The sequence below is a fragment of the Paraburkholderia sp. BR14320 genome, assembly GCF_040948665.1.
Lineage (GTDB): Bacteria > Pseudomonadota > Gammaproteobacteria > Burkholderiales > Burkholderiaceae > Paraburkholderia > Paraburkholderia youngii.
Genome location: NZ_JBFPKG010000048.1, coordinates 1 through 55,972, shown reverse-complemented (window position 1 = coordinate 55,972; position 55,972 = coordinate 1). Strand labels below are relative to the sequence as shown.

51 protein-coding genes, 1 tRNA gene, 1 rRNA gene and 1 pseudogene are annotated in these 55,972 nt (G+C 63.8%); 28 read left to right on the top strand and 26 right to left on the bottom strand.

Annotated features, from left to right (window positions below):
• Window positions 1–246: 246 nt before the first annotated feature.
• Both AB3X89_RS31300 and AB3X89_RS31295 read right to left on the bottom strand, forming a co-directional pair.
• Window positions 247–1,779 (bottom strand): amino acid racemase, encoded by a 1,533-nt coding sequence (locus AB3X89_RS31300; protein ID WP_368586724.1) that lies wholly within the window; start codon window positions 1,777–1,779, stop codon window positions 247–249.
• Window positions 1,780–1,913: 134 nt separating this feature from the next.
• A complete protein-coding gene (locus AB3X89_RS31295) occupies window positions 1,914–2,804 on the bottom strand; it encodes a LysR family transcriptional regulator (RefSeq protein ID WP_368586723.1) in 891 nt (296 codons plus the stop codon).
• A 118-nt stretch (window positions 2,805–2,922) separates the two neighbouring features.
• Here AB3X89_RS31295 and AB3X89_RS31290 point away from each other — a divergent pair, with 118 nt between their 5' ends.
• The gene (locus AB3X89_RS31290; protein ID WP_368586722.1) at window positions 2,923–3,666 is read left to right on the top strand and encodes an SDR family oxidoreductase; all 744 of its coding nucleotides are present in this window, start codon (window positions 2,923–2,925) and stop codon (window positions 3,664–3,666) included.
• 84 nt (window positions 3,667–3,750) lie between these two features.
• On the opposite strand, the gene AB3X89_RS31285 is transcribed toward AB3X89_RS31290, so the two are convergent.
• From AB3X89_RS31285 to AB3X89_RS31275, 3 genes are all read right to left on the bottom strand, one after another.
• Window positions 3,751–4,776: an aldo/keto reductase gene (locus tag AB3X89_RS31285; protein ID WP_368586721.1), complete on the bottom strand. Its 1,026-nt coding sequence runs from the start codon at window positions 4,774–4,776 to the stop codon at window positions 3,751–3,753.
• A gap of 67 nt (window positions 4,777–4,843) precedes the next feature.
• Complete coding sequence (locus AB3X89_RS31280) at window positions 4,844–6,583, bottom strand: tetratricopeptide repeat protein (RefSeq protein WP_368586720.1); 1,740 nt, start codon at window positions 6,581–6,583, stop codon at window positions 4,844–4,846.
• 106 nt (window positions 6,584–6,689) lie between these two features.
• A complete protein-coding gene (locus AB3X89_RS31275) occupies window positions 6,690–7,265 on the bottom strand; it encodes a DUF4142 domain-containing protein (RefSeq protein WP_368586719.1) in 576 nt (191 codons plus the stop codon).
• Window positions 7,266–7,615: 350 nt separating this feature from the next.
• On the opposite strand from AB3X89_RS31275, the gene AB3X89_RS31270 reads away from it, so the two are divergent.
• Window positions 7,616–8,608, top strand: a complete 993-nt coding sequence (locus AB3X89_RS31270; RefSeq protein WP_368586718.1) for a chemotaxis protein CheV — start codon at window positions 7,616–7,618, stop codon at window positions 8,606–8,608.
• Between the two features lie 36 nt (window positions 8,609–8,644).
• Here AB3X89_RS31270 and AB3X89_RS31265 read toward each other — a convergent pair whose 3' ends face one another.
• On the bottom strand, window positions 8,645–9,730 hold the full coding sequence (locus tag AB3X89_RS31265) for an asparaginase (RefSeq protein WP_368586717.1): 1,086 nt from the start codon (window positions 9,728–9,730) through the stop codon (window positions 8,645–8,647).
• 60 nt (window positions 9,731–9,790) lie between these two features.
• A complete protein-coding gene (locus AB3X89_RS31260; RefSeq protein WP_368586716.1) occupies window positions 9,791–11,053 on the bottom strand; it encodes an MFS transporter in 1,263 nt (420 codons plus the stop codon).
• A 347-nt stretch (window positions 11,054–11,400) separates the two neighbouring features.
• On the opposite strand from AB3X89_RS31260, the gene AB3X89_RS31255 reads away from it, so the two are divergent.
• From AB3X89_RS31255 to AB3X89_RS31230, 6 genes are read left to right on the top strand one after another with little or no spacing between them, the layout of a single operon-like run.
• Complete coding sequence (locus tag AB3X89_RS31255) at window positions 11,401–14,202, top strand: monovalent cation/H+ antiporter subunit A (protein ID WP_368586715.1); 2,802 nt, start codon at window positions 11,401–11,403, stop codon at window positions 14,200–14,202.
• Complete coding sequence (locus AB3X89_RS31250; protein WP_368586714.1) at window positions 14,202–14,534, top strand: Na+/H+ antiporter subunit C; 333 nt, start codon at window positions 14,202–14,204, stop codon at window positions 14,532–14,534. The genes AB3X89_RS31255 and AB3X89_RS31250 overlap by 1 nt, the downstream gene beginning before the upstream one ends.
• Window positions 14,531–16,321, top strand: coding sequence for a monovalent cation/H+ antiporter subunit D (locus AB3X89_RS31245; protein WP_368586713.1), 1,791 nt, complete (start codon window positions 14,531–14,533; stop codon window positions 16,319–16,321). The genes AB3X89_RS31250 and AB3X89_RS31245 overlap by 4 nt, the downstream gene beginning before the upstream one ends.
• Window positions 16,321–16,815, top strand: a complete 495-nt coding sequence (locus AB3X89_RS31240; protein ID WP_368586726.1) for a Na+/H+ antiporter subunit E — start codon at window positions 16,321–16,323, stop codon at window positions 16,813–16,815. The genes AB3X89_RS31245 and AB3X89_RS31240 overlap by 1 nt, the downstream gene beginning before the upstream one ends.
• Window positions 16,809–17,084, top strand: a complete 276-nt coding sequence (locus AB3X89_RS31235) for a K+/H+ antiporter subunit F (RefSeq protein WP_368586712.1) — start codon at window positions 16,809–16,811, stop codon at window positions 17,082–17,084. The genes AB3X89_RS31240 and AB3X89_RS31235 overlap by 7 nt, the downstream gene beginning before the upstream one ends.
• Before the next feature lie 8 nt (window positions 17,085–17,092).
• Window positions 17,093–17,494 carry a Na+/H+ antiporter subunit G gene (locus AB3X89_RS31230; protein WP_368586711.1) on the top strand — a complete coding sequence of 134 codons (402 nt, stop codon included), beginning with the start codon at window positions 17,093–17,095 and terminating at the stop codon, window positions 17,492–17,494.
• Window positions 17,495–17,713: 219 nt separating this feature from the next.
• Here AB3X89_RS31230 and AB3X89_RS31225 read toward each other — a convergent pair.
• Window positions 17,714–18,217, bottom strand: a pseudogene (locus AB3X89_RS31225) (ATP-binding cassette domain-containing protein); the annotation flags it as partial.
• Window positions 18,218–18,823: 606 nt separating this feature from the next.
• Between AB3X89_RS31225 and AB3X89_RS31220 the strand changes: the two are divergent.
• Window positions 18,824–19,519: a response regulator gene (locus AB3X89_RS31220; protein ID WP_368586710.1), complete on the top strand. Its 696-nt coding sequence runs from the start codon at window positions 18,824–18,826 to the stop codon at window positions 19,517–19,519.
• Window positions 19,520–19,553: 34 nt separating this feature from the next.
• Here the strand turns inward: AB3X89_RS31220 and AB3X89_RS31215 are convergent, their stop codons facing one another.
• Window positions 19,554–21,521, bottom strand: coding sequence for a hybrid sensor histidine kinase/response regulator (locus AB3X89_RS31215; RefSeq protein ID WP_368586709.1), 1,968 nt, complete (start codon window positions 21,519–21,521; stop codon window positions 19,554–19,556).
• 529 nt (window positions 21,522–22,050) lie between these two features.
• Between AB3X89_RS31215 and AB3X89_RS31210 the strand changes: the two genes are divergently transcribed.
• On the top strand, window positions 22,051–22,503 hold the full coding sequence (locus tag AB3X89_RS31210; RefSeq protein WP_368586708.1) for a hypothetical protein: 453 nt from the start codon (window positions 22,051–22,053) through the stop codon (window positions 22,501–22,503).
• 165 nt (window positions 22,504–22,668) lie between these two features.
• Here AB3X89_RS31210 and AB3X89_RS31205 read toward each other — a convergent pair.
• The 4 genes from AB3X89_RS31205 to acs all read right to left on the bottom strand — a co-directional run bounded on the left by AB3X89_RS31205 (window position 22,669) and on the right by acs (window position 27,420).
• Window positions 22,669–22,759, bottom strand: a tRNA-Ser gene (locus AB3X89_RS31205).
• Between the two features lie 70 nt (window positions 22,760–22,829).
• Window positions 22,830–24,848, bottom strand: a complete 2,019-nt coding sequence (locus tag AB3X89_RS31200) for a sodium:solute symporter family protein (RefSeq protein WP_368586707.1) — start codon at window positions 24,846–24,848, stop codon at window positions 22,830–22,832.
• A 4-nt stretch (window positions 24,849–24,852) separates the two neighbouring features.
• Entirely contained in the window at window positions 24,853–25,281 is a 429-nt protein-coding gene (locus AB3X89_RS31195) for a DUF4212 domain-containing protein (protein ID WP_368586706.1), read from the bottom strand.
• 156 nt (window positions 25,282–25,437) lie between these two features.
• Window positions 25,438–27,420: an acetate--CoA ligase gene (gene acs / locus AB3X89_RS31190; protein ID WP_368586705.1), complete on the bottom strand. Its 1,983-nt coding sequence runs from the start codon at window positions 27,418–27,420 to the stop codon at window positions 25,438–25,440.
• Window positions 27,421–27,882: 462 nt separating this feature from the next.
• On the opposite strand from acs, the gene AB3X89_RS31185 reads away from it, so the two are divergent.
• The 9 genes from AB3X89_RS31185 to AB3X89_RS31145 all read left to right on the top strand — a co-directional run bounded on the left by AB3X89_RS31185 (window position 27,883) and on the right by AB3X89_RS31145 (window position 35,534).
• Window positions 27,883–28,785, top strand: coding sequence for a DMT family transporter (locus tag AB3X89_RS31185; RefSeq protein WP_368586704.1), 903 nt, complete (start codon window positions 27,883–27,885; stop codon window positions 28,783–28,785).
• Between the two features lie 207 nt (window positions 28,786–28,992).
• Window positions 28,993–29,562, top strand: coding sequence for a TIGR00645 family protein (locus AB3X89_RS31180; protein ID WP_217709947.1), 570 nt, complete (start codon window positions 28,993–28,995; stop codon window positions 29,560–29,562).
• A gap of 48 nt (window positions 29,563–29,610) precedes the next feature.
• Window positions 29,611–31,134 (top strand): fumarate hydratase, encoded by a 1,524-nt coding sequence (locus AB3X89_RS31175; RefSeq protein WP_368586703.1) that lies wholly within the window; start codon window positions 29,611–29,613, stop codon window positions 31,132–31,134.
• 200 nt (window positions 31,135–31,334) lie between these two features.
• Window positions 31,335–31,814, top strand: coding sequence for a bacterioferritin (gene bfr, locus AB3X89_RS31170; RefSeq protein WP_013089002.1), 480 nt, complete (start codon window positions 31,335–31,337; stop codon window positions 31,812–31,814).
• Between the two features lie 164 nt (window positions 31,815–31,978).
• Entirely contained in the window at window positions 31,979–32,866 is an 888-nt protein-coding gene (gene murI / locus AB3X89_RS31165) for a glutamate racemase (protein ID WP_368586702.1), read from the top strand.
• A 146-nt stretch (window positions 32,867–33,012) separates the two neighbouring features.
• Window positions 33,013–33,270 (top strand): bacterioferritin-associated ferredoxin, encoded by a 258-nt coding sequence (locus AB3X89_RS31160; protein ID WP_026228088.1) that lies wholly within the window; start codon window positions 33,013–33,015, stop codon window positions 33,268–33,270.
• 330 nt (window positions 33,271–33,600) lie between these two features.
• Window positions 33,601–34,338 carry an energy transducer TonB gene (locus tag AB3X89_RS31155; RefSeq protein ID WP_368586701.1) on the top strand — a complete coding sequence of 246 codons (738 nt, stop codon included), beginning with the start codon at window positions 33,601–33,603 and terminating at the stop codon, window positions 34,336–34,338.
• Between the two features lie 28 nt (window positions 34,339–34,366).
• A complete protein-coding gene (locus tag AB3X89_RS31150; protein ID WP_013088998.1) occupies window positions 34,367–35,098 on the top strand; it encodes a MotA/TolQ/ExbB proton channel family protein in 732 nt (243 codons plus the stop codon).
• A gap of 16 nt (window positions 35,099–35,114) precedes the next feature.
• Window positions 35,115–35,534, top strand: a complete 420-nt coding sequence (locus AB3X89_RS31145; protein WP_368586700.1) for an ExbD/TolR family protein — start codon at window positions 35,115–35,117, stop codon at window positions 35,532–35,534.
• 426 nt (window positions 35,535–35,960) lie between these two features.
• Here the strand turns inward: AB3X89_RS31145 and AB3X89_RS31140 are convergent, their stop codons facing one another.
• On the bottom strand, window positions 35,961–36,968 hold the full coding sequence (locus AB3X89_RS31140; RefSeq protein ID WP_176123511.1) for a LysR family transcriptional regulator: 1,008 nt from the start codon (window positions 36,966–36,968) through the stop codon (window positions 35,961–35,963).
• A 122-nt stretch (window positions 36,969–37,090) separates the two neighbouring features.
• Between AB3X89_RS31140 and AB3X89_RS31135 the strand changes: the two genes are divergently transcribed.
• The 4 genes from AB3X89_RS31135 to hemP all read left to right on the top strand — a co-directional run bounded on the left by AB3X89_RS31135 (window position 37,091) and on the right by hemP (window position 39,535).
• On the top strand, window positions 37,091–37,969 hold the full coding sequence (locus AB3X89_RS31135) for a pirin family protein (protein ID WP_368586699.1): 879 nt from the start codon (window positions 37,091–37,093) through the stop codon (window positions 37,967–37,969).
• A gap of 147 nt (window positions 37,970–38,116) precedes the next feature.
• Window positions 38,117–38,515 (top strand): OsmC family protein, encoded by a 399-nt coding sequence (locus AB3X89_RS31130; protein WP_018432407.1) that lies wholly within the window; start codon window positions 38,117–38,119, stop codon window positions 38,513–38,515.
• An 86-nt stretch (window positions 38,516–38,601) separates the two neighbouring features.
• On the top strand, window positions 38,602–39,087 hold the full coding sequence (locus tag AB3X89_RS31125) for an SRPBCC family protein (protein WP_368586698.1): 486 nt from the start codon (window positions 38,602–38,604) through the stop codon (window positions 39,085–39,087).
• A gap of 187 nt (window positions 39,088–39,274) precedes the next feature.
• Window positions 39,275–39,535, top strand: a complete 261-nt coding sequence (gene hemP, locus AB3X89_RS31120) for a hemin uptake protein HemP (protein WP_368586697.1) — start codon at window positions 39,275–39,277, stop codon at window positions 39,533–39,535.
• Window positions 39,536–39,825: 290 nt separating this feature from the next.
• Here hemP and AB3X89_RS31115 read toward each other — a convergent pair whose 3' ends face one another.
• The 5 genes from AB3X89_RS31115 to uvrB form a co-directional block, all read right to left on the bottom strand.
• Window positions 39,826–41,235 carry a 4Fe-4S binding protein gene (locus AB3X89_RS31115; RefSeq protein ID WP_368586696.1) on the bottom strand — a complete coding sequence of 470 codons (1,410 nt, stop codon included), beginning with the start codon at window positions 41,233–41,235 and terminating at the stop codon, window positions 39,826–39,828.
• On the bottom strand, window positions 41,232–42,077 hold the full coding sequence (locus tag AB3X89_RS31110; RefSeq protein WP_368586695.1) for an FTR1 family protein: 846 nt from the start codon (window positions 42,075–42,077) through the stop codon (window positions 41,232–41,234). The genes AB3X89_RS31115 and AB3X89_RS31110 overlap by 4 nt, the downstream gene beginning before the upstream one ends.
• A gap of 100 nt (window positions 42,078–42,177) precedes the next feature.
• Window positions 42,178–42,510 carry a cupredoxin domain-containing protein gene (locus AB3X89_RS31105; RefSeq protein ID WP_013088988.1) on the bottom strand — a complete coding sequence of 111 codons (333 nt, stop codon included), beginning with the start codon at window positions 42,508–42,510 and terminating at the stop codon, window positions 42,178–42,180.
• A gap of 112 nt (window positions 42,511–42,622) precedes the next feature.
• Window positions 42,623–43,171 carry an iron transporter gene (locus AB3X89_RS31100; protein WP_368586694.1) on the bottom strand — a complete coding sequence of 183 codons (549 nt, stop codon included), beginning with the start codon at window positions 43,169–43,171 and terminating at the stop codon, window positions 42,623–42,625.
• Window positions 43,172–43,512: 341 nt separating this feature from the next.
• The gene (uvrB, locus tag AB3X89_RS31095; protein WP_368586693.1) at window positions 43,513–45,606 is read right to left on the bottom strand and encodes an excinuclease ABC subunit UvrB; all 2,094 of its coding nucleotides are present in this window, start codon (window positions 45,604–45,606) and stop codon (window positions 43,513–43,515) included.
• 445 nt (window positions 45,607–46,051) lie between these two features.
• Here uvrB and AB3X89_RS31090 point away from each other — a divergent pair, with 445 nt between their 5' ends.
• A complete protein-coding gene (locus tag AB3X89_RS31090) occupies window positions 46,052–47,251 on the top strand; it encodes an amino acid aminotransferase (protein WP_368586692.1) in 1,200 nt (399 codons plus the stop codon).
• Window positions 47,252–47,413: 162 nt separating this feature from the next.
• Here the strand turns inward: AB3X89_RS31090 and AB3X89_RS31085 are convergent, their stop codons facing one another.
• Window positions 47,414–48,646 (bottom strand): DUF3734 domain-containing protein, encoded by a 1,233-nt coding sequence (locus AB3X89_RS31085; protein WP_368586691.1) that lies wholly within the window; start codon window positions 48,644–48,646, stop codon window positions 47,414–47,416.
• Between the two features lie 10 nt (window positions 48,647–48,656).
• The gene (locus AB3X89_RS31080; RefSeq protein ID WP_013088983.1) at window positions 48,657–49,454 is read right to left on the bottom strand and encodes a 3-hydroxybutyrate dehydrogenase; all 798 of its coding nucleotides are present in this window, start codon (window positions 49,452–49,454) and stop codon (window positions 48,657–48,659) included.
• Window positions 49,455–49,699: 245 nt separating this feature from the next.
• On the opposite strand from AB3X89_RS31080, the gene AB3X89_RS31075 reads away from it, so the two are divergent.
• The gene (locus AB3X89_RS31075; RefSeq protein WP_368586690.1) at window positions 49,700–50,671 is read left to right on the top strand and encodes a potassium channel beta subunit family protein; all 972 of its coding nucleotides are present in this window, start codon (window positions 49,700–49,702) and stop codon (window positions 50,669–50,671) included.
• Between the two features lie 119 nt (window positions 50,672–50,790).
• A complete protein-coding gene (locus tag AB3X89_RS31070) occupies window positions 50,791–51,636 on the top strand; it encodes a 23S rRNA (adenine(2030)-N(6))-methyltransferase RlmJ (RefSeq protein WP_368586689.1) in 846 nt (281 codons plus the stop codon).
• A gap of 78 nt (window positions 51,637–51,714) precedes the next feature.
• On the opposite strand, the gene AB3X89_RS31065 is transcribed toward AB3X89_RS31070, so the two are convergent.
• From AB3X89_RS31065 to cueR, 4 genes are all read right to left on the bottom strand, one after another.
• On the bottom strand, window positions 51,715–52,755 hold the full coding sequence (locus AB3X89_RS31065) for an ABC transporter substrate-binding protein (protein WP_368586688.1): 1,041 nt from the start codon (window positions 52,753–52,755) through the stop codon (window positions 51,715–51,717).
• A 220-nt stretch (window positions 52,756–52,975) separates the two neighbouring features.
• Window positions 52,976–53,326, bottom strand: coding sequence for a hypothetical protein (locus AB3X89_RS31060; RefSeq protein ID WP_368586687.1), 351 nt, complete (start codon window positions 53,324–53,326; stop codon window positions 52,976–52,978).
• Window positions 53,327–53,571: 245 nt separating this feature from the next.
• Window positions 53,572–53,718, bottom strand: coding sequence for a DUF3563 family protein (locus AB3X89_RS31055; protein WP_013088978.1), 147 nt, complete (start codon window positions 53,716–53,718; stop codon window positions 53,572–53,574).
• Window positions 53,719–54,019: 301 nt separating this feature from the next.
• Window positions 54,020–54,442, bottom strand: a complete 423-nt coding sequence (gene cueR / locus AB3X89_RS31050; protein WP_368586686.1) for a Cu(I)-responsive transcriptional regulator — start codon at window positions 54,440–54,442, stop codon at window positions 54,020–54,022.
• A 131-nt stretch (window positions 54,443–54,573) separates the two neighbouring features.
• Here cueR and AB3X89_RS31045 point away from each other — a divergent pair, with 131 nt between their 5' ends.
• Window positions 54,574–54,777, top strand: a complete 204-nt coding sequence (locus AB3X89_RS31045; protein ID WP_368586685.1) for a heavy-metal-associated domain-containing protein — start codon at window positions 54,574–54,576, stop codon at window positions 54,775–54,777.
• A gap of 11 nt (window positions 54,778–54,788) precedes the next feature.
• Window positions 54,789–55,712 carry a dTDP-4-dehydrorhamnose reductase family protein gene (locus AB3X89_RS31040; protein WP_368586725.1) on the top strand — a complete coding sequence of 308 codons (924 nt, stop codon included), beginning with the start codon at window positions 54,789–54,791 and terminating at the stop codon, window positions 55,710–55,712.
• 138 nt (window positions 55,713–55,850) lie between these two features.
• On the opposite strand, the gene rrf is transcribed toward AB3X89_RS31040, so the two are convergent.
• Window positions 55,851–55,964, bottom strand: a 5S ribosomal RNA gene (gene rrf, locus AB3X89_RS31035).
• Window positions 55,965–55,972: the final 8 nt, after the last annotated feature.

Here is a 55,972-nt window from a genome sequence, read left to right as displayed (position 1 = left end):
TGCTTTCCTGCAGGAGCGATGTGCTGCATTGCTCGCCAGCTATCCATTGAGAGGGCACTCAGGCCGTACTCGCGATTTAAATGGCCGCCTCCAGGGCGCAACGGACGTCTGAATGTCCGAACGTCGTGGCCCGCGAAGGTCGTCTGTTGGCCGTACTGAGTCCGACAGCCCCTCACCAATTCCGTATCCTTGCGCCTCGATCTGCGGGAATGCGGCGAATCACTGCGCGGCGACGACAATACTTCGTTAGCCGACCGCGCTTTCCTTCGGCGACGCGCACCCTGCCACCGCCAGCACCGTACTACCCACCCGCGTCCCGCGTGTGGCACTGTCGTCAAGCGCATACTCGACGCAACGCCTCGCCAGCACGTCGGTCGGATCGACGAGCCGCACCACCCGCCCTCCCGCACACGCGAGCGCTTGCTCATGCAACAGCAACGGCAACTCGGTGCAAGCGAGCACGATGACCAGCACGCCCCGCGCGACCAGATCGTCGACGGCCGCCGCGAGGTCGTCGCAGCATTCGCCCGATGTATGCCCCGCCTTCGCGCCGCGCGGCCCATAGATCGCGTTCATCAGACGCGCTTGCGCGGCCGCGGACGGCGCGATCTGCACGAGGCCGCGCGCGTCGAGCGCCTGTTCGTAGACGCGGCTCGCGAGCGTGCCCGAAGTGGCCAGCACGCCCACTTCGCGCAGCTCCGGAAAGGTCTCGCGCAGATAATCGGCGGTACAGGTCAGCATATTGACGATCGGCACGCGCAGCGCCGGCTGAAGCCGCTCGACGAACGCATGCGCGGTATTGCACGGAATCGCGATCAGATCCGCGCCGCCCTCCTCGAGCGTCTTGCAGGCCGCGTACAGCGCGAGGGTGGGATCGTCGCCGCGACCGAACAGCGCCGCGGTACGGTCCGGGATCTGCGGATTCTGCTCGACCATGATCCGGATATGGTCCTGATCGCGCGAGGCCGGCGTGTTGCGCACGACCTTGGCCATGAAATCGACGGTCGCGGCCGGCCCGATGCCGCCGACCACGCCGAGGCGAAACGCCCGCTGCGGCTGCGGATACTGCGCCGCCGCGACATAGCGCGCGTACACCTGGTTCGAATCGACGAGCGGCACCTCGATGCACCCGAGCGCGCCCAGCACGAGGCCGATTTCCGTGAGCCCCGGCACGATCACGTCGACGCCCTGTGCGACCAGGTCCGCGCACGCCGCGCACAGCAATTCGACGGGCCGCCCGTGCAGGCGGCCAGCGCGAATGCCCTCGTCGCCGAAGACGGCGCTCGTCACACAGTCGAAACCAGTGTCGTTGCGCGGATAGCACACGTCGAACTGGCCGGCTTCGAAGTAACGCTCGAACAGGCCGTTCGCGCGAATCGCCGCCGACGTCAGCACGCCGATGCGCCGGGCGCCGTCGCGCCGCGCCGACGGATAGGTGCGCCGCACGTGCTCGGACAACGCGGTCATGATGTTGGCGACCGGCACAGCGACGTTGGCCGTGAGTTCGTCGATGAAGGTGTGGCTCAGAAAGCATGGCAGCACGATCGCATCGACACCGCGCTTTTCGAACGCGCGCATCGTGTCGAGCACGTGGATCTTGAACCGCGCGTCCGTCGCATCGGGCGCCGCGAGCCCGGGCCACGAGCGCGGTTCGAGAATCAGATCGAAGGGGCGCGCGGCACCTGGCCGGCGCGACGCCGTGCTCAGCCGGCCGAGGATGTCGGCGCTGGCGAACTGGGCCGCGCCAGTCGCCACACCCAGCGAACGAAAACGCTTCATGGTCAGATCCCCCGGTCGTTCTGTGCGTCCACCCTCGCTCGCGGGTGGCTTTCTGCGCGCTTGAGAATGACACTATGCGAGACGCAGATGTCCAGGGGTTAACCACGTCAAAGCACCTTTGGGTTTGCGCTGGTTCAACTCACCGGCTCGAAAATCTCCCGCAGCCACTGCGCGAACACCCGCACCCGCGACGACAACTGCCGGTTCTGCGGATACAGCACCGACACCGGCATCGGCGGCGGCGGATAGTCCGCCAGAATGATCCGCAACCGTCCCGCCGCGAGTTCGTCATCGACACGGTAGCGCGGCACCTGCACGATGCCGAGCCCGGCAATCGCCGCGCCCGCGTACAGTTCTGCGCCGCTGACCGACACCGCCGACGGCAACACGAGCGCGGTATCCCGCCCGTCGACGCGGAATTCGAGCGGCAGCGGCTTGCCGGTCGCGCTCGACACGTAGTTGACCGCGCGATGCGTCGACAGCGCGCCGGGATCGGCCGGCTCGCCATACGCGGCCAGGTACGAAGGACTCGCGACCGTCACCTGCTGCAGCTGCGCGACGCGCCGCCCGACCATCGACGAATCCTGCAGCACGCCCGCGCGCAGCACGCAATCGATGCCCTCGCGCACGAGGTCGACGAGCCGGTCGTCCTCGCCGATCATCAGTTCGATGTCGGGAAAGCGTTCCAGAAACGCGGGCAGCGCCGGCACCACGAAATGCCGCGCGAGCGTGCCCTGCACGTTCACGCGTAACAGCCCCTTCGGCGCAACATTGGAGAACGCCCCCTCGGCCTCCTCCATGTCGGCGATCAGACGCACGCAGCGCTGGTAGTGCGCTTCGCCGTCGGGCGTGAGCCGTACCGTGCGCGTCGTGCGTTCGAGCAGCCGCGCGCCGAGCCGCTGCTCGAGACGCTTCATCAGGTTGGTGACGGTCGCGCGCGGGATTTGCAGATCGTCGGCGGCGCGCGTAAAGCTCTGGCGCTCGGCGATCCGCACGAACACCCGCATTTCCTCGAAACGGTCCATATCGGCGGATTATTAAAGCGAATGGAATGATGATGGCGAGTCTAACCGGATTATCACGACGCGGAAAGCGCTCATCATTCACCTCACCGATCCACCACCTTCTGTGAGGAAACGAATCATGAGCACGAACCAACAACCGAAAGTCGCTATCGTCACCGGCGCATCGCGCGGCATCGGCACGGCAATCGCACAGCGGCTCGCAAAGGACGGCTACGCGGTCGCCGTCAACTACGCATCGAGCGCGGGCGAAGCCGACGCGCTCGTCGGCGCGATCCGCGAAGCCGGCGGCAAGGCGGTCGCGGTGCAAGCGGACGTGTCGAAGCCCGACGACGTGCGTCGCATGTTCGAGATCACCGAACGCGAACTCGGCAAGGTCGACGTGCTCGTCAACAACGCGGGCGTGATGAAGCCCACGCCGCTCGCCGACACGTCCGACGCGCTGTACGACCAGACCTTCGAGATCAACGTGCGCGGCACCTTCAACACGCTGCGCGAAGCGGCCGCGCGCCTGAACGACGGCGGACGCATCGTCAATTTCTCGACCAGCGTGCTTGCACTGAACCTGCCCGGCTACGGCATCTACACGGCGACCAAGGCGGCCGTCGAAGCGTTCACGCGTGTGTTCGCGAAGGAACTGCGCGGGCGCAACATCACCGTGAATGCGGTCGCGCCGGGACCGATCGCGACCGCGCTGTTCCTCGAAGGCAAGACCGACGAGCAGATCGAAACCTTCGCGAAGATGCCGCCGCTGCAACGCCTCGGCGAGCCGGAAGACGTGGCGGGCGTGGTCGCGTTTCTGGTCGGCCCGGATGCGAGCTGGGTCAATGGGCAGACGTTGCGGGCCAATGGCGGTTTGGCTTGATGGGATGCGGTGGTCCAGCGTGCTGCCGCGCTGGACCACCGCATGGCGCCCGCTGCGGCGCCTGGAACGCGATCGATCCGCCGCTCAAACCGCCTTCGGATTGCGTTCCGCGAAACCTTCCTGATGCCAGTACGGATACGCGGGGCGCACCGCGCTTGCCGCGTCGAGCTTCGCGACCTGCTCGGCCGTCAGATTCCAGCCGACCGCGCCGAGGTTCTGCCGCAGTTGCTCCTCGTTGCGCGCGCCGATCAGCAGCGTCGCGACGGTCGGCCGTTGCAGCAGCCAGTTCAGCGCGATCTGCGGCACGGTCTTGCCGGTTTCGGCGACGACTTCGTCGAGCGCGTCGAGCACGCGGAACAGATACTCTTCCGGCACCGGCGGCCCCATGTCGGCGGTCTTGTGCAGACGGCTCGTCTCGGGCAGCGGCTGGCCGCGCTTGAGCTTGCCGGTCAGACGCCCCCAGCCGAGCGGACTCCATATCACCGCACCCACGCCCTGGTCGACGCCGAGCGGCATCAGCTCCCACTCGTAGTCGCGTCCGACCAGCGAGTAGTAGGTCTGATTCGCGACGTAGCGCGGATAGCCGTAGCGATCGGCAATATCGAGCGACTTCATCAGATGCCAGCCCGAGAAATTCGACACGCCGACATAGCGGATCTTGCCCGCGCGCACGAGGTCGTCGAGCGTGGACAGCACTTCGGGGATCGGCGTTTTCGCGTCGAAGCCGTGCAGCTGGAACAGGTCGATGTAATCGGTTTGCAGACGCTTGAGCGCCGCATCGACTGCGTTGATCAGATGGAAGCGTGACGAGCCGACGCCGTTCGGATCGCCGTCGAAACGGAAGGTCGCCTTGGTCGACAGGATCGCCTTGTCGCGCTTGCCTTTCAGCGCCTCGCCGAGCACCGACTCGGACGCGCCCTTCGAATAGATGTCGGCGGTGTCGAACATCGTGACGCCCGCGTCGAAGCAGATGTCGATCAGACGCCGCGCTTCGGCGACGTCGGTCGCGCCCCACGCCTCGAAAAATTCACCCTTGCCGCCGAATGTACCGGTGCCGAAACTCAGCACCGGCACCTTGAAACCCGATGCACCCAGATGTCTGTATTCCATTGCACAATCTCCGTGGCATTGCCGTCGATGAACGGAGATTCAGTCTACGCGCGTCGGCGCAAACGCGTCATGAAGGTGACGCGCTCAGATCGGCCAACGCATCACGCACGGCGTCGATTACGCTGTCCCAGGCGCCGAGCTGCGGTTGACGGAACAGACGCGCGGACGGGTACCACGGCGTGTCGCTGCGTTCGAGCAGCCAGCGCCAGCAGGTGTCGAAGCGGTTCAGAATCCAGACCGGTTTGTCTAGCGCGCCGGCCAGATGCGCGGTGGACGTGTCGACCGAAATCAGCAGATCGAGACTGGCGACGAGCGCGGCGGTATCGGCGAAATCGTGCAGCAGCTCCGTGTAATCGGCGACGCGTTCACGGTAGGCGCTTTCCGCGAGTTGCGCTGCGGCCGCGCCCTTCTGCACGCTGAAGAAGCGTACGTTCGGCACGTCGAGGAGTGGCGCGAATTGCTCGAACGCGAGCGAGCGACGCGCATCGATCTTGCGCAGCTCCGCGACATGCGCGCGGTTCTCGCCGGCCCATACGAGGCCGACATTCAGCGGTTTGATTGCGTTGCGATCCGCATTGGTGTTGCCGTCGGATTCGATACGCTCGCGCCATTCATTGGCGGCCGCTGGCTGCGCAAAAAGATACGGCGTGGCTGCCGGAATGCTCGCTTCGTCGGTGCGGAACGCAAGCGGCAAGCTCAGCAACGGGCAATGACAATCGAACCGCGGCAACGGCTGGCCCGCTTCGATCAACTGATCGACACCATCGAGCGTCGACAGCAGCCGCAACAACGGACCCGGCACTTCGAGCACGACCTTCGCGCCGAGCTTCGCGACGAGCGTCGCATAGCGGCAGAATTGCAGCGTGTCGCCAAGGCCCTGTTCCGCATGCAGCAGGATCGTTTTGCCGTCGAGCGGAAAATCGCCGAGCCACAGCGGCTGCGCGAACGCGCGCCGGCCGGCCTTGATGCGGCTACGCTCCCAACGCCATTCGTATTCGCGCCAGCCGCTCTCGAAGCGGCCCATTTGCAGCAGGCACAGCGCCTGGTTCCAGTGCGTTTCAACCGACGCCGGATTCAGTGCAAGCGCGCGCTGATAGCTCGACAACGCCTGTTCGCGCTGATTCAGATCGATTTGCGCGAGACCGAGGTTGTTCCATGCATCGACGAAACCAGGAGAGAGTTCCAGCGCGCGCTGGTAGCAGCGCTCTGCTTCGTGCGGCTGGTTCAGATCGCCGAGCACGTTGCCGCGATTACTCCACGCGTCCGGATAGCCGGGCTGCAATGCAAGCGCCTGGTCGCAGCTATCGAGTGCATCGGCGTAACGGCCGAGATCGCGCAGCACGCATGCGCGATTGTTCCAGGCCGGCGCGAACGCCGGCACGATAGACACCGCGCGCTCGTAGCTCGCGAGCGCTTCGAGCGGACGGTTCAGCGCCGCCAATGCGTTGCCGCGATTGTTCAATGCATCGGCGAATTTCGGCTGCATCACAAGCGCCCGCTCGGCCCACGCAAGCGCTTCGTCATGACGCTGCAACGCGTTCAGCGCATAGGCGAGATTCGAATGCACGGCCGGCTGTCTCGCGTTCACCGCGAGCGCCTTCTTCAGCAGATCGACGCCTTCCTGCAAGCGGCCCGTTTGCAGCGCGAGTTCGCCGAGCCAGCGCAACGCGTCGCCGTGCTTCGGCTTCAGTTCGAGAATCTCGCGATACATCTCCTCTGCTTCGACGAGCGCGCCGTTCTGTTGAAGCGCGACGGCTTGTCGAAGCAGATGGTCCAACTGTTGCGGCAGACTGGCTTGCTTGCTCATGCGGTACCTGGAATCGAAGGCGCGAAGAATCGTCGGATGAAGCGCACGATTATCGCTGAAAAGCCTCGATTCGAAGTACCGCCGCCGTGTTGCGTCGTGCCGCCGCTTATTGCGCGGCCACGGACAGATGCTTGCGCTTCGCGAGTTCCTGCGCCATCGCGTAGTGCTGCTGGATCCTGGGCAGCGCCTGCTTCGCCGCGGCCTTCAACTTCTCGTCGCGGCCCGCTGCGATTTCCGCCTGGAACGCGGACAACGCTTTCTGCTCACCCGCGAGCGCGACCTGCTCGATATACCTCTTGTCGAAATCGGCGCCGCGCAGATTGTTGATGCTGGCGAGCACGGCCTCGTCGGGATCGTTCTTCGGCACGTCGACACCGCGCGGACTCGCCGCGCGCAATGCGTCGGTGATCTTCGCGTCGTCATCCGACACGCGCTCGGCGAACGCCTTCACGTCGCGATCGGCCGAGCGCGCGGTGGCGATACGCGCGGCATCGCGCTGCGTCGCGACGGCTTTGGTGCCGTCCGCGATGAAGGTCTGATCGGCCGCATGCAGGCGGACTGCGTCCGCGGGCGCGGCGCTCTGCGCGCTGGCCACAGAGGCGGCCGTCAGAAGACCGCCTAAGCAGGCAGCAGCGGCGATGCGGGCAATAGCGACAGAAGGGACGGAAGGCAGGCGGATCATACGTTCTCCTTGAAGTGAAAGCATCTGAAAGCAAAACGAAGGACACGTGTGCGCCGCGAACGAAGCGTGCGATGCAAAACGCTGCGGACTGCTTGCGAGCCCAGCGCGGCGCCACGCTTTTATCGCTGCCGATTCTAGAAGCCATGCCGTCGGGCAGGTGAAACGCTGCTGTCGCTTCTGTAACCTTAGGTAACCCTCATATGAATGCGCACACGTTTGCGTATCCGCGCCAATCACGCGCGCCGCTCGACACTGCGACGCAGTGCTGAATTTTTCGCCATCGGCGCCGATAACCAGAGACAGGCACCGCTTAGCACCGCTCAGCACCGCAATTCTGGAGAACGATTCCGATGGCAGACGACCACCGTGCCAATCACGAGCGCCACACCGAACGCAGCAACCTGACGAGTTCCAACAAGTTCGAACTGCTGCTATACCGCCTCGGCCACGTGCCGGGCAGCGACGCGCACGAACTGTATGGGATCAACGTGTTCAAGGTGCGCGAAATCTCGACGATGCCGACCATGACGCCGATCGCCGGATCGTCGCCGTACGTGATGGGCGCGGTCGACATTCGCGGGCAGATCATTCCCGTGATCGACCTGCCGCGGCTGATGGGCTGCGAGCCGACACGCGGCCTGAACATTCTGCTGGTCACCGAATTCGCGCGTTCGACGCAGGCGTTTGCGGTCGAAGAAGTCGACGAGATCGTGCGGCTCGAATGGAACCAGGTGCTGTCGGCCGATGGCTCGGCGGGCGGCAAGCTCGTCACGAGCATCGCGCGCATCGACGGCAATACCGGCGACTCGCGGCTCGCCCAGGTGATCGACGTCGAGCAGGTGTTGCGCGACGTGTTCCCGTCGCAGCATCCGAGCGTCGATCCGGCCTCGGTCGGTCAAGCGCTCGGCATCCGCCCCGGCGCGAAGATCCTCGCCGCCGACGACTCCGGCTTCGCGCGCAAACTGATCGAGCAGGCGCTCACCGCGATCGGCGCCGACTACATCATGACGAAGACCGGCGAAGAAGCGTGGCAGACGCTGCAGGAGATCGCACGCGAAGCGCAGCAAAAAGGCATGCGCGCGAAAGACACCATCGCGCTGGTATTGACGGATCTGGAGATGCCGGAGATGGACGGCTTCATGCTGACACGCCAGATCAAGGCGGATGCAAGCACGCGCGATATTCCGGTGCTCATCCACTCGTCGCTGACGGGCGCGGCTAACGAGGCGCATGTGAAGAACGCGGGCGCGAACGGCTATGTCGCGAAGTTCGCGGCGAGCGAGCTCGCCGATGCGATCCGTCAAGCGCTGGGCTGCGCGCCGGCGAAAGCGACGACGGCTTGAGTCTCGCGAGCCGGGCGGTGAAGCGAATCGCCGCGCTCAACGATGCGCGGCAAGCTCGATCGAGAAATCCATCCGGCCGATCTCGACGCCCATCGTGTTGAGCCGCTTCGGTGCATGAAAGCCGTCGAGCGTCGCGCGTTGTTCAGGCGTGCCGATGTCGAGCACCGCGAGCAACTCCGCAGTGACCGCGTAGAGCGCGGCGGCATTGCCGTCCTCGATCTTCAGCGCGATGCCTAGCGCGCCCTTGGCACCCAGCCGAGCGGTTTGCCGCGACCCGCGCACGCCGATCGCATAGCTGCCGTCCGCACCGACTTTGCCGACCAGCGCGCCATCGAAAGCCTGCATCAGCAGCGTGCAGAAGCGCCCTTGCCCGCCGACCAGTTCCGGGTGCGACGTCATCGCGCGATAGATGCGCGCGAGCGCGGCCGTGCGCGGCGGCGTCGCGGCAGCTTCGGCTTCCTGCCGATCCTGTGCCGCCGCGAGCTTCGCGAACAGACGCGCGAGCCGGTCGAGCGGAAACGCCGGGGTCGGCAGATTGCAGCCGTCGATCGCCCATTGCACGCCGTCGTCCGGCAGATCGCACACGCTCGCGACCGTCTGCTTCACGCGCACCTGCAACGGGTGCCCGGGCAGTTCATAGCCGGCCAGCGCCGCGCCGATCGAACGCGCGCCGGCCAGCATGCCCGCATGCTTGCCCGAACAGTTGCTGCACACGCCGGTGGGCGTGAAGCCGCGCCGGATCCAGTCGACGTACACCGCATCCGACAACGGCGGATGACCGCCGCAGCGCAGGTCGGCCTCGCTCGCCTGCGCTTTCGCGAGCATCGCGCGCGTGCGTTCGATATGACGCGGCTCGCTGCTGTGCGATGCGCACATCAGCGCGAGATCGGCTTCGTCGAAACCACAACGTTCGAGCGCGCCGGTTTCGAGCACCGCGAGCGCCTGGGCCGGCTTCGCCGCGGAACGCGCGAGCGTCACGCGCGCGGCGTCGCCGAACGAATACAGTAGACGGCCGTCCGCATCGACGACCGCGACATGCGCCAGATGCGTGTTCTCGACGGACTCGCCGCGATAGATCGTCGCCGCGACCGGCGCGGCAGCATGCAGTTCGGATTGGCTCATCGGTATCGTCTCCGCGTCGTTTATTTGATCGGGCGATGGCGCCCAAGGCCCGGCATTCGATCAGGCGCTCGCCGCGAGCGCTTCTTCTCGCTCCAGCGTGCGCGTGTGCCGCAGTTCGGGAAAGAATCGCATCCACAACAGCGCGATCGCGATCGTCGCGCAGCCGCCGACCAGCACCGCCGGCTGCGCGCCCCACCATCCGGCAGTCAGGCCCGATTCGAACTCGCCCAATTGATTCGACGTCCCGATGAACAGCGAATTGACCGCGCTGACGCGGCCGAGCATCTCATCGGGCGTGCGCAGTTGCACGAGCGACAGCCGCACCACCACGCTGATGGTGTCGGACGCGCCGAGCACCATCAGTGCGAGCAGCGACACGAGGAACTGATGCGACAGCCCGAACACGATCGTCGCGATGCCGAACGCGATCACGCCGCCGAACATCGCAGCGCCGGGCCGGTTGCGCAATGGAAAATGCGCGAGCCAGATCGTGCCCGCGAGCGCGCCGATCGCCGTGCCCGAGCGCAACAGGCCGAGACCGATCGGGCCCGCGTGCAGCACGTCGCGCGCGAAGATCGGCAGCAACGCGGTCGCGCCGCCGAACAGCACCGCGAACAGATCGAGCGACAGCGCGCCGAGAATCACCGGCTCGCGGCGAATGAACGCGATCCCCGAAAAGATCGATTCGAGCGTGACGGGCGCGCGGCTCGCCGGCTTCACTTGCAGCGGAATGCTCCACACCGACGCGGCGGCGGCCGCGAACGACAGCGTGCACGCGAGATACGCGGCACCGGGACCGATGCCGTACAGCAGGCCACCGAGCGCGGGCCCGGCGATCTGCGCGGTCTGATTGGCGGACGTGGACCATGCGGTCGCTTTCGGCAGATAGCCGCGCGGCACGACGGCCGGCAGCAGCGACGACACGGCCGGCGATTCGAACGCGCGCGATGCGCCCACGCAGGCAGCCAGCACGTAGATCACCGGCGCGCTGATCCAGCCGCTGAAGGTACCGATCGCGAACAGCAATGCAGCGACGCTTTCGAGGCTCTGACAGACGGCGGCGATGCGGCGGCGATCGTAACGATCGGCGACATGGCCGACGACGAGCGTCAGCAGAAACATCGGCAGAAACTGCGCGAGACCGACGAGGCCAAGTGCGAACGCGCTATGCGTGAGCGCGTAGACATGCCAGCCCATCGCGACGGCGAGCATCTGGAACGACAGCGACGACAGGATGCGGGTGCACCAGAAACGCTGGAACGGCGGGTGTTTTGGCAGACTGAAATGCGGGGAATCGGCGGGATCGGTGGAGGCTGGGGGCATCGGTCGTTGCTCGTGACGGGGTGCATCGCGGCGTGGATTGGGCGGGCGCTAGTTTAGAGCAAGATCTGGGGGCGTGCAGGAAGGCGGCTGGCGTGGGCGGCGTGATGGAAGGCCGTTTCTATACTCACGTCGTAAGACTTAGCGCAATGATCTGGCGGCATGATCGGAGATCGGTTGGTTCTCGGCCCGTTCGACTGCATATATCGATGCCTCATGCATCGATGCGAGAAGCCGACCCGGTTGCGGCTATGATTGTGTGCGTTGGGCAGCCGCCCGTCAGGTGCGATTCACGCCTACGCCACCGGCCAGCGACACCGCCTAACACTCGAACTCCCGGAGGGCATCGAATGGTATTGGCGTGGCTCGTCCTACTTCCATTCATGGCCGCGGCGCTCATCGCGCTCACGAGGCAGCGCGCCGCCGCGCTCAGCACCTGGATCGCGTTCGCGACGGCGCTGTTCGGCTGCGCGCTGCTGCTGAGCGAACGCGTGGGCATGGCCGACCACGACGTGCTGCAATGGCGCCATCAGTGGGTGCCCGACATCGGCCTCGCGCTGTCGCTGCGCCTCGATGGCCTGTCGTTCATGTTCGCGTTGCTCGTACTCGCGATCGGCCTGCTGATCTTCATCTACGCTCGCTACTACCTCGCCGGCAGCGATGCGTTGCCGCGTCTGTACCTGCAGCTTCTGCTTTTCATGGGCGCGATGCTCGGCATCGTGCTGTCGAACAATCTGCTGCTGCTCGTCATCTTCTGGGAACTGACGAGCCTCGTGTCGTTCCTGCTGATCGGCTTCTGGCCATCGCGGCCCGACGCGAGGCGCGGCGCGCGCATGGCGCTCACCATCACCGGCGCGGGCGGACTCGCGCTGCTTGCGGCGGTGCTGCTGCTCGGCCATGTATGCGGCAGTTATGAGCTGAACGACGTGCTCGCCCAGCTTGCCAAGGTCCAGCACGATCCGCTCTATCCGGCGATTCTGCTGCTCACGCTATTCGCGGCGTTCACGAAATCCGCGCAGTTTCCTTTCCACTTCTGGCTACCGCACGCGATGTCCGCGCCCACGCCCGTGTCGGCCTATCTGCATTCGGCGACGATGGTGAAGGCCGGCGTGTTCCTGCTCGCGCGTCTCTATCCGGTCTTCGAAGGCACCCACCTGTGGGCGTACACGGCGACGGTGGCCGGGCTCGTCACGCTCGTCGGCGGCGCGGGGATGGCGTTGATCCAGCGCGATCTGAAGGGCCTGCTCGCTTATTCGACCATCAGCCATCTCGGCCTGATCGTGCTGCTGTTCGGCCTCGACACGCAACTGTCCACCGTCGCCGCGCTGTTCCACACGGTCAACCACGCGGTGTTCAAGGCGTCGCTCTTCATGGCGGCGGGCATCGTCGATCACGAAACCGGCACGCGCGATCTGGGCCGTCTGCGCGGCCTGCGCAGGTACATGCCGCATACGGCCTTGCTCGCGAGCGTGGCGTCGCTGTCGATGGCCGGCGTGCCGCTGCTCAACGGCTTTCTGTCGAAGGAAATGTTCTTCGGCGAAACGCTCGCGCAAAACATGTTCGGGCCGCTGAACCTCGCCGTGCCGGTCATCGCGATCGCCGCGGCGGCGCTGTCCGTGGCGTACTCGCTGCGTTTCGTCTGGGGCGTGTTCTTCGACGGCGAGACGCCGCGCGACTTGCCGCACTATCCGCCGCACGAGGCGCCGCGCTTCATGAGGCTGCCGGTCGAGATTCTGGTGGCGCTGTGCCTGCTGATCGGCCTGTTCCCGCAGCAAAGCATCGGCAGGCTGCTCGAGTCGGCCGCGTGGATCACGCTCGGCGGCAAGCTGCCCGACTACAGCCTGAGCCTGTGGCACGGCGTCAACACGCCGCTGGTGATGAGCGTGGTGTCGTTCGCGGCGGGCGCGACGCTCTTTTTCCTGCGCCGCAATACGTTCCGCCACCGTCGCACGGCGCTCACCGAGTTGAACGCGAGCGAGATCTTCGACCGCTTCGTGCAGCGTCTCGAACAGAGCGCCGGCGTGATCGTGCGCGTGTTCGAGACGCGCTCGCTGCCGGCCTACCTCGCATGGCTGATCGCGGCGATGCTGATCGTGCCGGGCGTGCCGCTCGTCGCGCTCGACACATGGAGCGGCAGCCACCCGCGCCTGCCGCCCGATCCGTTCACGCTTGGCGGGCTCGTGCTGATGGCGTTGCTCGCCATCGGCGTGGTGCTGGTGCGTGCGCGCACGCTTTACGCGCTCGTGATGCTGAGCACCTGCGGTCTGCTCGTGTCGCTCGCTTTCGTGCGCTTCTCCGCGCCGGATCTCGCGCTCACGCAGATCTCCGTCGAAGTGGTCACGATCCTGCTGCTCGTGTTGGCCGTCTATTTCCTGCCCGCGCTGCAACGCGCGGTCGAGCCGCTCCCCGTCCGGCTGCGCAACGGTGCGCTCGCGCTCGCGGGCGGCGCTGTGCTCGGCGCCGTGTCGTACCGGATCATGACGAGCGCGCCGCTGCCTGGCATCGCACGGTACTTCCTCGCCAACGCGCTGCCCGGCAGCGGCGGCCATAACGTCGTCAACGTGATCCTCGTGGATTTCCGCGGCTTCGACACGATGGTCGAAATCAGCGTGCTGGTGGTCGCAGGGCTCGCCGTCAAGGCGCTGCTGCGCGGGCTGCGTCTGAAGTCGCCCGAGGCGGGGCCGGACGGCCGGCCGTGGTCGTCGCAATCGCATCCGCTGATGCTGGCGATCCTCGCGCGGCTGATGCTGCCGCTCACCGTGCTCGTCGCGGTGTTCGTATTCCTGCGCGGCCACAACCTGCCCGGCGGCGGCTTCATCGCATCGCTGATCGTCTCGATCGCGCTGTTGCTGCAGTACGTCGCGAGCGGGGTGCTGTGGACCGAGTCGCGCATCCACCTCAACTACCGCGCGCTCGCGGGCCTCGGCATTCTGATCGCCGCGGCCACGGGGCTCGGCAGCCTCGCGTTCGGCCAGCCGTTCTTGACCAGCGCGTTCGGGCATCTGCACGTGCCGCTGATCGGCGAAATCGAACTGTCCACGGCAATGCTGTTCGATCTCGGCGTGATGGGCGCGGTAGTCGGCACGACGCTCACGATCGTCTCGCACCTAGGCGTGCGCGACAAGGACATGCAGTCCGTGGAGAAAAGCTGATGGAAGCCGCCTTTGCCGTCGCGATCGGCGTGCTTTGCGCGTGCGGCATCTACCTGCTGCTGTGCGCGCGCGTGTTGCCGGTGATTCTCGGCATCACGCTGTTCTCCTATGCGATCAACCTGTTCCTGCTCGGCATGGGCCGGCTCGCGATCGGCAAACCCGCGGTGATCACGGCGGGGGCGCAATACGTCGATCCGGTGCCGCAGGCGCTCGTGCTGACGGCCATCGTGATCGGCTTCGCGATGACGGCCTTCACCGTGGTGCTCGCGCTGCGCTCGTTCGCGAGCACGGGCAACGATCACGTCAATGGCGAGGAGACGCGCGGCGAATGAACCACGTCCTCCTGCTCCCGATCCTGATTCCGCTCTTTTGCGCGGGCGTGATCGTCGCGCTGCCGCTGCGCGCGAAGCGCCTGCAGCGTGCGCTGAACGCGCTCGCCATCATCGCGCTGCTGCCTGTCGCGTGCCTGCTGATGGCTCGGGCCGCGCAAGGCGAGATCGTCAGCTACGCGCTCGGCGCATGGCCCGCGCCGTTCGGCATCGTGCTTGAACTCGACCGGCTCGGCGCGCTGATGCTGGTGCTCACCGCCGTGCTCGCGGTCTGCTGCCTGCTCGGCACGTCGAGCGAGGACGCGAGGCGCGGCCGCTATTTCCGCGCGCTGTTCCAGTTCGAGCTGATGGGCCTGAACGGCGCCTTCCTCGCGGGCGATCTCTTCAATCTGTTCGTGTTTTTCGAGCTGCTGCTGATCGCGTCGTACGCGCTGCTGCTGCATGGTGGCGGCGCGCGACGGGTGCGCAACGGACTGCACTATCTGTTGCTGAACCTCGTCGGTTCGTCGTTCTTCCTTGTTGGGATCGGCGTGCTCTACGGCGTCACGGGCACGCTGAACATGGTCGACATGGGCGAACGTCTGGCTCGGCTCGGCCCCGAGACGCTGCCGCTCGCGCAATTCGCGGGTGCGACGCTGATGCTGGTGTTCGGCCTCAAGGCCGCCGTGTTTCCGATGTCGTTCTGGTTGCCGCAGGCCTACCGCAGCGCCATCGGCCCGGTGGCCGCGCTGTTCGCGATCATGACCAAGGTCGGCATCTACGCGATGCTGCGCTGCGATGCACTCGTGTTCGGCGCGGCGGGCGGCTTGCTCCATGCGTTCATGCATCAGTGGGCATGGTGGCTCGCGATCGCGACGATCGTGTTCGGCGCGCTGGGTGCGCTGGCGGTGTCGAGTCTGAAGACCACGACGGGCTATCTCGTGCTGGTTTCGGTGGGGCTGCTGATCGCGGCGATCGCGCAACAGACGCCGCTTGCATGGAGCGCGCTGCTCTACTACCTGATCAGCACGACGCTCTGCACAGGCGCGCTGTTCCTGCTCGCCGACACGCTCGAACCCGAACAAGCATCGACAGCACACGCGATCCATCCAGCCGTTTCCGCCGATGCCGATGCCGATGCGGTCGAGCCCGGCTCGCTCGAAGCGCTCGACGACGCGGCCGCGGCGGTCTTCTCGCCCGACCCCGACGGCGAGGCGGTGGCGACGCGGGCGCGCATGCAGCCGCTGCAGGTCGAGACGGCCGGCGCGCTCGCCGTGCTCGCCGCGGAACCGGCTCGCGCCGACGCCGAAGCTCCGGTCGACGCCACCTCGCGCACGCGTGCACCGTGGCCGTCGAACCTTGCCGCGCTGCTCTATCTGATCGCCGCGGTGGGTGCCGCGGGCTTGCCGCCGCTGTCGGGTTTCCTCGGCAAGGCGATGGTGCTGGCCGCCACGCCGAGCGGCGCGGCCGTCGTGCTTTGGCCGGCCGTACTGTTGTCGGGCCTGCTGTCGATCGTCGCGCTGAGCCGCACGGGCACGCGCCTGTTATGGGCCGCGCCGGCCGCGCGCGCCGCCGAAGGCAAAGAGGAGCACACGCCGCGCGGCAGCAACGCGAAGCTCGCCGCCTGCGCGGTCCTGCTCGGCTGCGTCGTGGCGATCACGCTCGGCGCGGGCGCGGTACGGCACTATCTCGCCGATACCGCTGCGCAGCTATTCGATCGCGCCGCGTATGTGCACGCGATCCTGCCCGGGCCGCGATCTTCGCCACCAGCGGCCGCCGCACCCTCGGCCGACATTCAGGGGAACCGATGATGCTGAAAAGGCTCTTCCCCCACCCATGGCTCACCGCGTTGCTGATCATCTGCTGGGTGCTGCTGATGAACGACATCTCGCCGGGCAATCTACTGCTCGGCGCCGTGCTCGGCTGCGTGATCTCTTTTCGCGTCGCCGAAGGCTTGTGGCTGCGGCCGATGCGTTTCGGCCGGCCGTGGCGGCTCGTGCGTCTTGCCTGGCATGTGTTGGTCGACATCATCGTGGCCAACGTCGAGGTCGCGCTGCTCGTGCTCGGCCCGACCAGGCGGCTGCGCCCGGCGTTCATCGAAGTGCCGCTCGACAGCACTCACGAGATCGCGCTCACGGTGCTCATCAGCGTGGTCTCGCTGAGCCCCGGCACGCTGTGCGCCGAACTCAGCGACGACCGCACGCGCCTCACCGTGCACGTGCTCGACCTCGACGACGAAGCGGCGCTCATCGCGCTGATCAAGTCCCGTTATGAAGCCCCGTTGATGGAGATCTTCGCATGCTAGCCATCGTGATTCCGATCTCGCTCGCGATCCTCGGCATCGCGTTCCTGCTCACGCTGTGGCGCCTCGTGCGCGGTCCGTCGCTGCCCGATCGCATCGTCGCACTCGACACGCTGAACATCAATGCGATCGCGATGATCGTCGTGTACGGCATCAGCCTGCGCTCGACGGTTCTCTTCGAGGTGGCGCTGCTGATTGCCGTAATGGGTTTCGTGGGCACGGTCGCGCTCACCAAGTACCTGCAGCGCGGCGACATCATCGAACTCAACTAGCGTGAGGTATGCCGATGGAAACTTTTGTCGAAGCGATCGTCTGTTTGCTGTTGCTCGCCGGCAGTCTGTTTACGCTGATCGGGGCGGTCGGGCTCGCGCGCCTGCCAGACTTCTTCATGCGGCTGCACGGTCCGACCAAGTCGACCACGCTCGGTGTCGGCGGCATCGTGCTCGCGTCGGTGGTGTATTTCAGCGCGCGTAACAACTTCGCGAGCCTGCATGAGTTACTGATTCCTGCGTTCCTGTTTCTTACCGCGCCGATCAGTGCACATATGCTGGCCAAGGCGGGGACCCAGCAGGGGGTGCCGCTGTGGCGGGCGACGCGGGGGCGGCCGCCTGCCACGGGGGCGAGTGCGAAACGGGGGGATACGGGGGATACGGGGGAGTCGCGGGAGAGCGATGACGGGTGAGGCGTGCCGGGCGTCGGGCTTCGCTTGACGTTGATGCGCAAGCTCCGTGTCGCGCAAACTCCTTTCTGAACTCCACCGACGACCACGACGTAATCGAAGGACCTTGCCTCGCCGAACGTCGTCCGCGGCGGAACCTGAATTCCGCAGTGACGGGTACATCGTGTTCCTGGCTCAATGCGATGGACGCAAGCTCGTGCAAGTCCGCATCGAGTGAAACCGCAGCTTTTCGTACGAGCCCAGACCGACTCGCGTCAGCGCGGCACGCGCGGTATCGTACCGTTCGGCCTTCTTCAGACCAGCGACCTCGAGTCCGTACGCGATGTTGCCGAGTACCGTGCGATTCGGCAGAAGCGCGAACGACAGGAGAACGACCTGGCCGGACGTGGGTTCAATCAGGCGATTGAGGAGTCGAACCGGCGTCGACTTACCGGAACCCGACAGGCCCATCACCGCGAAAATCTCGCCCGCCTTGACGGTGAGACTGACGTCATTGACTGCAACCATGTTGCCGGTCTTTTCGAAAATCTCGTTCCGACCGAGACCTTGCTTCACGAGTTCAGCGGCGCGCTCTGGCTTCGGTCCGAAGATCTTCGACAGATTCTGGACCGAAAGAATATCGGTCCCGGAGACTGCGACTGATTTCGCTGCGGCGGAAAGGTCTTCCGCGTTGATTGCACCGGGATGGACTACGTCTGCTGGTGCGAACGTCAGGTTTGGGGCCATTCTGTCATCTCAACTGGCAGGCTCAAAAAATCGAAGCGCGTGACGTATTGACCTTTTCATGGTGTCACCTGCGTGTCTCGCTCCTTTTAGCCGCCTCCGAGCCAGTTTCATCGCAGAAGTGCGAATGCAAGAGCCGAAAGCAAACATTGCGGCGCCGTGCAATTGAACGAAACGCTATATTTTGCGGAGGACGCAGAATAACCATGCGTAGATCGCGTTCAACGGTGCCTAATGCATGCGTTGCAGAGTAGCGCGCCAAATTGCACTACCCAGGTACATTTTCTGGGTACTTTTCCATACATTTGGTAATAGGGGACTTTTGTGTAGTTCTTGCAGAAAAGCGCGACTGCAAATGGAATTCGTTTGAAGCCAAAGGGCTCGGGTTTGTGGCTGACCATTGCTGGCAGGAGGAAACCTCCGACGCTTACAAAGCGCGGGACGTCGTATAGGGGACTGTCCTAGGTCTATCGGAATCCTGCGTAACTTGCCTATCAAATCGATGGAACAAAACGCGAGAAGAAAGGTGCGATGAGCAGATCGTCCCCCGAAAGGGAGGGATTCCAGATCCCCCCAATGGAGCTACGATGGTCAAGACCGGGAGGTGTCATGGACAATCTGTTTTTTCGCCGCGTTTTGCTGGTCGAAGACGAGGGGCTAACGCGCTCGGCGATGAAAAGCCTGATCCTCAGCTCGGAGCCGACGCTCGATATCGATGAAGCCGGCAGCTATGACGAGGCCGTCGAACGGTTGCAGCGCGACGCTTATGACCTGATCTTTCTCGACTATCAGCTAGGGCGCGAGCACACCGGGCTCGAGTTGTTGCATTGGGTGCAGCAGCAGGAACTGTCGTTACACGTCGTGATGCTCTCCGCGCGCGATGATCGCGAAACAGTGCTCGACTGCATCAAGAATGGCGCGGGTGGCTTCATTTCCAAAGCCAGCGAAGAAGGCGGCGCGGTATTTCGCGAAGCCTTACAAACAATTCTGAACGGACGCGTGTACCTGCCCAATAGCGTGCTCGGCAAAGGCGGACACACCCCACAAGCGCCGGCGCCCAGCAAAGGCATTCCGATCGACTCGCTGAATCTGCCGCCGCGACTCGCGCAGACCTTGCGCTACGTGCTGCATGGACTATCGAACAAGGCGATCGCGCGAAAAATGTGCATTACGGAGAACACGGCGAAAGAGTACATCAGCGATTTGTTGAGCCGTTTCAATGTATCGCGGCGCACGTTCCTGATCGTCGAGATGGCGCGCCGTGGCATCGAGATTCCCACCGCCGCGCAAGCATCGGCAACCTGAGGCGCTGGTTATACGCAAACGCCATGCGCAAGTACTAGACGACACTGCGTTGACGTCTCGCCAGTTCGACCATGCGCGCCGCCAGCGTTTCGGCGGAAAGCGGCTTGCTGAGTATGCAACGCTCCGGCAAAACGCCCTGCGCATTGATGCCGGCCTCGCCGGTGATGACGAGACATGGCACCGGCCGCGGCAATTGCACTGCAATCATATGGACCACGTCGTGCGCCGTGTGGCGCTCCGGCAGCCGATAGTCGGTAATCACGAGATCGGGCAAGCGTTCGATCGTATGCACCAAAGTCTCCAGCTCGGCGAGTGAATTCGCGGAATCGAACAACACGCCCCACTGCCCGAACAACGCCTCCGTCGACGCGCGCACCAGCCTGTCGTCTTCGACCAGCAGGATATACAGGCCGCGCAACGAAGCCCGCGAAGGCGCGACGTCCGTCATCGGCACAGCCACTTCGGTGCCGGCTTGCGCAACCGGCAAACGAATCGAAAAGCGCGAGCCTTTGCCCTCGATCGACTTGAACTCCATCCGGTGACCTTCCATCAGCGACACCGCGGCATTGACGATCGATAGCCCGAGACCCAAGCCTTTTTCCCGATCGCGTTCGGGATTGCTGATCTGCACGAAGGGTTGGAAAATCGCGTCCCAATGCTTCGACGCGATACCGATGCCGTTGTCGACGACATCGACGCGCACGTAGTTGCGCATGCGCACGATCGCGACGATGACGGCGCAACGTCCGGCCTTCGCGCGATCGGCGTATTTGATGCCATTTGAAACGAGGTTGCTCAGCACGCGCGGAATCCAGTCGGCGTCGGTCCTGACCATCGCGCAGTTGCGGCCGCCGCGCGAGTAGCGCAGCTTCACGCCGAGACTCGCCGCGAACGGCGCCAGCTGCTCGACGACATCCTGCGCGACGCGGTCCAGATCGACACCCGAATAGCTCGGTTTGACGTGGCCCGACTCGAGCTTCGACAGATCGAGCACGGCATTGAAGAGCCGCGCGCTCAGCGCCGACGCCTTGCGTGCATCGCCGATCAGTGCGGTTGAAGTCTCGATGTCGTGCTTCGCGAGCGCCTCGTCGGCAGCCGCGAGGAACATGTTCAGCGCGTGCATCGGCTGCCGCAGATCATGCGCCGCCGCGGCGAGAAAGCGCGATTTGGCGCGGCTCGCCTGCTCGGCGGCTTCTTTCTGCTGCTCGCGCAACGCCATCAGCGCATCCGAGCGCGTTTGCTGCTCGCGCCGCGCCTGCTCCAGATCCTGATGCTTGCGCGCGAGTTCCACATTGGCATCCTGCAACGCGCCATTGCTGTGCGCGAGCGCCTGCACGGCGAGATAGCGATCGCGCACATGCCGCTCCGCATTCACGTTCACGCTATGTCCGATCACCACGACGTTGGCGATGTAGAACATGCCCGCCCAGAAGAGGTCCGGATCGATTCCTTGCGACACAAGCTGGGCCAGCAGGATCGCGCCGGTTGCGCCGAGCGTCAGCAGTAACGTCGCCTTCGCGCGCAAACGCAGAAAACCGAATTGATAGAACAGGATCAGGTAGAAGCCGACGAAGAAATGGGTGTAGTTGAAGGGCCGTGGTGCGAGGAAAGTCTGCACGGTCAGGCAGACGAACATGACCGCCATCCCGGACAGCATGACCCGATGCGCAGTCTCATCGCGCACGAACGTCGGCCGGAACGACAGCACGATTGCGGCCGTTGCGGCGAGCGTTCCCGCGACGCGGAAAAAGAAGATCTCGGCGAAGTACGGCCGGAATGCCTCGCTATGACGCGCAAGACTGATCTCCCACCAGCCGAAGCACATCCACACCAACGTACCGAGAATGATCGCCGCGCGGCGGAAATCGGCGAAACCGCGTCCATATTCGATGGTGAACTGGCGCTCGACCTCGGGGTCGGCGAAACGCGCGGGCCAGCACAATGTTTCGACGAGCCGCGCGATGAATGTCGCGAGCGCGGGCTGCTGTTGCAGGCGTTTCAAGGCAGACGCCTGCGGCAAGCTGAACAGGTTCATCGTCGTTGGTCGCGATCGGCGCTGGCCGGGCGCGTTGATGAAGGTAGCTCAATCATTCTAGGTCGCGCCTTCCCCCCGAACAATCGGCGCATCGGCGACCGCCGGGCGGCGTACGTTTTCGACGCTCGAGTCCGCGGCTTATTCACTGATCATGTAAATCGCCGACACGAGCACTAGCCGGGAATGCGCGGAAATGCCGACGCATCCATCGCCCGCGATCACGGCTTTCCTCATATGGAAGCGGCTGTCGGGCACGGCCAAGGCCGAGCACTCATTGGGCGCGCAAGCGATCTCTGCGTGACCTACCTGCAATTGAAACGGCTCCGCTTGGGGGGAGACGGTCCCCCCCGGAGTGTGGGTTTTGCTCGAAGACGGTTCGGTCGATAGTGAAGCTCATCGAGAGACGGCCGCTCCTCGACCGAACGTACCGTTTGACACACCCTCAACAGCACGAATGGACGACCCCTACAGCGCGGCCAGCAAGGAGGTACTTAACATGAAAAACCCACTTATCAAACGCGCGGTGTTCGCATTCGCAGCACTCATGACCCTCGAAGCTGCGTGCAGCATGGTTTTGGCTGCTACGGCCGTAGAGGGTGTCGTCATCGCGGGTGCGGATGCATCGGTGACGGCGAGCATGGACTCCCATGGCGCCCAGCCAGCGGACGTCAACGGAGGCCGGCTTACACTGACGCTGCAAACACCGTCAGGGGGAACGTCGCGGCTCACTTACGTCAATGAAGACGGTTGGCGGCTTGAAGAGCGCGCCGTGCCATTGAAACAGGACGAAGCGCGAATCACTCCCGCGTCGACTGAGCGACAGCAGGAGGCAGCAAGATCGGATCGGCCCATGACCGTTTTCATCGACGGTCCGTCGGGCTTCACTTATGTTTGGGTAGCGGATCAGGGATGGAAGTTTGTCGGGCGATTGTCCGACCGGAATCGATGATCGATACGCAGGCATCAACACGCAAGCGCGATGGGCGTTTTGCTTGATCGTTACGCGCTGGAGGTCGTGCTGCAGGAAGAAATCACTGGCTGGCTAAGCTGTGACCAACCCTAAGGCTTTTGGAGTGTCTGGCTTGGACTGGTGGGCTGCCAGAAAAAGGCAGTTTGGCGGAGAGAGGGGGATTCGAACCCCCGATAGGCTATTAACCTATACACGCTTTCCAGGCGTGCGACTTAAACCGCTCATCCATCTCTCCGGCGGGGAGCCGAATTATAGCAAACTTCGCGCCGTGCGCCACACCCCCGCCAACGCCGCGAGAAAACCGCCTACGGATGCCGGATATAGTCGACCAGCGCGATCGTATAAGCGTCCGCTTTGCGATCGATCAAACTCACCCCGATCGCCACGAGAAACCCCGCCGGCACGCCGAACACGCCCGAGCTGATCGGCTCGATGCCGAACCAGCGCGCGCCCGTGAAGCCCGTCATCTGCGTGAAGAACGGATACGTCGACACGATGTAGTAGATGCACACGACGAGCCCCGCGACCATCCCCGCCACCGCGCCGAGGCGCGTGGTGCGTTTCCAGAACACGCCGAGCACCAGCGCCGGAAACAGACTCGACGCCGCCAGCGAAAACGCCGCGCCGACCAGAAACAGAATATTCCCCGTATTCAGCGACGCCACATATGACGCGAACAGCGCGACACCAAGCAGCAGAATCTTCGAGATCGTCACGCGCCGCTGGCTCGACGCATTCGGATCGACCATGTGGTAATAGACGTCGTGCGACAACGCATTCGCGATCGTCAGCAGCAGACCATCCGCGGTCGATAGCGCCGCCGCCAGCGCCCCCGCCGCGATCAAGCCCGACATCACATACGGCAGCCCCGCGATCTCGGGCGCCGCGAGCACGACCATATCGGGCTGCATCTGGATCTCGCTCCAGCGCACGATGCCGTCGCCGTTCGTGTCGGCAAGGCTGATCAGGCTCGGTTCGACCTTGCGCCATTGCATCAGCCACTGCGGCAGATCGGCAAAATGATGGCCGACCAGATTCGACAGGATCTCGTACTTGATCAGCACCGCGAGCACCGGCACGGTCAGATAGAACAGCGCGACGAAAAAGAGCGTCCACCCCACCGAGCGGCGCGCCGACGCGACCGACGTCGTCGTGTTATAGCGCGTCAGGATATGCGGCAGGCTCGCCGTGCCAAGCGACAGACACAGCAGCAGCGACAAAAAATTACGCGCATGGGTGCTCCGGTCTTCATCGGCGACAGCAGGAAACGGTTCGTGCATCGGCACCGGGGCGGTCGCCCGCATCAGCATGTCGTCGCGCTTCTGGCTCCAGACGATCTGCGCAGCGGCGGCATCGCGCGGAAACTGTTCGAGCGCACGCTCACGTTCCTTGATCTCGCGCAACGGACCGTTATGGCGGCGCAGATCGCCGACCTCCTGCGTGAGCCGCTGCTTCTCGTCGATGAACGATTGCGGCAGCGTATCGAGCCGCATCTGCATCAGCGCGGCACGGCGTCGATAGTCGTCGCGCACGCGCTCCTCGAGCGGCGCGTCGCGCACCTGTTTCTCGAGCCCTTCCATGCGCTCCATCAGGCGCCCATAGCTGAATTGCGGCACCCAGCCGAGGCCGTCCTTGTGGGCGATCATCGACACCGGGATCAGCATCGCGAGGATCAGGATGATGTACTGCGCGACCTGGGTCCACGTCACAGCGCGCATGCCGCCCAGAAACGAGCACACCAGAATGCCCGCGAGCCCGCAGAAAATGCCGACCGCGAAATCGACGCCGATAAAGCGCGTCGCGATCAGCCCGACACCCTGGATCTGGGCGACCAGATAAACGAACGAGCACAGGATCGCGGCGAGCGCCGCGAGGCCGCGCACCGCGTTGCTCGAATAGCGCGTGCCGAGAAAGTCGGGAATCGTGTAGCGCGCCAGCTTGCGCACATACGGCGCGAGCAGGAACGCAACGAGACAATAGCCGCCGGTCCAGCCCATCAGGTACGCGAGGCCATCGTAGCCGGTCGCGTAGATCGAGCCCGCGAGACCGATGAACGACGCGGCCGACAGCCAGTCGGCCGCGGTCGCCATGCCATTGAACGCCGACGGCACGCGCCGCCCGGCCACGTAGTATTCGACCAGATCGGACGTGCGCGACAGCACGCCGATCACCGCATACACCGCGATCGGCACGAACAGGAACACATAGCCGATCCACACGCCGGGACCGGTGCTGCGCTCGATGCGCCACATCACATAGACGAACAGCAGAAAGCCGAGCGTATAGAGCGCGTACGAGCGGATCAGCCGATGCGTGAGCTTCATCGGTTCAGCGTCCGCGCGCGGCCGGCGCATCCGTGCCGACGTTGACTTCATCGTTCGCGCCGCGGGTGGAATCCGCAGCGGGAGCGCTTGCGGCATCGCGCTGCGAATCCGCTTCGAACGCGCGCTGCAACTGACGATCGGCGCGCTGCATCAGCACGATATAGACGACGATCAACGCGAGGTAGATCAGGATCGCGCCCTGCGCGCCAAAGTAGAACGGCAGGCTGAAGCCGCCAACGCGCACCTGCGCGAGCGCGGGCGCCAGCAACGGCACGACGAAGGAGACGAAGAAACCGAGCGTCATCAGCACCGCGATCAGCGCGAGGTTGAAGCGCCAGTACTTGCGATGCGCGAGCGCCATCGCCGCCGAGACCGGAGGCGGTTCGGGCGGGGGGTTCAACGTGGCATGGGAGGATAGGTGCGGCGCGGCCATGCGCCTATGTATCAAAAAGGCAACGGCGAGGCAATTGGGATTGTCCGCCCAATGACATGATGCAGGCCGTCCGCTCGAACGACGGGTCTGCTCGATACACCGGCAGGTGTGTCGATCGACACACCGCCGCCGTCCAGCGGACCCGCTTACAACGCTTTAAATCGACTCGCCGAGCTGGTCGAGAATCGCCGGGTTTTCCAGCGTCGACACGTCTTGCGTAATCTCCTCGCCCTTCGCGAGCGAGCGCAACAGACGACGCATGATCTTGCCCGACCGCGTCTTCGGCAGGTTCTCGCCGAAGCGGATGTCCTTCGGTTTCGCGATCGGACCGATCTCCTTGCCGACCCAGTTGCGTAGTTCGTTCGCGAGCTTGACGGCCTCTTCGCCATGCGGACGCGCACGCTTGAGCACGACGAACGCGCATACCGCCTCACCGGTCGTCGCATCGGGGCGGCCCACCACGGCAGCTTCCGCGACGAGCGGATTGGCGACCAGCGCCGACTCGATCTCCATCGTGCCGAGGCGATGGCCCGACACATTCAGCACGTCGTCGATGCGGCCCATGATCGTGAAGTAGCCGGTTTCCTTGTCGCGCACCGCGCCGTCGCCGGCGAGGTAGAGCTTGCCGCCGAGTTCCTCGGGGAAGTAGCTCTTCTTGTAGCGGTCCGGATCGCCCCACACGTTGCGCAGCATCGCCGGCCACGGACGCTTGACCACCAGAATGCCGCCCTGCCCGTTCGGCACGTCCTGGCCCGTTTCGTCGACGACCGCGGCCATGATGCCCGGCAGGGGCAGCGTGCACGAACCCGGCACGAGCGGCGTCGCGCCGGGCATCGGCGCGATCATGTGGCCGCCGGTTTCGGTCTGCCACCACGTATCGACGACCGGACAACGGCCGCCGCCGACGTTCTCGTAGTACCACACCCACGCTTCCGGATTGATCGGCTCGCCGACCGTGCCGATGATGCGCAACGTCGACAGGTCGTAGCTCTTCGGATGCACTTTCGCGTCGGCCTCGGAGGCCTTGATCAGCGAGCGGATCGCCGTCGGCGCCGTATAGAACAGCGTGACCTTGTGCTTCGCGATCATCTGCCAGAAGCGTCCGGCGTTCGGATAGGTCGGTACGCCTTCGAACATGACCTGCGTGCCGCCGAGCGTCAGCGGTCCGTACGTGATGTAGCTATGGCCGGTGATCCAGCCGATGTCGGCGGTACACCAGAACACGTCGGAGGGGCGCCAGTCGAAGGTCCACTTCAGCGTTTGCGCGGCCCACAGCAGATAGCCGCCAGTGCTGTGCTGCACGCCCTTCGGCTTGCCGGTCGAGCCCGACGTATAGAGGATGAAGAGCGGATGCTCGGCGTCGACCCATTCGGGCGCGCACTGGTCCGACTCGCCCTGCGTGAGTTCGTGCATCCACAGGTCGCGCGCCGCGTCCCACGCGACCTTGCCGCCGGTGCGCTGGTACACGATCACGCTCTTGACCTTCTCGCAGCCACCGAGCGCGAGCGCTTCGTCGGCGATGCTCTTCAGCGGCAAGGCCTTGCCGCCGCGCATCTGTTCGTCGGACGTGATCAGCGCGACCGCGCCGACGTCGACGAGCCGCTCGTTGAGCGACTTCGACGAGAAGCCGCCGAACACGACCGAGTGCGTCGCACCGATACGCGCGCATGCCTGCATCGCGACGACGGCCTCGATCGACATCGGCATATAGATGACGACCGGATCGCCCTTCTTCACGCCGCGTTTTTTCAGCGCATTCGCGAAGCGCGATACGCGTTGCAGCAGATCCTGATAGGTGACGTTGGTGACGGTGCCGTCGTCGGCTTCGAACACGATCGCGACGCGCCCGCCGTTGCCGGCCTCGACGTGACGGTCGATGCTGTTATACGACGCGTTCAGCTGGCCGTCCTCGAACCACGTGTAGAACGGCGCCTTCGATTCGTCGAGCACCTTCGTAAATGGCTTGTGCCAACTGAGCGTCTCCTTCGCAAGACGCCCCCAAAAGCCTTCGTAGTCGCGCTCCGCTTCGGCGGCGAGCGCCCGGTACGCGTCCATGCCGGAGATCGTGGCACCCTTCGCCGTGTCAGCGGAGGGCGGGAAAACGCGGCGTTCCTGAAGAACCGATTCAATCGCAGACATCGACAACCCCTTGGTGAAGATGAAAAACCGAAAAACCTGTACCGGCGCGCATCGCGCGCGCGCCTTATCCTGTTCGAGCCGCCACGAGCGGCGCTGTCTCCCACCTCGCAATGCCGTCAAACGCGCGTGCGTGCGGCATCGCAACATCCGTGCTTGCGGGCGCCCTGCTCGATCCATCACCCGCGTCAGGCTCAACCATAAGCGCCGCAACTTACCGGCCACTTACGTGCATCGTGTTGATCTGCAAGCGAAAACCCTTAGATCGGGCGAGCCACCGACGTGCTTGCACGTTGATCAGACGAGATGCGCGCGGAAAAGATCGCCCGTTCTACGTTCATCCGCAGCACATCGCATGCCGCTGATGCGAACCAAATGCACCCTCCGGTCGCCCGCTTTCGCACCCTTACGCCCGGTCGCACGGCCTCTTACAATGCTAACTGAACTAGCCGCCCGGATTCCAGCTTGAATCGCTACGCCCTGCTTCTCATTACCTCGATGCTGCTGGTCGGCAGCAATGTCGGAATCGGTAAATCGATCGTCGCCTTCGTTCCCGTCCCGCTGTTCGCGCTGCTGCGTTTCGTGATCGCGATGGCCGTGCTATGGCCGCTGCTGCGCGTGACCAAACTGCGCCGCGTCAAACGCGACGAATGGATCAACCTGTTTTTGCAAGCACTATTCGGCACCTTCGGCTTCACGCTGCTGATGCTCAACGGCGTCGCGCGCACCAGCGCGGTCGCGGCCGGCGTGATCACGAGCACGATTCCGGCGGTCGTCGCACTGCTGTCGTGGCTGATCCTGAAGGAGCGGCCGGATGGCCGCGCGATCGCATCGATCGTGCTGGCGATCGTCGGCGTCGTCGTCATCAATGTCGCGCACGGCGAGGCGGGCGCGTATGCGACGGCCCGCACCGGCTCGCTCGCGGGCAACTTCATGGTGCTCGGCGCCGTGTGCTGCGAATCGCTGTACGTCATCCTGTCGCGCCGCCTCACGCAGACGCTCGCGCCGATCGACATCTGCGCGTACACGCATCTGTTCGGCCTGTTGCTGATGCTGCCTCTCGGCGCCGGCGCGCTCGCGCATTTCGACTATCGCGCGGTGCCGTCGAGCGTCTGGATGCTGGTGCTGTGGTACGGGCTGTCGGCCAGCATCTTCTCGTTCTGGCTGTGGATGAAAGGCATCCGCCACGTGCCAGGCAGTCTCGCCGGCGTGTTCAGCGCGGTGCTGCCGGTCGCCGCGGCGCTCTACGGCATCGTGTTCCTCGGCGAGCGGCCCACGCTCGCGCACGGCATCGCGCTTGCCTGCGTGGTCGCGGGTATCGCTCTCGCGAGCCTGAAGGCGCGCAGCGTGCCGCCGGTCGCATCGTAATTCCAGTATGGCCGGCGCGCTGCCCGCCGCGGAGCAGCAGATTCGACCGACGCTGTACAATACGGCGCCCGACGCGAGTCTCGCGATCCTTCGATGGCCGCGCCCCGCGCCGCCGTCGGCGCCTGGCCCGTGTTACATCACCCCCGCTTCATCTGACCGTTGCCTATGTCCGCTTCGCGACCCGCCTCTGCCCGTCCGCGCCGCCCTATGCGCGCGCTGCCCCACCTCGTTTTCATGAGCCGTTGGCTGCAGGTGCCGCTGTATCTCGGGCTGATCGTCGCGCAGGCAGTCTACGTCGTGCTGTTCCTGAAGGAAGTCTGGCATCTGGTGTCGGACGCGATGAAGCTCGACGAAACCAGCATCATGCTCGTCGTGCTGGGCCTGATCGACGTGGTGATGATCTCGAACCTGCTGATCATGGTGATCATCGGCGGGTATGAAACGTTCGTGTCGCGCCTGGGCCTCGACGGCCATCCGGACGAACCGGAATGGCTCGATCACGTGAACGCCGGCGTGCTGAAAGTAAAGCTGTCGATGGCGCTGATCAGCATCTCGTCGATCCATCTGCTGAAGACCTTCATCAGCCCCGACCAGAACACGACGCACACGATCATGTGGCAGGTGATCATCCACGTCACGTTCCTCGTTTCCGCGCTCGTGATGGCGCTCGTCGACCGCCTCACCACGCACACGCATCCCAAGCATTTCGAAGAGCCCGCGGCATTGCACGCCGTGGGCGGCATCAAGGTTTCCACTCCCCTGAAGGCGCAAGACTGACCGCACGCGCTGCGATCCGATAACAAGCGCCTCCCCACTGAGCTAGCCATGACCGTCATCAAACAGGAAGATCTGATCCAGAGCATCGCTGATTCGCTGCAGTACATCAGCTACTACCATCCGCTCGACTACATCGAAGCGCTCGGCCGCGCATACGAGCTCGAACAGAGCCCGGCAGCGAAAGACGCGATCGCGCAGATCCTGACCAACAGCCGCATGTGCGCCGAAGGCAAGCGCCCGATCTGCCAGGACACCGGCATCGTCACGGTGTTCGTGAAGGTCGGCATGGACGTGCGTTGGGACGGCGCGACGATGAGCGTCTCCGACATGATCAACGAAGGCGTGCGCCGCGGTTATCTGAACCCGGACAACGTGCTGCGCGCATCGATCGTGAGCCCGCCTGAAGGCGCGCGCAAGAACACGAAGGACAACACGCCGGCCGTGATCCACTACGAGATCGTGCCGGGCGACAAGGTCAACGTGCAGGTCGCGGCCAAGGGTGGCGGCTCGGAGAACAAGTCGAAGTTCGCGATGCTGAACCCGTCGGACTCGATCGTCGACTGGATTCTGAAGACCGTGCCGACGATGGGCGCCGGCTGGTGCCCGCCGGGCATGCTGGGCATCGGCATCGGCGGCACCGCTGAGAAAGCGATGGTGATGGCGAAGGAATCGCTGATGGACCCGATCGACATCCAGGACGTGATCGCACGCGGCCCGAAGGACTGGATCGAAGAGCTGCGCGTCGAACTGCACGAGAAGGTCAACGCACTCGGTATCGGCGCGCAGGGTCTCGGTGGCCTGTCCACTGTGCTCGACGTCAAGATCATGGCTGCGCCGACGCACGCCGCGTCCAAGCCGATCGCGATCATCCCGAACTGCGCGGCGACCCGCCACGCGCACTTTACGCTCGACGGTTCGGGCGTCGCCAGGCTCGAAGCGCCGTCGCTCGACGCATGGCCGAAGGTGCACTGGGAACCGAACACGGAAACCAGCAAGCGCGTCGATCTGAACACGCTGACGCCGGAAGAAGTGGCCGGCTGGAAGCCGGGCCAGACGCTGCTGCTGTCGGGCAAGATGTTGACGGGCCGCGACGCCGCGCACAAGCGCATTGCCGACATGCTCGCGAAGGGCGAGAAGCTGCCGGTCGATTTCACCAACCGCGTGATCTACTACGTCGGCCCGGTCGATCCGGTGCGCGACGAAGCGGTCGGCCCGGCAGGCCCCACCACCGCGACGCGGATGGACAAGTTCACCGAGACGATGCTCGCGCAAACGGGCCTGATTTCGATGATCGGCAAGGCCGAGCGCGGCCCGGTCGCGATCGAGGCGATCAAGAAGCACAAGGCCGCGTATCTGATGGCTGTCGGCGGCGCCGCGTATCTCGTGTCGAAGGCGATCCGCAGCGCGAAGGTGCTCGCGTTCGAAGACCTCGGCATGGAAGCGATCTACGAGTTCGACGTGCAAGACATGCCGGTCACGGTCGCCGTCGATTCGAACGGCACCTCCGTGCACCAGACCGGCCCGAAGGAATGGCAGGCCAAGATCGGCAAGATTCCGGTCGCCACGGCTTAATGAGTCGCGATTAACGCCACTCAGATCAGTCGAAAAGCCGGGGCTGCGGTCCCGGCTTTTTTTTGCCCGCATCATGCATGCGCAAGGCGCCGCACGTACGAGGCCGCGAACGGCGCCAAAAGTTGTGACGGATTCTTGGCTTTTTTGGGCATGGCGTTTATTGTTGTTGGAAATTCAAGGTCCCCGAAAAAGGAAATAACATGCAAGGCGACAAGAAGGTCATCGAATATCTGAACGCGCAGCTGAAGAACGAGCTGACCGCGATCAACCAGTACTTCCTGCATGCGCGGATGTACGGCCACTGGGGCCTCGACAAGCTCGGCAAGCACGAGTACGACGAGTCGATCGGCGAAATGAAGCATGCCGACATGCTGATCGAACGGATCTTCATGCTCGACGGTCTGCCGAATCTACAGGACCTGCACAAGCTGCTGATCGGTGAGGAAACCAAAGAGATCCTCGAATGCGATCTGAAGCTCGAACAGGTTTCGCAAAGCACCTGCAAGGAGGCGATTGCCTACTGCGAATCGGTGCGCGATTTCATCTCGCGTGAAATCTTCACGAAGATTCTCGACGACACCGAAGAGCACATCGACTGGCTCGAGACCCAGCTCGATCTGATCGACAAGGTCGGTATCCAGAACTACCAGCAAAGCGCGATGGGCTCGGTCGAGTCGTGAGCGAGGCACGTTGAAGCATCCCGCGCGGTAGCGGCCCGACACCTGCCCAGCAGGCATTCGCGCCGGACCGTACCGCGTGGGCGATATACTTGCGCGCCTGCTCGCGCTTCGCCGCTGGCTCCCCCTGTTTCTTCGGCCGCCACGTCACGATCGTTTTCTTCACTATGCCCGTCCCCGCGCCGTCCCCGACTGTCCGCAGTGTTGCCGCTGGCGCCGCGTCGCAGGCGCCGATCGGTATTTTCGATTCGGGGCTCGGCGGACTGTCGGTGCTGCGTGCGGTGCGCGCGCAACTGCCTGACGAGGCGCTGCTGTATGTCGCCGATTCGCTGTACGCGCCCTATGGCGAGCGCGACGACGACTTCATCACCGACCGCACGCTAGCGATCGGCGAATGGCTCGCCGCACGAGGCGCGAAGGCGCTCGTGGTCGCGTGCAATACGGCGACCGCGCAGTCGATCGCGCTGGTGCGCGAAAAGCTGCCGATTCCTCTCATCGGCGTCGAACCGGGCGTCAAGCCCGCGGCACTGCAATCGAAAAGCCGCGTCGCCGGCGTGCTGGCGACCCAGGCGACGTTGCGCAGCGCCCGCTTCCAGGGGCTGCTCGAACGCTACGCCGCCGATTGCCGCTTTCTGTGCCAACCCGGGCACGGGCTCGTCCAGGCGGTCGAGCGCTGCGACGTCGGCTCGGCCGAGCTACGCGCACTGCTGCGCAGCTACCTGCAACCGATGCTCGACGCCGGCGCCGATACGCTGGTGCTCGGCTGCACCCATTACCCGTTTCTCGACGCGGCGATCCGCGACATCGTCGGCGAGCGGCTCGCGCTGATCGACACGAGCGTGGCGATCGCGCGCCAGCTCGAACGCGTGCTCGAGCAGCACGGCCTGCGCGCCGCCCCGCCGGCCGCAAGCACGCCGCCACCAAGCTTCTACTCCACCGACGACGGCATCCATCAGCAGCAACTGGCCGCCACACTGCTTCGGATCGAGGCCGCGGTCGAGCAGGTATCGATACCGTCCCGCCGCACGGCCGCATCGGATTCCCGCGCCGCGTAGAGCTAGATCAGGGCGCCCGCTGCCGTTCCTCCGACGGAATCCATTCTAAGAGGCTGGTTTTGTTACAAAAAATCGCACGGGACGCTTGCCAAACGAACCAAACAAAATGATAATAATTCGCATTAACGTTAGCTATGACGCCTGCCATGATCGTCTGTGTCTGCAAATCCGTTTCCGACCGCACAATCCGCTCCTCCATTGCGGACGGCATCGACTCGTTCGACGAGTTGCAGTTTGAACTTGGCGTCGCCTCGTGCTGCGGCAAGTGCGAGGAATCCGTGCGCGACGTGATGCTGCAAAGCGGCGTGTGCGCGAGTCGTTGCGGCGTGGTCGAGCGTCATCAGCAGGTGCAGAGCGTCGCCGAGGTTGTGCAGGTCACGTTCTACGAGCGCAAGGCAGCCTAAGTTAGCTAGCGGGGCGCGGTGCAAGCCGTGTCGGTGTGTCCTAAAGCCCCCTATACTTCATGCACGTTTAATGTAACGCCTAATGCGACATTGAGAGTGCCGCATATCTGCAACACAACCGCAGTACAGTCCGCCGTACCGCGTTATCCCACTGCCGTCAGCAAGCCAGGATTCGTACCAGCCAGCTACCCCGCTCTCCCTTTCGAAAGGAGTCCGAGATGGAATTGCTGATTGGTTTCGTGACTACTTTGTTCATTTCGCTGCTGATTTTCCGAACATGACGATGTCCTGTCCGCCGCGCCGCCCGAACGGTACGCTGCCACACTGACCATGCAGGCTCCGCACCCCGTTACCGCAGGCGCCCCGCTGGCGTCGTCCACCCGACCGAATTCCCGCGCACTGGCGGCCACCGCCTTGGTCGCCGTGGTTCACGTCGCGCTGCTCGCCGTGATGATGACGCTGCGTCACGAGCCTGTGCAGGTCGCGCTCGAATCGCGCGTGATGACCGCCGAACTGCTGCCGCCCGCACCAGTCGCCGCGCCGGTCGCGCTGCAATCGATCGCACCGCCGCCGCCTCAGCCGACGCCGCCCGTCCATACGAAGCCCAAAGTCCAGCCGAAGCCAGCGCCCACGCCGAAGCCGACGCCGACCCCGTTGCCCGAGGCCGCTGCGCCGTCGCCGACGCCCGTCGCGGCGCCCGATCCGACACCGCCCGCGCCTGCCGCACCAGCGACGCCGCCCGCCGCGGCAGCGCCCGCGATCGGCAAACAGACGATGGACATCAGCGCGCCAAAGAACGTGTCGCATCTCGATTGCAACATCGCCCATCCGGACTACCCCGCGCTGTCGCGGCGCCGCGGCGAGGCCGGCACGGCGTACGTCCATTTCGTGGTCGGCCTGACCGGCAAGCTCGAAGGCATCGAGTTGAAGAAGAGCAGCGGCTTTAGCCGTCTCGACGACGCGGCCGTCGCCGCCGTGCGCGCGAGCGCCTGCAAACCGTATCTCGAGAATGGCGAGCCCGTCAGGGCCGCGTACACCCAGCCTTTCAACTTCAATCTCACCGACTGAAGCAACCTTTCAAAAACAAGGAATTGCGATGCAAAACTACGGATTGGCGCACGTGTGGGCGCAAGGGGATTTCGTGACGCGCGGTATCGCGCTCGCACTGTTGATCATGTCGGTGATGTCGTGGAGCGTGATCGTCGTCAAAGGCTGGAATGTGGTGCGTCTGAAGCGCCTGACGAAGAACGCCGAGCAGGCATTCTGGCATTCGGACGATCTCGCCGACGGCGTGAAGAAGCTCGGCGGCGGTGCCTCGACGCCGCATGACAACCCGTTCCTCGCACTCGCGCTGTCGGGCCAGGAAGCGGCCGACCATCATCACCAGACGCAGCCGCATCTGCATGACCGCATGGACGTGTCGGACTGGATCACGCGCTGCCTGAAAGACACGATGGACGAAAGCGTCGCGCGCATGCAGAGCGGTCTCGCGATTCTCGCGTCGATCGGCAGCACCGCGCCGTTCGTCGGCCTGTTCGGCACCGTGTGGGGCATCTATCACGCGCTGCTCGCGATCGGCGCGAGCGGCCAGTCATCGATCGACCAGGTCGCCGGCCCGGTCGGCGAAGCCCTGATCATGACCGCGTTCGGTCTGTTCGTCGCGATTCCGGCGGTGCTCGGCTACAACGCGCTGACGCGCGCCAATAAGGCGATCGTCGCGAAGCTGAGCCGTTTCGCGCACGGCCTGCATGCGTTCTTCGTAACGGGTGCCCGTCTGTCGTCGACCAAGCGCGGCGACGGCCTGCGTCTCGCGACCCGCGCCAACTGATCGACGAGGCATTCCGATGGCAATGAGCCCTTTCGCCGGAGACGATGACGACGGCCTGATGAACGAAATCAACATGACGCCGCTCGTCGACGTGATGCTGGTCCTGCTGATCGTCTTCATGGTGACGATTCCGGTGATCCGCCACGCGGTCAAGATCGATCTGCCGCATGCGAGCAGTCAGAAGGAAGACACGAAGCCCGCGCAGGTGACGGTGTCGATCGACGCGGACGGCAACGTGCTGTGGGACAACACTAAGGTCGACGACGCGGCGCTCGCCGCGAAGATCGCCGCGGCCTCGCAGGCGAGCCCGCAGCCGGAGCTGCATCTCGATGCGGACCGCAAGGTGCCGTACGAGAAGGTCGCTCAGGTGATGTCCGCCGCGCAGGCTGGAGGACTGACGAAGATCGGTTTCGTCACGCAGCCCAAAGCGAAGTAACGGGTAGCGTGACACGCGAAGCGGAACGCTCGTCCACGCGAAAACCATGTTGAAACACGGCCAGAAAGTAAAAGGCCTTCATCGTTGGATGAAGGCCTTTTTTGTGCGCGCTCGGCGCCTTCGGGCGGCGGGATCATTTGCCATCGGCCGAAGACTGATAGCTTTTATCACCGCATGCGAGGGCCGTGGTCGACACGGACAACGCGGTCAGCCCTATCAGGCCCGCTATGATAGCGGCCATGAGTTTTCGCATAGGAGACTCCTTAGCGAAAGGGATTTCACTATATTCCTGTGCGCGCGCGCATTCAAGCAAACGGCCATTGAAAGTAACCATAACAGGCCACGCTTAAATGCTAAAAGCGATTTGCGAAGCGCGATAGCGCCCGCAGCGTACCGTGCGACTCTTGAGTTTCCTCGAGCTTCTTATCAAGCCACCGTCGACGCAACCGGAGCCGCCGCCGCAACCGATGCCTGCGCCACCGTTTTGTTGCCGTGCGCCGGACACTCGCCCATGATGTGCTTACCTTCATCCGGATCGAGCATCTCGACCAGATAATCGACGAACGCGCGCACCGCCGGCACCATGCCCTGACGCGATACGAACACCGCGTAAAGTTGCGGCGTCGGAAAACTCCAGCCCGGCATCACCGGTGACAACAGCCCTGCCCTCAGCGCGGCGCCATACATCATCTCGGGCAATGCGGCGATGCCGACACCGGCGAGCACCGCCTCTCGAATCGTCATCAGATCGGCGGTCACGAGGCGCGGCTCGTGTTCGTGAGCATGGCGCGTACCGTCGGGCGAGATCAGGTTGTACACGTGGCGGCCGTCGCTCGTCGGTACGTCCAGTGTTTCGAAGCGGTTCAGGTCGGCCGGCGTCAGCGGCGGCGCATTCTGCTGCAGCAGGCTAGGCGCGCCGACCAGCATCTGCTCGGTGCGCCACAGCGGCCGCACGACGATGTTCGCGTTCTCCGGCGGATCGGAACGCACGCGCAACGCGACGTCGATCGAATCCTCGAACAGATCGACCACGCGATTGGTCACGCGCATCACGACGCGCACCTCCGGATAGCGGTGCATGAATTCCGGCAGGATCGTCGACAGAATCGTCTGCGAGATCGTGACCGGCACGCTGACGCGCACCGTGCCGCGCGGCGACGAGCGCAGCTGCTGCACGACATTGACCGCCGCCTGCGCTTCGCTGAGCATCGCCTGACAGTGCTGGTAGAACAGCTGCCCCGCTTCGGTCAGCGCGAGCTTGCGAGTGGAACGCTGCAACAGCCGAACGCCGAGCGACGCTTCCAGCTCCGTGAGCCGGCGCGACAGGCGCGACTTCGAGATGCCCAACACCCGCTCGGCGGCCGAAAATCCGCCATGTTCGACGACCTGCGAAAAGTACATCAGGTCGTTCAGGTTGTGTGAATCGATCTTCATCTCATCGTTCCATGAACAGAACAATCCATTGCTGAGGGGTGGCTGGCACCGCGAAAAACGGTCCCTATAATAGCTCCATGTTTCAGAAATAATGCTATTCCCCATTTTTCGAGGTGATATTGATGACTACGTCACGCACGATCGAACGCACGTTTCCGTCGGTTCGCACGGTGGAAGGCGGCGGATTCGTCGTTCATCGGCCGTTTCCGACGCGTCTCCTGATGGACTTCGATCCGTTCCTGCTGCTCGACGAAATGGGGCCGGTCGACTATGCGCCGGGCGAGGCCATCGGCGCGCCCGATCATCCGCATCGCGGCTTCGAGACGGTCAGCTATGTGCTCGAGGGCCAGTTCGGCCACAAGGACTCGGCGGGCCATTCGGGCACGCTGCACGCCGGCGACGTCCAGTGGATGACAGCGGGCGCGGGCGTCGTGCATAGCGAAATGCCCGACCCCGAATTCACGCGCACCGGCGGCCGCGTGCACGGCTTGCAGTTGTGGGTGAACCTGCCGCGTCGCGACAAGATGATCGCGCCGCGCTACCAGGAGATCCCGTCGGCACGTATCCCTGTCGCGACGTCGGAAGACGGCCAGGTGCGCGTCAAGGTCATCGCGGGCGAAGCGCTCGGCGTCAAGGCCGCGATCGAAACGCGTACGCCGATCCTGTATCAGCATTTCTCGCTGCAGCCGGGCGCGACGATCCGTCAGCCGGTGCCGGCCGACTACCGCGTGTTCGCGTATGGGTTGTCCGGCAAGGGCGTGTATGGCGAAGGCGAGGCGCGCGCCGACATCGACGCGCGCACGATGGTCGTGTTCGCCAACGACGGCGACGCGGTGACCATCACGGCCGGCGACGAACCGCTCGAAGTGCTGCTGCTCGGCGGCGTGCCGCTGAAGGAGCCGGTCGTGCGCTATGGCCCGTTCGTGATGAATACCGAGGACGAGATCCGTCAGGCGGTGGTCGACTATCAGGCCGGGCGGATGGGCGCGATCACGCATTGACAGGCTAACGCGCGCCGCCAGATCGTCCCTCTCGGGGCGCGAACACCGGTAAATTCGGTCACAATATCGGCTCATGTCGCGCGGGCCGCGTTGATTGCAACAGTCCGCGGCGCGCGACCCAATATGATTCCTATCACAGGAGCGCGCATGGCAGAGCCCACCGTCACCGCCCACATCGGTTCGACGAATTTTCAGGTCGTGTTCGACGACGGCAAGCACACATGGATTGCCGACGAGCCCGAATCGCTAGGCGGCGGCGACCGCGGCCCGACGCCGGTCTCGCTGCTGCTGTCGAGCCTCGGCGCGTGCACGTCGATCACGCTGAAGATGTATGCGCAGCGCAAAGGCTGGCCGCTCGCGGGCGTACGGGTCAAACTGTCGATGGAAACCGGCGACGCTGGTTCGACGATCGACCGTCAGATCATGCTCGATGGTGAACTGTCCGACGAGCAGCGGGAACGGCTTTTGCAAATTGCCAATGCATGCCCGGTGCACAAGATCCTCACGCACACGATCTCGATCCGCTCCGCGCTCGCCGTCGCTTAACAGGCGCACCAGACGATGCATAGGACGGTCGGACGTCGCCCGTTCGGGCCACGGGCATTGCAATATTTTCATAGGACGCAGTCGACTTGAATTTCGAACACCTCATTCAGATCAACGATCCGTTGAATCCCCTCGTCGAATCGATGACCCGCGAGCAGTTGTGGGAAGGTCTCGTGTTGCGCGCCGAGCAGCCGCAACTGTTCGTGATGGGTCTCGACAGCTGCACGATCCTGTCGCGCGACGGCAATGTGCTAGAGCGTGAGTTGCACTACGGCCAGGCCACCGTGCGCGATCGCGTCACCCTGCGGGAAAGCGACAGCGTGCGCTACGACATCCTGCCGACCGCCGAGCACGTCGGCGGCTCACTGACGATGACGATCGAGCAACCCGACGAACTACAGCTGTTCCTGCGCTTCGAGTACGCGACCACGCTGCCCGTCTCGACCACCGATCAGGACGCCGTGCGGACACAGGAGATCGTCAAGTCCGCGTATCGCGAGAACGATATCGATACGGTGCGGCTGATCCGCCAGTTCGTCGCGACCAAACAGGAACCGGGACCGTTGCACTGAGAAACCGCGCGGGCGTCCTGCCCGCGCCGTCGCGGGGCCATGTCCACGATGGCCCCCCACGGTCGTCGTTTAGGCGCACATTTCATTCAGCTATCAAAAGTTCAATCCGATCAATTTCACGAGCTTGTAAATAGGAATAGTTATCATTTAAAATCCTCCCATCGAATCAACGAACAAGCTGAAACGAATGACCGATATGACTCGCTCCACCACGCTCAGCCTGCGCCGCTCAGCGGCCGCGCTGACCAGTCGCCCGAAGCCGTCGACGACGACCGCGCCCGCGGCGAAGCCCACCGCGGAACGCACCACCGGCCAGGGCGAGACGGCGGAACGGGTCGTGCGCAGCGACGCGCTGCTGCAAGGCCATAGTCACATCAGCATCGTGCACAACGGCGAGACGTACCGGTTACGTGCGACGCGCCTCGGCAAGCTGATCCTGACGAAGTAGCAACGCAACGCGAACGAAGTAAGTACTGGGTATTGTGGGGACCACCTCCGCGAGAGGTGTTAGGCAATAGCCAGCCACGACGGCTTGCACGCGAGAACTAGACCCCTTCGTGCAGACACCAAGCCAGCCGTCGCAGCCAGCCAGGCCTTTTTTTGGTTCTCACTCGAAAGCGGATGCGCGCACTGGCGCACATCGCTGGAGATGAAAATGAAAAAGCCGTGGGATGTTGCCATCCCACGGCTTTTTCTTTGCGCGTGCGCCTGCGTTCGCACCGAACGCAGGCCAGATACTTACTTCGACGCCCAGCCCCAGAACATCAGCCACCACGCGCTATTGACGACCGCCAGCGCCGCGACGAACCACAGCATCGCCAGCGCCCGCTGCACGAAGCGCTCGCTATAGCGACGCGTGACGAGCCACGCGAGCCATGCGCTCCACGCGCTGGCAATCACCAGAATCGCGATGCGCAGATCCGATGCCCACCGCAGCGACACGTGCTCGGCGCGCAGCAATGACAGCGTCGTCGCCGATAAACCGAGGAACACGCCCGCGCCCGCGATCGGAATCAGCCCCTGCGTCAAGTGATGCAGCCGCGTTGCGTTGAAGCGCCCGAGCATGCGCGTGGCGCCCGCCAGCAACAGCAGCAGCGCGGTGCCATAGACGAGCGCCGTCGCGAGGATGTAGCCGATCAGCAGCGAGCCATCGAGCCACGAGAACACGTCGTTCTGATCGGGGTAATGCGTGAACAGGAACCACGGGGCGTTGGTTTCAAGCGGCCACGTGATGTCGTGGTCGACGAGCCAGGTCGCCGCGAACATCTTCAGGTCGATGAACCAGCGCGACGCGGTCCAGTGGAACGCGCCGATCGCGATGCCGAGCAGGCCGTAAAGGATCAGCGCGGTGTCCCATGGATTCGCCTTTTTGTCGCCCAACTGCACGACTTCCGTCGACGGCTTGCGCCACGTCAGCGCGATCGCATCACGGTGTCCGCTGCAGCGGCCGCACATATGGCAGTCGGCCGCGCCCTTCATGTTGCGCAACGGCACGAGCGGCGCGCAGTTGATCGGAATCACCCGGTGCCCATGCTCGCCGTTCGTGTATGAACGGCGCCACGCGTCTTCGTCGACCTTGTAGTGAAATGGAGCGAGGCGCGCCAGAAGCGAAAAAACCCCGTTGACGGGGCACAGGTATTTGCACCAGACGCGCTTCTCGCGTCCGTACAGCAGACCGATCACGATGGCTGCGAAAGTCGAGCCGCCGAGCACCAGCAATACCGCTTTCGGATACTGGTAGACGCTCACCATCTGACCGTAGATCGTCGTGATGCCGAACGCAACGAAGGGCCATCCGCCCCAGCGCATCCAGTGCGGAATCGCGCGGCCGCGGCCGAACTTGCTCGCGAATTCGGCAAGTGCGCCCTCTGGGCACAGCACGCCGCACCAGACGCGGCCGAGCATCACCATCGACAGCAGCACGAACGGCCACCAGATGCCCCAGAACACGAACTGCGCGGCGAGCGTCAGGTTGCTCCAAAGGTGCGCGGTATCGTCCGGCAGCGGCATCAGCGCGGGCACGATGATCAGGAACGCGTATACCGCGACCACGATCCATTGGATGCCACGAATCACCGCCCCATGGCGCTGCATCCACTGGCCGACCGCCGCGAGGCGGCCCGACCGCGAAGCCATCACGGCGCTCATGCCGCGCGCCCTGCTGTTTGCTGCGCGGGCTTGCGAGTGGCGCGGCGCACCAGCAGATAAACGACCGCCCAGTACACGGCATAGGCAAGCAGATTCATCAGTGCCGGATGCGCACGGTAACCGGTCAGCGTCGCGACGAGCGAACCGAAGGTGCTCGAATCATCGAGGATCGCCGAAGAATTCCACAGCTGGTCGACGAGCGTGGGCAGGATTTCCTTGTCGATCAGTTTGTCGATGCCGGTCTGGAACAGCCCCGCGCCGAGGAACAGCAGCATGATTTCGGTGACGCGGAAAAAGAGCCGCCACGAGATGATCTTGCCGCCGAGCTGCAACACGTAGAAGGTCAGGAACGCGAGCGCAAGCCCGATCGCAACGGCGAGCATCTGGCTGCCGTCGACATGACCCGACTGGCCGAAGCCGAGGCCGTACAGGAAGATCACGGTTTCGCTGCCCTCACGCGCGATCGCCAGTGCGACCAGCACCGCGACACCCCACCAGTTCGAATCGCGCTTGCTCTTTTGCAGCGACTGTTCCATGTCGCGCTTCAGCGTGCGGCCGTGCTGCTTCATCCACAGCACCATCTGCACGATCAGCACGCAGGCGATGAGCACCATCGCGGTCTGGAAGTAATCCTGCGCGTCACCGGAGAGCACCTCGGTGAAGCCGACCAGCGCAGCGCCGAGGGCGACCGCCGCGATTACGCCGGCCGCCAAGCCGCCCCACAGGTACGGCAGGCCGCGGCGCGCGTCGTCGTCGCCATTTTTCAACCACGCGTACAGGATGCCGACGACCAGCAGCGCCTCGACACTTTCCCGCCACACGATGAACAGAATCTGACCCATTCAAGCTCTCCCTTCGATACTTCTACTGCCCGCTTCCGTTGTCTCGCGCGAACGACAGCGGCCGCTTGCCGCGGCGCTCGCCGCCGGTCGAGACCACTGCTTACTTCGCGACGATCACGCCCTGCGCCTGCTGGTGAAAGTCGTCGAAAAACTTGTATTCGCCCGGCTCCAGCGGAGCGATCACGACGAACGAATCGGCGCCCGGCGCCAGCACCTTCTCTTTGCGCAACTGCACGCTTTCGAATTCGGCTGCGCCCTTGCCGGTGTTACGCACTTCGATCTTGATACGCTGCCCCGCGGGCACTTCGATGCGGGCCGGATTCAGCTTGCCGTCGTTCATTTCGAGCTTGAAGGTCGGCAGGTCGGCTGCGTGAGCCGTGGCCGCCAGACAAAACGTGGCGGCAAGCATCGTGATCTTTCGGTTGATTCCCATTGCCCTTTCCGGAAAACGCGACGCGCCGACGCCGGGTATCACACCGACCGTTCGCGCGCCGTCTGCTGCATTGACTGATACGTTGAGCGACCGCGTTGGCGCCGCGCGCCGATCAATAACCGCCCTTCTTGCCGATGCCAGCGAAGGTGAAGTCGTATTCGAGCATGATGGGCTTGAACCACGGACCCACGCCGGTTTCCTTGTCGACGTGGCGGCCGAACGCCATGTGGCCCGTCTGCATCGGCGCTTCGACGATCAGCTTCAGGTGATACTTGCCCGGGCCTTGCAGCTTGACGTTGTCGCCGTAGTGCGGACCGTCGTTCGCGACCATCGCCATCAGGTCGCCCTTCAACGGCTGGTTCGAGCCGGCCTTCGTCAGTTCGTAGCGCACCTGCAGATAAGGCATCCAGTCGCCTTCGGCGAATCCGGTCGGATTGTTTTTGACCGCGTGGATGTCGGACTCGAGATGGATGTCCGAATCCGACGCTTTGCGCATCATGCCTTCGGGCTCCATCGTGATCGGCTGCAGATAGACCACGCCGATTTCCATGCCACCCTGAATCTGCTGCTTGCCGATCGGATATTCGGCGGCCGAGGCCGACAGCGCCGCGACTGCGGCTACCGCTGCCGCGCCACCCCGCACAAAGGAAGAAATCCGCATTGATGCTCCGTTTTTATCAGACTGGAATCGATTTCGTTGAAACACAGCGGCCGCAAGTCAGATGTAAATTTAAATGCGAACCATTCTCAATATTGGTTGAGTTTATCATCGATCGCTGACGAGAACAAACCTCTTAGTGCGCTCGGCCTCATGCCAGCATGGTTTTAAGGTTCGCTTAAGGAAATCTTTGTGTGTCACTGAAGGTGGGACGGAATTCGGCACGGCCAAAGTGACCGCTTGGGACGGCTCCAACGGGAGCTTAAGTACTGGCCAATGAGAAAGGGCGTGGCGAGCGGCCGCGCCCTTTCACGGTGGACAAAAGCGGCGGAGGCAAACGTGAATTAGTCGACGCCGGACACGTGATCGCCGACGTTCGCGCCGAACACGCGCTGACGCAGCAGCGCCAATTGGTCGCGGGTCTGGGCGGCTTTCTCGAATTCGAGATTCTTCGCGTGCTCCATCATCTGCTTTTCGAGGCGCTTGATTTCCTTCGCGAGTTGCTTCTCGGACATATCCTCGAACTTCGCGCGGGTCTGCTGCTCCTTCAACTCGGCGCGTGCTTCGTCGACGTTGTACACGCCGTCGATGATGTCGCGAATCCGTTTCACGACCCCACGCGGCGTAATGCCGTGCGCGGCATTGAACGCGATCTGCTTGGCCCGCCGCCGCTCGGTTTCATCGATCGCGCGGCGCATCGAGTCGGTAATGTTGTCCGCGTACAGGATCGCCTTGCCGTTCACGTTACGCGCCGCCCGGCCGATGGTCTGGATCAGCGAACGCTCCGCGCGCAGGAAGCCTTCCTTGTCCGCGTCGAGAATCGCGACCAGCGACACCTCGGGAATATCGAGCCCCTCGCGCAGCAGGTTGATGCCGACCAGCACGTCGAACGCGCCGAGACGCAGATCGCGGATGATCTCGACGCGCTCGACCGTGTCGATGTCGCTGTGCAGATAGCGCACCTTGATGCCATGGTCGGCCAGAAACTCGGTGAGTTGCTCGGCCATCCGCTTGGTCAGCGTCGTGACCAGCACGCGGTCGCCGGCCTTGATGCGCTCGTTGATCTCGCCGAGCACATCGTCGACCTGACTGCGTGCCGGCCGCACCTCGATTTCGGGGTCGACGAGGCCGGTCGGGCGCACCAGCTGTTCGGCGACCTGCCCCGACGTCTTCTTCTCGTAATCGGCGGGCGTCGCCGACACGAACACGACCTGGCGCATCTTGCGCTCGAACTCGTTGAACTTCAGCGGCCGGTTGTCGAGCGCCGACGGCAGCCGGAAGCCGTAGTCGACGAGGTTTTCCTTGCGCGCGCGGTCGCCGTTGTACATGCCGTTCAGCTGGCCGATCAGCACGTGCGATTCGTCGAGCATCATGATCGCGTCGGGCGGCAGGTAATCGACGAGCGTCGGCGGCGGCTCGCCCGGCGCCGCGCCCGAGAAGTGCCGCGAATAGTTCTCGATGCCCTTGCAGAATCCGAGCTCCTGCAGCATTTCGAGGTCGAAGCGGGTGCGCTGCTCGAGCCGCTGCGCCTCGACGAGCTTGCCTTCGCTATAGAAGAACTCGAGCCGCTCACGCAGTTCGGCCTTGATCGTTTCGACCGCGCGCAGCACGGTGTCGCGCGGTGTCACGTAGTGCGACGACGGATACACGGTAAAGCGCGGAATCTTCTGCCGCACGCGACCGGTGAGCGGATCGAACAGCTGCAGCGTTTCAACTTCGTCGTCGAACAGCTCGACGCGCACCGCCATCTCGGCGTGCTCGGCCGGGAAGATATCGATCGTGTCGCCGCGCACGCGGAACGAGCCGCGCTGGAAGTCGGCTTCGTTGCGGCTGTACTGCATCGCGATCAGCCGCGCGATGACATCGCGCTGGCCGAGCCGGTCGCCGGTGCGCAGCGTGAGGATCATCTGGTGGTATTCGGACGGATTGCCGATACCGTAAATCGCCGACACCGTCGCGACGATCACCACGTCGCGCCGCTCCATCAGGCTCTTGGTCGCCGACAGACGCATCTGCTCGATATGCTCGTTGATCGACGAGTCTTTCTCGATGAACAGATCGCGCTGCGGCACATACGCTTCCGGCTGGTAGTAGTCGTAGTACGAGACGAAGTACTCGACCGCGTTGCGCGGAAAGAACTCGCGAAATTCCGAGTACAGCTGCGCGGCGAGCGTCTTGTTCGGCGCGAACACGATTGCCGGCCGGCCGAGCCGCGCGATCGTGTTGGCCATCGTGAAGGTCTTGCCGGAGCCGGTCACGCCGAGCAGCGTCTGGAACGCGAGACCATCGCCGACGCCTTCGACGAGCGTCTCGATGGCCGTGGGCTGGTCGCCGGCGGGCGGATACGGCTGGTAGAGCTTGAACGGCGAACCGTCGAACGTGATGAATTTGGATTCGTCGAGCGTATCGTCGGCTTCAGTCAGATGGTGTTCGGACATGAGGGGCGGCACCGGGCCTTGGGCAAAGAATCATTCTAACGGGTTGCGGAAAGCGAAGATCGAGCGGGGTTACGTAGGGGAGGCGGTGGGCGTGCGGGCGGCGGCGTGTTATGGCCCTTTGCGGACTTCTGCGCGGCGAAGGACAGCGCACCTTGGCCGGGTCGCGCGGTCGGAATCGCCCCGTTCGCTCGAACTGCTTATTGCCACATGGCCCCCAATGCCTGTTTTTCAAGCAAATAATTGACGTTTGGCCATCCGGTCGTCCGAAAAAAGCGCCCGGATTCGTTACAATGCGAAGTTGCGCTCGCTCGCCGCTGTCCATAGGCCGTCCCCGATTTCCGCGTTTCGTCGATCTCACGCCGCACACCCGAAACGCCGCCGACGCGCCAGACGAGGCCGCCCGCGCGCGAAGCCGCCCTCTTTTCACTACTGCTGCCCACCCATCATGTCTCTGTTCTCCGCCGTCGAACTAGCTCCCCGCGACCCGATTCTGGGCCTGAACGAAGCTTTCAACGCCGACACGCGCGCCACCAAGGTCAACCTCGGCGTTGGTGTGTACTTCAATGAAGAAGGCAAGATTCCGCTGCTGCGCGCCGTGCGCGAGGCGGAAAAGGCCCGCGTCGATGCCGCGCTGCCGCGCGGCTATCTGCCGATCGAAGGTATCGCCGCTTACGATGCCGCCGTGCAAAAGCTGCTGCTCGGCAACGACTCGCCGCTGATCGCGGCCGGCCGCGTCGTCACGGCGCAGGCGCTGGGCGGCACGGGCGCGCTGAAGATCGGCGCGGACTTCCTGAAGCGCGTGAACCCCAACAGCAAGGTCGCGATCAGCGACCCGAGTTGGGAAAACCATCGCGCGCTGTTCGAAGGCGCCGGTTTCGTCGTCGAATCGTATCCGTACTATGACGCGCAGACGCATGGCGTGAACTTCGATGGCATGCTGAGCGCGCTGAACAGCTATGCAGCGGGCACGATCGTCGTGCTGCACGCGTGCTGCCACAACCCGACCGGCGTCGACCTGAGCGTCGAACAGTGGAAGCAGGTCGTCGAGGTCGTGAAGGCGCGCAATCTGGTGCCGTTCCTCGATATCGCCTACCAGGGCTTCGGTGACAACATCGAAGCGGACGCGGCAGCCGTGCGTCTGTTCGCGGCGCAGGAACTGAACGTGTTCGTGTCGTCGTCGTTCTCGAAGTCGTTCTCGCTGTACGGCGAGCGTGTCGGCGCGCTGTCGATCATCACCTCGAGCAAGGAAGAAGCGGCGCGCGTGCTGTCGCAACTGAAGCGCGTGATCCGCACCAACTACTCGAACCCGCCGACGCACGGCGGCTCGGTGGTCGCAGCCGTGCTCGCGTCGCCGGAACTGCGCGCGACGTGGGAAAGCGAACTGGGCGAAATGCGCGACCGTATCCGCGCAATGCGTAATGGTCTCGTCGAGCGCCTGAAGGCAAGCGGCGTCGATCGCGACTTCAGCTTCGTGAACGCACAGCGCGGGATGTTCTCGTACTCGGGTCTGACGGCTCCGCAAGTGGATCGTCTGCGCGAAGAGTTCGGCATCTATGCGGTCAGCACCGGCCGTATCTGCGTGGCTGCGCTCAATACGCGCAACCTCGACGTCGTCGCCAACGCGATTGCTCACGTGCTGAAGTAGGGCAATTCACGGCGCGGAGGTTTGCCGCGCTATTGCAGCAGGTTTGCCGCTGCAACTGTCTGTAGAAACGGCGCCCTTTTTCAGAAAAGGGCGCCGTTTTTTATGCCTGCCTGACTGTTCGTTCGGCCTTGCCGGCGCAGCGTCGGGTTGCTTTGCGAGGAATCAGCGCGAGTCCCGATGAATGTCGTGCGTGACGAAACCGGCATCGTTCTCCGGCATCTCGAGCCAGTTGGGCTGTTCGAGCGAACGGACAATGTCTTCGAGACCGCTTCGCCAATGCTCGCGCATCGTCGACAGACCGAATTGAAAGTCCTTGTAGTGTCCTTCGTATTCCTTGTGCCGGTAGATCAGGTGAATCACGTTGTAGCGCTTCGAGCACGACAGATCTTCGGCCAGCTTGCACCACGGATCGTCGCGTTGCTCTTCAGGCACACGGTCCAGCACCTCGCGCAGTACGTGACGGAAACGCTGCGAACGCTGCAGCATGTCGGTCACGAGACGCGTACGGCTCGAATACTGGATGTCTTTCATGCGCCCCTGCACGTCGGTGATGTTGTCCGGCACCGGCCCGATCGCGCTCCATAGATCGACCTGAAACGCGAGCGTATCGCGACGCGGCGTGGTCTGGAGCACCTCGTAGAGCGGCGTATTCGACATCAGGCCGCCGTCCCAGTAGAACTGACCGTCTATCTCGACGGCTGCGAAGCCCGGCGGCAACGCGCCCGACGCTATGAAATGCTCGGGCCTGAGCGTGGTGTGTGTATTGTCGAAGTACGCGAAGTTGCCCGTGCCGCAATTCACCGCGCCCACCGACACGCGTATTTCCCCGGAATTGATCCGGTCGAAATCGCACAGCGACTCGAGCGTGGCCTTCAGCGGCGTGGTGTCGTAGTAGCTCGCCAATTGCGGCGGACCGGACACCGTGGGCAACGGCGGCGGGAAACGCGGCACGAAAAAGCCCTTTTGACCTTCGACGATCGCGCTCATTGCCTGCGCTGCAGTAAATGCCTTGCGCACCGCTTCGCTCGAATTGAACAGCACGTGTTCGACCGGAGCCGGCAACGGCGGCCCGAACGCCGGCTGGCAGATCGTCTCCCAGAATTGCAGCAGACGCTCGACGCGTCGTTCCGGCGGATTACCTGCAATGATCGCCGTATTCAACGCGCCGATCGAAATCCCCGCGATCCAGTTCGGTTCGACGCCGGCTTCGTAAAGTCCCTGAAAGACGCCTGCCTGGTAGGCGCCGAGCGCGCCACCGCCTTGCAGCATCAGCGCGACGGTTTCGTAGTTGGGCAATCGGGAGTGCCGGCGCGAGCGGACGGCAATCGTCGGACCCGCACCCTCCCCGTCGCCGGACACGCCCACGCGCGCCCGCTTCAGATTGCGTTGCGCCACAGGCCGCCCCTTAGTGCATATACCAGCCGTGGCTCACGACGAACGACTGGCCCGTCAGCGCTGCGCTCGGGAAGGTCGACAGGAACAGCACGGTCTGCGCGACGTCTTCGACCGTCGTGAAGATACCGTCGACGGTACCGCCCAGCATCACGCGCTTGATCACTTCCTCTTCGCTGATGCCGAATTCCTTCGCCTGCTCGGGAATCTGCTTGTCCACCAGCGGCGTGCGCACGAAGCCCGGACACACGACGTGCGAACGCACGTTATGCGCAGCGCCTTCCTTGGCGAGCACGCGCGACAGACCCAGCAGAGCGTGCTTCGCGGTCACGTACGCCGACTTCAGCGGCGAGGCGAGATGCGAGTGGACCGAACCCATGTAGATCACGACGCCGCCGCGATTGTCCTTGTACATATGCTTGAGCGCGGCCTTGGTGGTCAGGAACGCGCCGTCCACGTGAATGGCCTGCATCTTCTTCCAGTCCGAGAACGAATAGTTTTCGATCGGATTGACGATCTGGATGCCGGCGTTGGAAACGAGAATGTCGATCGAGCCGAATTCCTCGGCGACCTTGTCGATACCCTGGTTGACGGCGTCTTCGCTCGTCACGTCCATTGCCACGCCGATTGCCTTACCGCCGCCCTTTCTGATTTCTTCAGCCACGGCGTTCGCGCCGTCCTGGTTCAGGTCGGCGATCGCGACCGCCGCACCCGCGGCCGACAGAGTCAACGCGATCTGCTTGCCGATACCACTCGCGGCGCCAGTGACGACGGCGACCTTGCCGTTCAGATTCGAGTTCAGAGACGACATCCAGAACCTCCATGCAGTTGTTGAGCAATGAGACCACGAAGCCGCGCGCGGCGAGAAGTCGGCCAAACGGTATAGACCGTTCGGGGGATGCAGCGCGGCGGCCGACTTTGCTATTGTGCATGAACCCTGTGAACGACATAGGTAAAACGCACTAAAACGCACGCCGAACCGGATCTATTTAAACTGAACGCTTTCCGGCTGAATCCGGGCTCCATTCCCGTGGCATCACCAACCAGGAGACATGCATGAATTATCGACGTCTGGGCCGCTCTGGCCTGAAAGTGAGCGAGTTGTCGATCGGCTCATGGGTCACGTACGGCAACCAGGTGGATCACCGCGCCGCGCGCGAATCGCTTGCCGCGGCGCGCGACGCGGGCGTCAATTTCTTCGACAACGCCGAAGTCTATGCGGGCGGCAAATCCGAGGAAATCATGGGCCATGCGTTGAAAGAGCTCGCGTGGCCGCGCGTGAGCTACGTGGTGTCGACGAAATTTTTCTGGGGACTCAACGAAGCGCCTAATCAGTACCACACGCTGAACCGCAAGTACCTGATGAACGCGATCGACGGGTCGTTGAAGCGCCTGCAACTCGATTACGTCGATCTCGTGTTCTGTCATCGTCCCGACCCGAACACGCCGGTCGAGGAAACGGTCTGGGCAATGAGCGACATGATCGCGCGCGGCAAGGCGCTGTACTGGGGCACCTCGGAATGGAGCGCCGACGAGATTCGCGCCGCATATGAAATCGCCGAGCGGCACCATCTGCACAAGCCTGTCATGGAGCAGCCGCAATACAACCTGTTCCACCGCAAACGTGTCGAGCACGAATACAAGCGGCTTTACGAGGACATCGGCCTCGGCCTGACCACGTGGAGTCCCCTGGCATCGGGCCTGCTCACCGGCAAATACCGTGACGGCGTACCTGCCGACAGTCGCGCGCAGTTGCAGGGCTATGACTGGCTGCGTCAGCAGCTCACCGACCCGACGCACAACAACGTGGTCGGCCAGCTCGGCGCGGTCGCCGACGAGCTCGGCTGCACGGTCGGTCAGCTCGCGATCGCGTGGATTCTGAAGAATCCGAATGTCAGCACGGTGATCACGGGCGCCTCGCGGGTCGAACAGATCGGCGAAAACATGCAGTCCGCCGAGGTGGCCGAGCGTATTACGCCTGAGATCAAACAGCGGATCGAGGAGATCATCGGCGAGGCGCACGAGTAATCGCGCGCGCAGCGCCACGCACTGAGTGGCCAACCGGGCACGCGCGGTCGCGTACAATACGCGACCGCGCGTCGCCGGCTCCTTCGGGCCAGCCTGCGCTCTCTCAGCGTCCTCTCATCATGCTCAGCTACCGCCACGCCTTTCATGCCGGCAATCACGCCGACGTTCTGAAACACGCCGTCGTGTTGCAGCTCCTGCGCTACCTTGGCCAGAAGGACAAGGCCTACTGGTATATCGACACGCACGCGGGCGCCGGCGTCTACTCGCTGAAGGAAGGCTACGCGACGAAAACCGGCGAGTTCGAGACGGGTATCGCAAAACTGTGGGGCCGCAACGATCTGCCGCCGCTGTTCGCCGACTATGTCGACGAAGTCAGCGCGCTCAATGCGGATGGCCAGTTGCATTTCTATCCGGGCTCGCCGTATCTGGCGTGGCGACAGTTGCGCGCGCAGGATCGTATGCGGCTATTCGAATTGCACAGCACCGAAATCGATGTGCTGCGCCACAACTTTCGCGACGCGGGTCGCCGCGCGATGCTGTACGCGGGCGACGGCTTCGACGGCATTCTCGCGCTGTTGCCGCCGGCGCCGCGTCGCGCGCTGATCCTGCTCGACCCGTCGTATGAAGACAAGCGCGATTATGGACGCACGCTGCGCTGCGTCGAGGAAAGTCTGAAGCGGTTTCCGACCGGCACGTATGCGGTCTGGTATCCACAGGTCAAGCGCCCCGAGTCGCAGCGCTTCCCCGATCAGCTGAAGCAGTTGCAGAAGGACAACTGGCTGCACGTCAGCCTGACCGTCAGCAATCCGCCGGAAGACGGCTATGGGCTGTTCGGTAGCGGCATGTTCATCCTGAACCCGCCGTATACGCTTGCGAAGATGCTGAAGGATCAGATGCCATGGCTCGTCAAGACGCTCGGCGAGGACAAGGCTGCGACGTTCAAGATCGAATATCGCGGCAATTGAACGCGACGAGCGGCGCTTGAGCGGATTGCGCGTGCGGTCTGCAGTTGCCTGCCCGCGCAACCCGATCTGCGCTCAGGTTCACTTCAACTGCGCGGCTGCCTTGCTCGCGAACTGGTTCGTATAGGTCGCACTCAGATCGATCTTCTTCGGATCGAGCCGGCTGTCGAACGACGACAACGCGCGCAGCGCCGTCGCCGGCCCATCCGCGGGCATCAGTCCGTCCGGCGAATACGCATCGCGCACATTGTGAAAGGCGTCGAGATAAAGCGTCGGGTCGCCCAACAGATAGGCTTGCGGCACCATCTTCAACAGATCGGCATCGCTCGCGGTCTGCAGCCAATGATTGGCGCGCACGATCGCATTGGTCAGCGCCTGCGTCGTCTTCGGATTTTTCTGGATGAAGCTTTCGGGCGCGTAAAGCGTTGCCGCAGGCATCGTACCGCCGAATACCTCCTGCGTGCCTTTGACCGTACGCGTATCCACCAGCACCTTAATTGCGCCGCTACGCGTGAGCTTGGTCATCATTGGATCGACATTGGATAGTGCGTCGATCTGCCCACTGCCCACCGCGGCCAGCACCGTCGCACCGCTGCCGACGCCGATCGCCGAAATGTCGCTGCGCTGCACGCCGGCCTTGCGCAACGCAACGGTGAGCACGAGATCCGTCGACGAACCCGGCGCGCTCACGCCGACCTTCGCGCCTTTGAAGTCCGCGAGCGACTTGATCTGGTCGGCCTTCGACTTCACCACGCCGATCACGATCTGCGGGGCTCGACCCATCAACACGAACGCGCGATAGTGCTGCCCCTTCGCCTGCATGAACAGCGTGTGCTCGAACGCGCCCGCGCCGACTTCGGCGCTGCCGCCCACCACCGCTTCGAGCGCCTTGGAGCCGCCCGCGAAATCTTCGAGCGTGACGTTCAGGCCTTCGTCCTTGAAGTAGCCGAGCTGCTGCGCGGCGAGGACCGGTAGATAGTAGAGGCCGGGTAAGCCGCCGACGGCCATCGTCAGTGCCGGCATTTCCGGCGCGTCCTTCGCGAATCCGGCACCCGGCAGCGTAGCCAGCGCGAGCAGCATCAGGCAGGCGCGCGTCGCACGCTGCATCCAGTGATTAGGCATGGTGACGTCTCCTTGAGTTTTCCGTTCGAAGCGGTGACGCGGGGCGCAGCCGGGATCCAAGCTCACGGCGACGAGGCGCGCAACGATTGTCGTCGGACGGTTTCATGGACGCCATGCGCCCAAACCCGAATGGGATTTTCGGGGGCGAAGGAAGCTGGCGTATTGGGGAGAAGCGAGACGCGTTAGCAGCGTCGCCGACGATCTGTCGCGCCCTCGCTGCCTATTGCGGAAACGGCACCGGGCGAGGCATCGGCCGCGGCGGCACGCCACCACCCGCCGGCAACTGGATATACGGCGCGACGACGAACGGCGGCGGCGATTCTGCGGGTAGCTCGACCGGTGCCGCGATCGGCGGCGCGGAGACGATCGGCTCGGGCGCAGGCGGCGAGCTCAACAGCACGGTACCGCTCTGGCCATTATTGATGCCGCCAAGCGTATCGAGAATCACGGGAGGACGCTCGTAATCGGACACCGCATATGCGTCCGACGCGGCGCAGAGGGTGGCGAGCGTCGCCGTGGCGGCCGCGGCCATCATGGATCGGAAAGTTTGCAGCGAACGGACGGAGGACATGGGCGGCCCGATTGGTTATGAATACCGTCTTGCGCGAAAAACGTCCTACATTACCGCGGCCCGCGGTACGAAGCTAGTCGATATTCGCCATGAGCAGCCTTCTCGCGACGATCACTCGAAAAACGCCGAAGGCACGCGTTTTCGATGTCCAGATGCGACAAAGCCCCGCTTCGACGGGGCTCGACATTGGTACAGCAATGGCAGCGCAAAAGCAGGCGCCGCCGGGTCAAACTCGAAGCGGAAACTCAGCGCGAATAGCCGTTGGTTTCGAGCGAACGGATGCGCTGTTCGAGCTGGACGATATCCGACGACGATGCGAGATATGCCTCGCGACGGCTACGTTCCGCGGTTTCGAACCAGGTGCTCAGCTTCTCAAGAATGAATGCAAACATGACGTTCTCCAAGGATCAGATCGAATCCCCGGTGATTTGACATCAGGGATTTCCCTTAAAAGGGTTAACCCGCATTATAGTCCTAAGGTGCAACCTGACCAGTGAAATGCTCGCATGACGTGCATTCCGATTTGGAATGACGCACCGCTCAGGTGCTCTGAGAGCGCTGATTTTATTGAGATTGATCGGTACGCTCGGCGCGAACATCATTGCCCCGATTTACAACGCACACTTTCGGTGCGCAACTCGCGGCGAAGTCAAATCCGCAGACTGGGTTGCAACTCTCTCCTCGATCCACCGGCTAAAGCGGGTGGCAACCTTGTCCCGAAACAAGGTCGGTGTCCGCTAGTCGCTCAATAATCGGACAATCTGGCCGCTCATCGCCGTTGCAATGATCGGCCAGATGCGCGAGGGTGTCGCGCATGTCCGTCAGCTCGGCGATTCGGCGATCGAGTTCTGCGACATGTTCGAGCGCGATCCGTTTTACTTCGGCGCTTGCACGCGAGCGGTCGTGCCATAGAGCAAGCAGTCGCCGGATATCTTCGACCAGAAATCCGAGCCGGCGCGCCTGGCGGATAAAACGGAGAGAATGTACTTCCTGCGGGCCATAGACGCGATAGCCGGCGCTGGTGCGCGCCTTCGCGGTCAATAGGCCGACGCTTTCGTAGTAGCGGATCATCTTTGCCGTAACGCCCGAGGCGCGGGCCGCTTCGCCGATGTTCATGACTGTTCCCAAGTTGCGACTGAACTCGAATCGATCCTACACCTTCCCGTCGTGGGAAGGTCAGCTAGCCAAACACGAAACGGCAGGCATAATCCTGCTATTCGCGATCCGATTCCGCCGAGGTCTTTGCAATGACAATCGAACTCCATGTAGAAGGCATGAGCTGCCAGCACTGTGTCGCCGCCGTCACGACCGCGATTCGCGAGCACGACGCCGCTGCGCAGGTTCAGGTGGATCTCGCAAGCGGCCGCGTGGTCGTGGAGTCGGCACAACCGATCGAGGAGCTGAAGGCCGCGATTGACGAAGCCGGATACACGGTCACGTCTCCGCGCTGAGGGTGCCGGGCATGTTCAAGGTTGCCGTAATCGGTGGGTCCGGGCTGCTCGGGCGCGCGCTCAACGACGAACTCGCGGGCCAGGCTGATTGGCACATCGTCTCCACTGCATTTAGCCGGCCGTCTCCGCAAATGGTCGAGTTGGACGTTCGCGATAGCCTTGCGGTCGGGCGTTTCATCGACCACGTGGCGCCGGATGCCGTCGTGATCGCAGCTGCGGAGCGCCGACCGGACGTATGCGAGCGCGATCCGGTACATGCTCATGCGTTGAACGTTGATGCCGTGCGCACGATCGCCCGAGCGGCGAATCGACGCGGCGCGTGGACGCTGTCGATCTCAACCGACTACGTCTTCGACGGCAAGCAACCACCCTATTGTCACGACAGCACACCTGCGCCACTGAACGCGTATGGACATAGCAAGCTCGAAGGTGAACGAGCGCTAATCGAAACGGCCGAGCACGGATGCGTGCTGCGTCTGCCGCTTCTGTATGGGCCGATTGTGAAGTGGTCGGAGTCGGCCGTGACCAGCCTTGTGCCGACGATCGTGGCGTCGGCAGCGCCGGACAGCCAAGCTGCAAAGATGGACGCTTGGGCGATCCGCTATCCTACGTTCACGCCTGATGTCGCGGTCGTGATCCGACAGATGCTCGAGCGACACGCGCGCGGCGAAACGATTTCCGGCATCGTGCAATGGTCGGGCGACGAGCCCATGAACAAATATGAGATCGCCATGCGCCTGGCAGAAGCATTGCAACTCCGCGCGCAATTGACGCCGCAGCACACGCCCACCGATGCGACGCCGCGCCCTCACAACTGCCATTTGGCATCGAGCCGTCTGGAGGCACTTGGAGTCGGCCAACGCACACCTTTCGATACCGCGATCCGGCAGGTGCTAGCCGCGTTTCCACGGCCGGGAACGGTGACTCCCGTTTGAGCTCGCGTGCTTGCGCACGGACGGCGAAGCAGGAGCCCAATAGCAGGTCGAATTTCACGGAGACCTCATCTCTGACGATTTCGGCCGCGTAAACGCAAAAACCCCACCGCTGGGGGTGGGGTTTCTGGCTTGTGGGGAGCCTGACGATTACCTACTTTCACACGGGCAATCCGCACTATCATCGGCGTGGAGTCGTTTCACGGTCCTGTTCGGGATGGGAAGGGGTGGGACCGACTCGCTATGGTCATCAGGCATGACGG

Excerpts from the sequence above, each read along its gene's own strand:
- AB3X89_RS31300 (WP_368586724.1), bottom strand. The coding sequence starts at position 1,779 with ATGAAGCGTTTTCGTTCGCTGGGTGTGGCGACTGGCGCGGCCCAGTTC.
- AB3X89_RS31295 (WP_368586723.1), bottom strand. The coding sequence starts at position 2,804 with ATGGACCGTTTCGAGGAAATGCGGGTGTTCGTGCGGATCGCCGAGCGC.
- AB3X89_RS31290 (WP_368586722.1), top strand. The coding sequence starts at position 2,923 with ATGAGCACGAACCAACAACCGAAAGTCGCTATCGTCACCGGCGCATCG.
- AB3X89_RS31285 (WP_368586721.1), bottom strand. The coding sequence starts at position 4,776 with ATGGAATACAGACATCTGGGTGCATCGGGTTTCAAGGTGCCGGTGCTG.
- AB3X89_RS31280 (WP_368586720.1), bottom strand. The coding sequence starts at position 6,583 with ATGAGCAAGCAAGCCAGTCTGCCGCAACAGTTGGACCATCTGCTTCGA.
- AB3X89_RS31275 (WP_368586719.1), bottom strand. The coding sequence starts at position 7,265 with ATGATCCGCCTGCCTTCCGTCCCTTCTGTCGCTATTGCCCGCATCGCC.
- AB3X89_RS31270 (WP_368586718.1), top strand. The coding sequence starts at position 7,616 with ATGGCAGACGACCACCGTGCCAATCACGAGCGCCACACCGAACGCAGC.
- AB3X89_RS31265 (WP_368586717.1), bottom strand. The coding sequence starts at position 9,730 with ATGAGCCAATCCGAACTGCATGCTGCCGCGCCGGTCGCGGCGACGATC.
- AB3X89_RS31260 (WP_368586716.1), bottom strand. The coding sequence starts at position 11,053 with ATGCCCCCAGCCTCCACCGATCCCGCCGATTCCCCGCATTTCAGTCTG.
- AB3X89_RS31255 (WP_368586715.1), top strand. The coding sequence starts at position 11,401 with ATGGTATTGGCGTGGCTCGTCCTACTTCCATTCATGGCCGCGGCGCTC.
- AB3X89_RS31250 (WP_368586714.1), top strand. The coding sequence starts at position 14,202 with ATGGAAGCCGCCTTTGCCGTCGCGATCGGCGTGCTTTGCGCGTGCGGC.
- AB3X89_RS31245 (WP_368586713.1), top strand. The coding sequence starts at position 14,531 with ATGAACCACGTCCTCCTGCTCCCGATCCTGATTCCGCTCTTTTGCGCG.
- AB3X89_RS31240 (WP_368586726.1), top strand. The coding sequence starts at position 16,321 with ATGCTGAAAAGGCTCTTCCCCCACCCATGGCTCACCGCGTTGCTGATC.
- AB3X89_RS31235 (WP_368586712.1), top strand. The coding sequence starts at position 16,809 with ATGCTAGCCATCGTGATTCCGATCTCGCTCGCGATCCTCGGCATCGCG.
- AB3X89_RS31230 (WP_368586711.1), top strand. The coding sequence starts at position 17,093 with ATGCCGATGGAAACTTTTGTCGAAGCGATCGTCTGTTTGCTGTTGCTC.
- AB3X89_RS31220 (WP_368586710.1), top strand. The coding sequence starts at position 18,824 with ATGGACAATCTGTTTTTTCGCCGCGTTTTGCTGGTCGAAGACGAGGGG.
- AB3X89_RS31210 (WP_368586708.1), top strand. The coding sequence starts at position 22,051 with ATGAAAAACCCACTTATCAAACGCGCGGTGTTCGCATTCGCAGCACTC.
- AB3X89_RS31200 (WP_368586707.1), bottom strand. The coding sequence starts at position 24,848 with ATGAAGCTCACGCATCGGCTGATCCGCTCGTACGCGCTCTATACGCTC.
- AB3X89_RS31195 (WP_368586706.1), bottom strand. The coding sequence starts at position 25,281 with ATGGCCGCGCCGCACCTATCCTCCCATGCCACGTTGAACCCCCCGCCC.
- acs (WP_368586705.1), bottom strand. The coding sequence starts at position 27,420 with ATGTCTGCGATTGAATCGGTTCTTCAGGAACGCCGCGTTTTCCCGCCC.
- AB3X89_RS31180 (WP_217709947.1), top strand. The coding sequence starts at position 28,993 with ATGCGCGCGCTGCCCCACCTCGTTTTCATGAGCCGTTGGCTGCAGGTG.
- AB3X89_RS31175 (WP_368586703.1), top strand. The coding sequence starts at position 29,611 with ATGACCGTCATCAAACAGGAAGATCTGATCCAGAGCATCGCTGATTCG.
- bfr (WP_013089002.1), top strand. The coding sequence starts at position 31,335 with ATGCAAGGCGACAAGAAGGTCATCGAATATCTGAACGCGCAGCTGAAG.
- murI (WP_368586702.1), top strand. The coding sequence starts at position 31,979 with ATGCCCGTCCCCGCGCCGTCCCCGACTGTCCGCAGTGTTGCCGCTGGC.
- AB3X89_RS31160 (WP_026228088.1), top strand. The coding sequence starts at position 33,013 with ATGATCGTCTGTGTCTGCAAATCCGTTTCCGACCGCACAATCCGCTCC.
- AB3X89_RS31155 (WP_368586701.1), top strand. The coding sequence starts at position 33,601 with ATGCAGGCTCCGCACCCCGTTACCGCAGGCGCCCCGCTGGCGTCGTCC.
- AB3X89_RS31150 (WP_013088998.1), top strand. The coding sequence starts at position 34,367 with ATGCAAAACTACGGATTGGCGCACGTGTGGGCGCAAGGGGATTTCGTG.
- AB3X89_RS31145 (WP_368586700.1), top strand. The coding sequence starts at position 35,115 with ATGGCAATGAGCCCTTTCGCCGGAGACGATGACGACGGCCTGATGAAC.
- AB3X89_RS31140 (WP_176123511.1), bottom strand. The coding sequence starts at position 36,968 with ATGAAGATCGATTCACACAACCTGAACGACCTGATGTACTTTTCGCAG.
- AB3X89_RS31135 (WP_368586699.1), top strand. The coding sequence starts at position 37,091 with ATGACTACGTCACGCACGATCGAACGCACGTTTCCGTCGGTTCGCACG.
- AB3X89_RS31130 (WP_018432407.1), top strand. The coding sequence starts at position 38,117 with ATGGCAGAGCCCACCGTCACCGCCCACATCGGTTCGACGAATTTTCAG.
- hemP (WP_368586697.1), top strand. The coding sequence starts at position 39,275 with ATGACCGATATGACTCGCTCCACCACGCTCAGCCTGCGCCGCTCAGCG.
- AB3X89_RS31115 (WP_368586696.1), bottom strand. The coding sequence starts at position 41,235 with ATGAGCGCCGTGATGGCTTCGCGGTCGGGCCGCCTCGCGGCGGTCGGC.
- AB3X89_RS31110 (WP_368586695.1), bottom strand. The coding sequence starts at position 42,077 with ATGGGTCAGATTCTGTTCATCGTGTGGCGGGAAAGTGTCGAGGCGCTG.
- AB3X89_RS31105 (WP_013088988.1), bottom strand. The coding sequence starts at position 42,510 with ATGGGAATCAACCGAAAGATCACGATGCTTGCCGCCACGTTTTGTCTG.
- AB3X89_RS31100 (WP_368586694.1), bottom strand. The coding sequence starts at position 43,171 with ATGCGGATTTCTTCCTTTGTGCGGGGTGGCGCGGCAGCGGTAGCCGCA.
- uvrB (WP_368586693.1), bottom strand. The coding sequence starts at position 45,606 with ATGTCCGAACACCATCTGACTGAAGCCGACGATACGCTCGACGAATCC.
- AB3X89_RS31090 (WP_368586692.1), top strand. The coding sequence starts at position 46,052 with ATGTCTCTGTTCTCCGCCGTCGAACTAGCTCCCCGCGACCCGATTCTG.
- AB3X89_RS31080 (WP_013088983.1), bottom strand. The coding sequence starts at position 49,454 with ATGTCGTCTCTGAACTCGAATCTGAACGGCAAGGTCGCCGTCGTCACT.
- AB3X89_RS31075 (WP_368586690.1), top strand. The coding sequence starts at position 49,700 with ATGAATTATCGACGTCTGGGCCGCTCTGGCCTGAAAGTGAGCGAGTTG.
- AB3X89_RS31070 (WP_368586689.1), top strand. The coding sequence starts at position 50,791 with ATGCTCAGCTACCGCCACGCCTTTCATGCCGGCAATCACGCCGACGTT.
- AB3X89_RS31065 (WP_368586688.1), bottom strand. The coding sequence starts at position 52,755 with ATGCCTAATCACTGGATGCAGCGTGCGACGCGCGCCTGCCTGATGCTG.
- AB3X89_RS31060 (WP_368586687.1), bottom strand. The coding sequence starts at position 53,326 with ATGTCCTCCGTCCGTTCGCTGCAAACTTTCCGATCCATGATGGCCGCG.
- AB3X89_RS31055 (WP_013088978.1), bottom strand. The coding sequence starts at position 53,718 with ATGTTTGCATTCATTCTTGAGAAGCTGAGCACCTGGTTCGAAACCGCG.
- cueR (WP_368586686.1), bottom strand. The coding sequence starts at position 54,442 with ATGAACATCGGCGAAGCGGCCCGCGCCTCGGGCGTTACGGCAAAGATG.
- AB3X89_RS31045 (WP_368586685.1), top strand. The coding sequence starts at position 54,574 with ATGACAATCGAACTCCATGTAGAAGGCATGAGCTGCCAGCACTGTGTC.
- AB3X89_RS31040 (WP_368586725.1), top strand. The coding sequence starts at position 54,789 with ATGTTCAAGGTTGCCGTAATCGGTGGGTCCGGGCTGCTCGGGCGCGCG.